The organism is Bacteroides sp. K03, from assembly GCF_019734355.1.
GTDB classification, from domain to species: Bacteria; Bacteroidota; Bacteroidia; order Bacteroidales; family Bacteroidaceae; genus Bacteroides; species Bacteroides nordii.
Genome location: NZ_JAASHC010000033.1, coordinates 1 through 57,671, shown reverse-complemented (window position 1 = coordinate 57,671; position 57,671 = coordinate 1). Strand labels below are relative to the sequence as shown.

The 57,671-nt window shown below is 39.8% G+C and carries 51 protein-coding genes, 1 tRNA gene and 1 pseudogene (1 of these 53 running past the window's edge); 37 read left to right on the top strand and 16 right to left on the bottom strand.

The window, feature by feature from the left end; genetic code table 11:
- Positions 1-655: the 5' end (the start) of a glutamine synthetase family protein gene (locus HCG69_RS17540; protein ID WP_221651119.1), read on the bottom strand. 848 nt of this gene lie to the left of the window's left edge; only the first 655 of its 1,503 coding nucleotides appear in the window; its start codon is at positions 653-655; its stop codon lies beyond the left edge, outside the window.
- A gap of 248 nt (positions 656-903) precedes the next feature.
- Between HCG69_RS17540 and HCG69_RS17535 the strand changes: the two genes are divergently transcribed.
- From HCG69_RS17535 to HCG69_RS17440, 20 genes are all read left to right on the top strand, one after another.
- Positions 904-1,617 (top strand): DUF169 domain-containing protein, encoded by a 714-nt coding sequence (locus tag HCG69_RS17535; RefSeq protein WP_221651118.1) that lies wholly within the window; start codon positions 904-906, stop codon positions 1,615-1,617.
- A 15-nt stretch (positions 1,618-1,632) separates the two neighbouring features.
- Positions 1,633-2,082, top strand: coding sequence for a GNAT family N-acetyltransferase (locus HCG69_RS17530; RefSeq protein WP_221651117.1), 450 nt, complete (start codon positions 1,633-1,635; stop codon positions 2,080-2,082).
- A 16-nt stretch (positions 2,083-2,098) separates the two neighbouring features.
- Entirely contained in the window at positions 2,099-2,947 is an 849-nt protein-coding gene (locus tag HCG69_RS17525) for a hypothetical protein (RefSeq protein ID WP_221651116.1), read from the top strand.
- Positions 2,948-3,051: 104 nt separating this feature from the next.
- Positions 3,052-4,251, top strand: a complete 1,200-nt coding sequence (locus HCG69_RS17520) for an MFS transporter (protein WP_221651115.1) — start codon at positions 3,052-3,054, stop codon at positions 4,249-4,251.
- The gene (locus HCG69_RS17515) at positions 4,251-4,922 is read left to right on the top strand and encodes a vancomycin high temperature exclusion protein (protein WP_221651114.1); all 672 of its coding nucleotides are present in this window, start codon (positions 4,251-4,253) and stop codon (positions 4,920-4,922) included. Before HCG69_RS17520 ends, HCG69_RS17515 begins: the two co-directional genes overlap by 1 nt.
- Positions 4,923-5,097: 175 nt before the next feature.
- Positions 5,098-6,630 carry an ATP-binding protein gene (locus HCG69_RS17510; RefSeq protein WP_221651113.1) on the top strand — a complete coding sequence of 511 codons (1,533 nt, stop codon included), beginning with the start codon at positions 5,098-5,100 and terminating at the stop codon, positions 6,628-6,630.
- A gap of 439 nt (positions 6,631-7,069) precedes the next feature.
- Entirely contained in the window at positions 7,070-7,486 is a 417-nt protein-coding gene (locus HCG69_RS17505) for a DUF3788 family protein (protein WP_221651112.1), read from the top strand.
- 175 nt (positions 7,487-7,661) lie between these two features.
- A complete protein-coding gene (locus tag HCG69_RS17500) occupies positions 7,662-8,783 on the top strand; it encodes a DUF362 domain-containing protein (protein ID WP_221651111.1) in 1,122 nt (373 codons plus the stop codon).
- Positions 8,784-8,852: 69 nt separating this feature from the next.
- Positions 8,853-9,362 (top strand): ECF transporter S component, encoded by a 510-nt coding sequence (locus HCG69_RS17495; protein WP_221651110.1) that lies wholly within the window; start codon positions 8,853-8,855, stop codon positions 9,360-9,362.
- 4 nt (positions 9,363-9,366) lie between these two features.
- Positions 9,367-9,762, top strand: a complete 396-nt coding sequence (locus HCG69_RS17490) for a phosphoribosyltransferase (protein ID WP_221651109.1) — start codon at positions 9,367-9,369, stop codon at positions 9,760-9,762.
- Positions 9,763-9,847: 85 nt separating this feature from the next.
- Entirely contained in the window at positions 9,848-10,777 is a 930-nt protein-coding gene (locus HCG69_RS17485; RefSeq protein WP_221651108.1) for a DUF362 domain-containing protein, read from the top strand.
- 4 nt (positions 10,778-10,781) lie between these two features.
- Positions 10,782-12,305, top strand: a complete 1,524-nt coding sequence (locus tag HCG69_RS17480; RefSeq protein ID WP_221651107.1) for a 4Fe-4S binding protein — start codon at positions 10,782-10,784, stop codon at positions 12,303-12,305.
- Between the two features lie 160 nt (positions 12,306-12,465).
- A complete protein-coding gene (locus HCG69_RS17475) occupies positions 12,466-13,275 on the top strand; it encodes a patatin-like phospholipase family protein (protein ID WP_002560317.1) in 810 nt (269 codons plus the stop codon).
- Positions 13,266-14,324 carry a Gfo/Idh/MocA family oxidoreductase gene (locus HCG69_RS17470; protein WP_221651106.1) on the top strand — a complete coding sequence of 353 codons (1,059 nt, stop codon included), beginning with the start codon at positions 13,266-13,268 and terminating at the stop codon, positions 14,322-14,324. Before HCG69_RS17475 ends, HCG69_RS17470 begins: the two co-directional genes overlap by 10 nt.
- Before the next feature lie 12 nt (positions 14,325-14,336).
- Positions 14,337-16,034 carry an alpha-amylase family protein gene (locus tag HCG69_RS17465; RefSeq protein WP_221651105.1) on the top strand — a complete coding sequence of 566 codons (1,698 nt, stop codon included), beginning with the start codon at positions 14,337-14,339 and terminating at the stop codon, positions 16,032-16,034.
- A 157-nt stretch (positions 16,035-16,191) separates the two neighbouring features.
- Positions 16,192-17,175, top strand: coding sequence for an aminodeoxychorismate synthase component I (locus HCG69_RS17460; protein WP_221651104.1), 984 nt, complete (start codon positions 16,192-16,194; stop codon positions 17,173-17,175).
- Positions 17,159-17,752: an aminotransferase class IV family protein gene (locus tag HCG69_RS17455; RefSeq protein WP_221651103.1), complete on the top strand. Its 594-nt coding sequence runs from the start codon at positions 17,159-17,161 to the stop codon at positions 17,750-17,752. The genes HCG69_RS17460 and HCG69_RS17455 overlap by 17 nt, the downstream gene beginning before the upstream one ends.
- A 276-nt stretch (positions 17,753-18,028) precedes the next feature.
- A complete protein-coding gene (locus HCG69_RS17450) occupies positions 18,029-18,694 on the top strand; it encodes a DUF2461 domain-containing protein (RefSeq protein ID WP_025866402.1) in 666 nt (221 codons plus the stop codon).
- A 35-nt stretch (positions 18,695-18,729) separates the two neighbouring features.
- Complete coding sequence (locus tag HCG69_RS17445; RefSeq protein ID WP_221651102.1) at positions 18,730-19,176, top strand: YhcH/YjgK/YiaL family protein; 447 nt, start codon at positions 18,730-18,732, stop codon at positions 19,174-19,176.
- Positions 19,177-19,192: 16 nt separating this feature from the next.
- Positions 19,193-21,202 carry an alpha amylase C-terminal domain-containing protein gene (locus tag HCG69_RS17440; RefSeq protein WP_221651101.1) on the top strand — a complete coding sequence of 670 codons (2,010 nt, stop codon included), beginning with the start codon at positions 19,193-19,195 and terminating at the stop codon, positions 21,200-21,202.
- 77 nt (positions 21,203-21,279) lie between these two features.
- Here HCG69_RS17440 and HCG69_RS17435 read toward each other — a convergent pair whose 3' ends face one another.
- The 5 genes from HCG69_RS17435 to HCG69_RS17415 form a co-directional block, all read right to left on the bottom strand.
- Positions 21,280-22,014, bottom strand: a complete 735-nt coding sequence (locus tag HCG69_RS17435) for a tetratricopeptide repeat protein (RefSeq protein WP_221651100.1) — start codon at positions 22,012-22,014, stop codon at positions 21,280-21,282.
- 695 nt (positions 22,015-22,709) lie between these two features.
- A tRNA-Arg gene (locus HCG69_RS17430) sits at positions 22,710-22,783 on the bottom strand.
- An 89-nt stretch (positions 22,784-22,872) separates the two neighbouring features.
- Entirely contained in the window at positions 22,873-24,330 is a 1,458-nt protein-coding gene (locus HCG69_RS17425; RefSeq protein WP_221651099.1) for an AbgT family transporter, read from the bottom strand.
- Positions 24,320-25,048, bottom strand: a complete 729-nt coding sequence (locus HCG69_RS17420) for a DUF5932 domain-containing protein (RefSeq protein ID WP_002560350.1) — start codon at positions 25,046-25,048, stop codon at positions 24,320-24,322. Before HCG69_RS17420 ends, HCG69_RS17425 begins: the two co-directional genes overlap by 11 nt.
- A 67-nt stretch (positions 25,049-25,115) precedes the next feature.
- The gene (locus HCG69_RS17415) at positions 25,116-29,429 is read right to left on the bottom strand and encodes a DUF5113 domain-containing protein (RefSeq protein WP_221651098.1); all 4,314 of its coding nucleotides are present in this window, start codon (positions 29,427-29,429) and stop codon (positions 25,116-25,118) included.
- Positions 29,430-29,658: 229 nt separating this feature from the next.
- Here HCG69_RS17415 and HCG69_RS17410 point away from each other — a divergent pair, with 229 nt between their 5' ends.
- Positions 29,659-30,597 carry a ribose-phosphate pyrophosphokinase gene (locus tag HCG69_RS17410; protein ID WP_221651097.1) on the top strand — a complete coding sequence of 313 codons (939 nt, stop codon included), beginning with the start codon at positions 29,659-29,661 and terminating at the stop codon, positions 30,595-30,597.
- Between the two features lie 319 nt (positions 30,598-30,916).
- Here HCG69_RS17410 and HCG69_RS17405 read toward each other — a convergent pair whose 3' ends face one another.
- From HCG69_RS17405 to HCG69_RS17390, 5 genes and pseudogenes are all read right to left on the bottom strand, one after another.
- Positions 30,917-32,068 (bottom strand): phosphatidylinositol-4-phosphate 5-kinase, encoded by a 1,152-nt coding sequence (locus HCG69_RS17405; RefSeq protein ID WP_221651096.1) that lies wholly within the window; start codon positions 32,066-32,068, stop codon positions 30,917-30,919.
- Positions 32,069-32,157: 89 nt separating this feature from the next.
- Positions 32,158-33,444 carry a pitrilysin family protein gene (locus HCG69_RS17400; RefSeq protein ID WP_221651095.1) on the bottom strand — a complete coding sequence of 429 codons (1,287 nt, stop codon included), beginning with the start codon at positions 33,442-33,444 and terminating at the stop codon, positions 32,158-32,160.
- 15 nt (positions 33,445-33,459) lie between these two features.
- On the bottom strand, positions 33,460-34,212 hold the full coding sequence (kdsB, locus tag HCG69_RS20775) for a 3-deoxy-manno-octulosonate cytidylyltransferase (protein ID WP_255586203.1): 753 nt from the start codon (positions 34,210-34,212) through the stop codon (positions 33,460-33,462).
- A gap of 36 nt (positions 34,213-34,248) precedes the next feature.
- Positions 34,249-34,626, bottom strand: a pseudogene (locus HCG69_RS20770) (2-amino-4-hydroxy-6-hydroxymethyldihydropteridine diphosphokinase); the annotation flags it as partial.
- Positions 34,610-36,946 carry a transglycosylase domain-containing protein gene (locus HCG69_RS17390; RefSeq protein WP_221651093.1) on the bottom strand — a complete coding sequence of 779 codons (2,337 nt, stop codon included), beginning with the start codon at positions 36,944-36,946 and terminating at the stop codon, positions 34,610-34,612. The pseudogene HCG69_RS20770 and the gene HCG69_RS17390, both read right to left, overlap by 17 nt.
- Before the next feature lie 561 nt (positions 36,947-37,507).
- On the opposite strand from HCG69_RS17390, the gene pyrB reads away from it, so the two are divergent.
- The 6 genes from pyrB to HCG69_RS17360 all read left to right on the top strand — a co-directional run bounded on the left by pyrB (position 37,508) and on the right by HCG69_RS17360 (position 42,662).
- A complete protein-coding gene (gene pyrB, locus HCG69_RS17385; protein ID WP_221651092.1) occupies positions 37,508-38,434 on the top strand; it encodes an aspartate carbamoyltransferase in 927 nt (308 codons plus the stop codon).
- 17 nt (positions 38,435-38,451) lie between these two features.
- Positions 38,452-38,916 carry an aspartate carbamoyltransferase regulatory subunit gene (gene pyrI / locus HCG69_RS17380; RefSeq protein WP_221651091.1) on the top strand — a complete coding sequence of 155 codons (465 nt, stop codon included), beginning with the start codon at positions 38,452-38,454 and terminating at the stop codon, positions 38,914-38,916.
- A gap of 135 nt (positions 38,917-39,051) precedes the next feature.
- Positions 39,052-39,624, top strand: coding sequence for a flavin reductase family protein (locus HCG69_RS17375; protein ID WP_221651090.1), 573 nt, complete (start codon positions 39,052-39,054; stop codon positions 39,622-39,624).
- Positions 39,625-39,717: 93 nt separating this feature from the next.
- The gene (locus HCG69_RS17370; RefSeq protein ID WP_255586202.1) at positions 39,718-40,416 is read left to right on the top strand and encodes a porin family protein; all 699 of its coding nucleotides are present in this window, start codon (positions 39,718-39,720) and stop codon (positions 40,414-40,416) included.
- 103 nt (positions 40,417-40,519) lie between these two features.
- The gene (gene glyA, locus HCG69_RS17365; RefSeq protein WP_221651088.1) at positions 40,520-41,800 is read left to right on the top strand and encodes a serine hydroxymethyltransferase; all 1,281 of its coding nucleotides are present in this window, start codon (positions 40,520-40,522) and stop codon (positions 41,798-41,800) included.
- 154 nt (positions 41,801-41,954) lie between these two features.
- Complete coding sequence (locus HCG69_RS17360; RefSeq protein WP_221651087.1) at positions 41,955-42,662, top strand: hypothetical protein; 708 nt, start codon at positions 41,955-41,957, stop codon at positions 42,660-42,662.
- Positions 42,663-42,902: 240 nt separating this feature from the next.
- Here HCG69_RS17360 and HCG69_RS17355 read toward each other — a convergent pair whose 3' ends face one another.
- The gene (locus HCG69_RS17355) at positions 42,903-44,570 is read right to left on the bottom strand and encodes a formate--tetrahydrofolate ligase (RefSeq protein WP_221651086.1); all 1,668 of its coding nucleotides are present in this window, start codon (positions 44,568-44,570) and stop codon (positions 42,903-42,905) included.
- An 82-nt stretch (positions 44,571-44,652) separates the two neighbouring features.
- Positions 44,653-46,737 (bottom strand): outer membrane beta-barrel family protein, encoded by a 2,085-nt coding sequence (locus HCG69_RS17350; RefSeq protein ID WP_221651085.1) that lies wholly within the window; start codon positions 46,735-46,737, stop codon positions 44,653-44,655.
- Between the two features lie 265 nt (positions 46,738-47,002).
- On the opposite strand from HCG69_RS17350, the gene HCG69_RS17345 reads away from it, so the two are divergent.
- Positions 47,003-48,130, top strand: coding sequence for a GyrI-like domain-containing protein (locus tag HCG69_RS17345; protein WP_221651084.1), 1,128 nt, complete (start codon positions 47,003-47,005; stop codon positions 48,128-48,130).
- On the top strand, positions 48,127-48,828 hold the full coding sequence (locus HCG69_RS17340; protein ID WP_221651083.1) for an epoxyqueuosine reductase: 702 nt from the start codon (positions 48,127-48,129) through the stop codon (positions 48,826-48,828). The genes HCG69_RS17345 and HCG69_RS17340 overlap by 4 nt, the downstream gene beginning before the upstream one ends.
- Positions 48,829-48,961: 133 nt before the next feature.
- Here the strand turns inward: HCG69_RS17340 and HCG69_RS17335 are convergent, their stop codons facing one another.
- Genes HCG69_RS17335 through HCG69_RS17325 form a run of 3 tightly spaced genes read right to left on the bottom strand, consistent with a single transcriptional unit; the run spans position 48,962 to position 50,602 of the window.
- Entirely contained in the window at positions 48,962-49,483 is a 522-nt protein-coding gene (locus HCG69_RS17335; RefSeq protein WP_221651082.1) for a DapH/DapD/GlmU-related protein, read from the bottom strand.
- 15 nt (positions 49,484-49,498) lie between these two features.
- A complete protein-coding gene (locus tag HCG69_RS17330; protein WP_221651081.1) occupies positions 49,499-50,059 on the bottom strand; it encodes a flavin reductase family protein in 561 nt (186 codons plus the stop codon).
- 6 nt (positions 50,060-50,065) lie between these two features.
- Positions 50,066-50,602: a flavodoxin gene (locus HCG69_RS17325; protein ID WP_221651080.1), complete on the bottom strand. Its 537-nt coding sequence runs from the start codon at positions 50,600-50,602 to the stop codon at positions 50,066-50,068.
- A 182-nt stretch (positions 50,603-50,784) separates the two neighbouring features.
- Between HCG69_RS17325 and HCG69_RS17320 the strand changes: the two genes are divergently transcribed.
- The 8 genes from HCG69_RS17320 to HCG69_RS17285 all read left to right on the top strand — a co-directional run bounded on the left by HCG69_RS17320 (position 50,785) and on the right by HCG69_RS17285 (position 57,441).
- The gene (locus HCG69_RS17320) at positions 50,785-50,979 is read left to right on the top strand and encodes a hypothetical protein (RefSeq protein WP_221651079.1); all 195 of its coding nucleotides are present in this window, start codon (positions 50,785-50,787) and stop codon (positions 50,977-50,979) included.
- A 94-nt stretch (positions 50,980-51,073) separates the two neighbouring features.
- The gene (locus tag HCG69_RS17315) at positions 51,074-52,753 is read left to right on the top strand and encodes a sensor histidine kinase KdpD (RefSeq protein WP_221651078.1); all 1,680 of its coding nucleotides are present in this window, start codon (positions 51,074-51,076) and stop codon (positions 52,751-52,753) included.
- A gap of 19 nt (positions 52,754-52,772) precedes the next feature.
- Positions 52,773-53,468 carry a response regulator transcription factor gene (locus HCG69_RS17310; RefSeq protein ID WP_221651077.1) on the top strand — a complete coding sequence of 232 codons (696 nt, stop codon included), beginning with the start codon at positions 52,773-52,775 and terminating at the stop codon, positions 53,466-53,468.
- A gap of 14 nt (positions 53,469-53,482) precedes the next feature.
- Complete coding sequence (locus tag HCG69_RS17305; protein ID WP_221651076.1) at positions 53,483-54,253, top strand: TonB-dependent receptor; 771 nt, start codon at positions 53,483-53,485, stop codon at positions 54,251-54,253.
- A 134-nt stretch (positions 54,254-54,387) separates the two neighbouring features.
- Positions 54,388-54,918, top strand: coding sequence for an occludin (locus HCG69_RS17300; RefSeq protein ID WP_221651075.1), 531 nt, complete (start codon positions 54,388-54,390; stop codon positions 54,916-54,918).
- A 9-nt stretch (positions 54,919-54,927) separates the two neighbouring features.
- Positions 54,928-55,815 (top strand): dTDP-4-dehydrorhamnose reductase, encoded by an 888-nt coding sequence (gene rfbD, locus HCG69_RS17295; RefSeq protein ID WP_221651074.1) that lies wholly within the window; start codon positions 54,928-54,930, stop codon positions 55,813-55,815.
- Positions 55,812-56,237, top strand: coding sequence for an FMN-binding protein (locus HCG69_RS17290; protein WP_221651073.1), 426 nt, complete (start codon positions 55,812-55,814; stop codon positions 56,235-56,237). The genes rfbD and HCG69_RS17290 overlap by 4 nt, the downstream gene beginning before the upstream one ends.
- Positions 56,230-57,441, top strand: coding sequence for an MFS transporter (locus tag HCG69_RS17285; protein WP_221651072.1), 1,212 nt, complete (start codon positions 56,230-56,232; stop codon positions 57,439-57,441). Before HCG69_RS17290 ends, HCG69_RS17285 begins: the two co-directional genes overlap by 8 nt.
- Positions 57,442-57,671 lie beyond the last annotated feature (230 nt).

Below are 57,671 nucleotides of genomic sequence, written 5' to 3'. Positions count from 1 at the left end.
GTTCATATATCATGCCATCCAGCGCAAAGTTGCCAACTTCTGAATGACCATATTTGATCTGCCCTCCCGTTTGTGCAATATATGCCATACATTCTGTACGGAAATCGTTAAACTTGGCATAAGGAGTCGACTCATGATAGCCACGCTGATCAGTTGCCGGAAACATATCCTCATCTTCTGAGATCACATAATATTCCAATTCTCCCATTGCTTGAAATTCCATACCAGTTACATCTTTAAAAGCCTTACAAGCTTTATGTAATGTATATTCGGGAGAACTTTCCAGGGGTTCACCATCTTTATTAAAGAAAGAACAAAGCATGGAAACTGTTGGCAATTCTGCAAAAGGATCAACAAAAGCTGTACGGAACCGGGGAATTACATATAAATCACTACTACCTGCTTCTATAAATGGGAACAGACTGGAGCCATCCACACGTTCGCCACATGTCAGGATTGCATCTAAATAGGCAGCATTGTTGATGACAAAATTCAAAGTCTTCAATCGTCCGTCTGCTGCAGGATACATGAAATTGATCATCCGGATGTCATTCTTCTGAATATAAGTGATGATGTCAGCTTTTGTAAATTCGGATGCTGGTTTCTGAAGAAAGGCCACCAGCGAATGGGGGCTCATTGATAGTTCTTGGTTCATAATACGTCGGTTGTTTTTTATTGTTACATGGTTAACAGTTATATTTTGAACCAAAGATAACAAAAAGTTAGTTAGTTGAGTTATATATGTTGATAATAAAACACCTTTGCTTAACAAATGTTAGCGATTCGGCTATTATCTTCTTTTTCCAGCTATTTAACGCTTGTTCATTGATAAATACCATTCTTTATCTTAAATTTGCGAATATTGCCCTTCTACTTAGTAAAACTCTTAAAAAAACTCAGAAAATGGAAATAAAAACATTTATAGCAAACTACCGGGAAGCTTTTGGAGAGGTGGCAGAATTACCAATCGTATTTTGGTACTCTGATACTCCTGAAAGCCAGACAGAAAAGATCAATGGTTGTTTCTTCAAGAACATGAAAAAGGTAAGAGACGGACATATTATCAGCTTAAATGCAGATGTTATCGGATGTGGTGGTGGAAAGTTTTATACAGGTTTTACCGATATGCCGGAACATGTGCCGACTTTTGTTTCCCTGAAAGAGAAATACAAACAGACCCCAGAGATGGTAACAGAGTTTATTGAACGTTTGGGGGTACCAAGGACTGCAAAGAATTATCTCCACTTTGCACCTATAAATAAGGTAGATACTTTCGATCAAATTGAAGGAATTTTATTTCTCGCAACACCTGATATGCTTTCCGGACTTACGACATGGGCTTGTTTCGATAATAACTCAGAGGATGCAGTTACATCACAATTCGGTTCCGGCTGTAGTACTGTAGTGACTCAAACAATCCTTGAAAACCGGAAAGGTGGAAGGAGAACTTTTGTGGGATTCTTTGATCCATCCGTGCGCCCTTACTTTGAACCGGATGTATTAAGTTATACAATTCCTATGTCCCGTTTTAGAGAAATGTATCAAACCATGCGTAGTAGTTGCCTGTTCGATACTCATGCCTGGGGAAAAATCAGAGAGCGTATGCAACCTCAATAAAAAAACAAAACTAATATGGATTCTATTATAGTTAGAAAATTGGCAGAACATGAAAAAGTTACTGCAATGCAGTTGTCATGGGATGTTTTTGTAGAATTTGATAATACGGATTGTAGTGAAGAAGGATTGAAAAACTTCCGTAATTTCATTGATGATAAAGAAATGGTGGACAGTCTTGATGCTTATGGCGCTTTTGATGCCAATAAACTTGTGGGCATTATTGCAACAAGAAGTACAGGAAGTCACATCTCATTATTTTTTATAAACAAGGAGTTTCACTACCGGGGAGTAGGTCGTAGTTTATTCAATTTAGTCTTAGAAAATAGTAAAGCAAAAGAAATGACAGTCAATTCCTCTCGCTATGCAGTGGGATTCTATCACAAGTTGGGATTTACAGATGTTGAAAAAGAGCAGTTGACAGATGGAATCCGGTATACTCCAATGAAATACATACGACAAAAATAAAAAAGATAATAACGTTATGCCCTATACGCATTTTGGAAAACAAGCAGATGTATTCAAACATGTCATTTTGTGTGAAGTACTAAAGAGAGAAAAACCGGACCTATATGTAGAGACGAATTCTGCCTGTGCAGAATATATGCTAAGTAATAGTTTGGAGCAACAATATGGTATCTGCCATTTTCTGAATAAAGTATCAGAATATAATAAATTTACCGATTCAATTTATCTGAATTTGGAAAGAAAGGCATACCGGGATCATTTGTATTTAGGTTCTCCCGGATTGGCCATGAATATTCTGAATTCTCCTTCGGATGAATTGCTTTTCTTTGATATCGAAAAGGAACCTTTGAAAAACATTGAAGCATTTGCCCTACGAGACGGATTTAGAAACCGAATAAGAACATTCAATCAGGATTCTATCGGAGGAACGATGGAGCTATTACCGTCTCTTCCTGTCTCTTCTTTTATACACATTGATCCGTATGAAATAAATAAATCCGGAGAACCGGGAGGTTTTACTTATTTTGATGTGTTTCTTGAAGCGGCACAGGCAGGTATAAAGTGTTATTTATGGTATGGCTTTATGACTTTGAGTGTGAAAGAGCAATTGAATGCATATATTCTTAATGGCCTCCGAAACAATAAAATAAAGGGATGTGCTTGTGTAGAGTTAATTCTTGAAATAATAGAACGAAATACCATTCCTTGTAATCCAGGGATACTTGGAAGCGGAATATTAACAGCCAATTTATCGAAGGATAGTAACACTATTCTACAGGATTATAGTAACCTGTTAGTCAATATGTATCAGGGAGCAATTTACAACGGAACTAACGGAACTTTATACAAAGAAGTCATTTTATAGCCTGAAAAAAATAATTATTTAGTATTTCATTTAGTGTAGACCTGCTGTGTTTTTGTACATTTGCAGCCAATTTCACGAATATAGAGATAACAGGAGGTCACAAAATGATACAAAATCCACAACGTCCAGTCAGTTCAATTGCTTTTCCTATATTGATAGCACTAAGTATTTCTCATTGTCTGAATGACTTATTGCAATCTGTCATAACAGCAACCTATCCCCTATTCAAAGACGATTTAGCTTTAAGTTTTGCTCAAATCGGGTTGATTACATTGGTTTATCAAATGTCAGCATCGGTATTCCAACCAGTATTCGGGCTTTTTTTTGATAAACGTCCGGTAGCATGGACGCTTCCCGCAGGAATGCTTTTCACAATGACAGGGATGTTGAATCTTGCTTTTGCTTCCAATCTGCATTGGATACTTCTTTCTGTATTTCTGATTGGTATCGGTTCTTCTGTTCTTCACCCGGAAGCATCACGCATCACTTCACTTGCTTCCGGAGGAAGAAGAGGCCTTGCACAATCTTTGTTTCAGGTAGGTGGCAATTTGGGTGGTTCATTAGGTCCTCTGTTGGTGGCATTATTGGTTGCTCCTTATGGGCGTCATCACATAGCTTTGTTCGCTATCTTGGCATTTCTGGCTATTCTGGTAATGATTCCCGTTTGCAGATGGTATAAAAAATATTTAAACCGGATAAAATGTGAATCTGTCACTATGAAGGCACATTTTGCTATGCCATTGCCAATGAACAAGACTGTTTTTTCTATTACACTTCTGCTTATTCTGATTTTCTCCAAATACATCTATATGGCAAGTTTGAACAGCTATTACACGTTCTATCTGATTCATAAGTTTGGAGTCAGTGTTCAGCAATCACAGCTTTTCCTTTTTGTCTTTTTGATTGCTACAGCTATCGGAACACTGGTTGGAGGTCCTATTGGAGATCGCATTGGGCGGAAATATGTTATCTGGGTATCAATTCTTGGTACGGCCCCTTTCAGCATGTTGATGCCTCATGTAGGTCTTGTATGGACAGTAGTACTTAGTTTTTGTGTTGGTCTGATGCTCTCGTCGGCATTCCCGGCTATCCTGTTATATGCACAAGAATTACTTCCTAATAAACTTGGATTGATTTCCGGTTTGTTCTTTGGTTTTGCTTTCGGAGTTGCTGGTATTGCTTCTGCAGTGCTGGGGAATATGGCAGACAAATTCGGCATTGAAGCTGTTTATAATGTTTGTGCTTTCATGCCTTTGCTTGGGTTGGTTACTTGGTTTCTACCAGATTTGAAAAAAATAAAATAATGATGAGTAAGATAAAAACAAAGAAAACTGGCAGGTGGAAAAGAAGACTCAAATGGGCTGTTCCAATCGGAATACTTTTGATTGTTGTAATGACGATGGCTGCTAATTACATTGTTGAATATACTACTGACTCATTGGTCTATAAGGATCCGGTTTCCATTCCCTATAACAAAGTCGGACTATTACTGGGAACTTCCAAAACTCTGCGTTCGGGTAATCCTAATCAGTATTTCCGGAACAGAATACAGGCAACTGTTGCTCTCTTTAAAGCACGGAAAATAGATGCTATTGTTATTAGCGGTGACAACAGTCGTGAGGGTTATAATGAACCCGAAGACATGAAAACTGAATTGTTGAAAGAAGGTATTCCTGAAAATAAAATCTATCTGGATTATGCAGGTTTTAGAACACTTGATTCTGTAGTGCGTATGGAAAAGATTTTCGGTCAATCCAGTTTTACCATCATATCTCAAGAATTTCATAATCGCCGGGCCATTTATATAGCGCAAGCCAGAGATTTACAGGTAGTGGGTTTTAATGCAGAAGATGTGAATGCCTACAGTGGTTTTAAAACACAGCTTCGTGAAAAATTTGCAAGAGTTAAATTATTCCTGGACTTATATACAAATAAGAGTCCTAAATATCTGGGAGAAAAAATTATTATTAAATAATATATGCATCTATTTTTTCATCTATGGTTTAATGAGGGAGTGGTTTACATAAAATAATACTCCTAAAAACTTTTTAATCAATAATTTGTTATTCTTTTATAGGAAAAAGAGAAGGACTTTGGTAGCCTACTATATTGAAACAGATTAGATTGATACAAAACCAGAGATAAAAAAGATGGATAATATAATTTTTACAGGAGCACATGAGCATACTATAGAAACTGTGCCAGATATGATATTTGTATATAATGAACAAGCTACACTTTTGAATATTATTAATCCCAGTCGTAACTTACCATTTAATCCGGAGGGAATGATTGGCAAAAAAATAGAAACCTTTCTGGATTGGGAAACGGGACGAATTTGTATGAAACATTTCCGGAAAGCTATTGCTACCGGAAAGTCTGAGTTTTTTGAACTTGATCTGGAAGAAAACGGAAATAAACATTGTTATGAAATCCAAATTTCTCCGATTGACAGAAATAGAGTAATAATGACCGCGCACGATATTCCTCAAGCGTATGCCTCGCAATTGGAATTAGAACGTACACAACTTTCTCTTAGCCGGGCTAAAGAAGAACTTGAGACCAGTAATTCAATACTTTCATCTGCTTTGAGCATTGCCGAAGTATTGCCATGGAGTGCCGATCTGGTGACGCATACCTTCTCTACCGATTACAATCTCTATCACCATGAGAGTGCTTCGGGACCTGATAATAATGGGAAATACAACATTTCTATTGATGAATATCTGGAAAAAGTTCATCCTGACTTTCGTGAACACATTTCAACTGTATTCAAAGAGTTACGTGAAGGAAAGCGAACCGAATTTCATGAAGTGTATCAAATACATTGGTATAATGACCGTGAATATGAATGGGTAAATAAGCAAGGAACAGTTTTCAGGTATGATGTAAAAGGACGTCCTATTAGTGTAATCGGTTCCGGTATGGTCATTACGAAACAGAAAAACATGGAAGAGTCTCTAAGACTTGCCAAAGAACAAGCAGAACAAAGCAATACACTGAAATCTGCTTTTCTGGCAAATATGAGCCATGAAATAAGAACACCGCTTAATGCTATTGTCGGATTCTCAGAGTTATTGACGGAAACAGATAATCCGGAAGAAAAAAAAGAGTATGCAGGAATTATTTTGAATAATAATGCTCTTCTTCTGCAGCTGATCAGTGATATTCTGGATTTGTCTAAGATCGAAGCAGGTACTTTGGAGTTTGTTTATTCTGATATTGATTTAAATAATCTACTGGCCGAGGTAGCACAGACCGCCCAAATGAAAGCAAACAATCCGGAGCTGAAGATTGCCTTTACTGACCATCTGCCGGAATGCATAGTGAATAGTGATCGCAATCGTTTGCTACAAGTGATACACAATTTTGTAAATAATGCTATTAAATTTACTCCTCAGGGACATATTCACATAGGTTATAAGTTGAGTCCGTCAGGTGAACTCTATTTTTATGTAGAAGATACAGGATATGGCATACAAGCTGATAAGGTGAATGAGGTATTTGAACGTTTCGTTAAATTAAACAGTTTTATACAAGGAACAGGTTTGGGACTTTCTATTAGTAAAACCATTGTTTCTCATTTGGGTGGTAATATAGGAGTTTTCTCACAGGAAGGTAAAGGTTCTACTTTCTGGTTTACTTTACCACCCAAAAGTATCGTTTCTATGAGTGAAAAGTAAATATCTGATATTCTAAGAAAAGATAACTCTTTTATAATCATAGAAAAAGAGTGGGCAACAAATCATTTGTTTACCCACTCTTTTTTGTAACCCCAGAATTACTAATTTTCAGGAATTATCTCATTGATACCTGATAGTGCATTCAATGTACGGGGAAAACCAATGTATGGCAAGTATTGGTAATAACAGAGATTAATATTTCTTTATTAATAGTTTTTTTCAATACTGCAGGCTATCTACGATACAAAATTATTCCGATTTTATTAATAGATTGCTATACCGATTACTGATATATGTACCTTTATTACTGATTTGTGAAGTTCTATAGGGCAAGCAAAGAAAAAACTCTTATTTTTGCATCAGCATTAAAGATTACTGAGCTATGGGTATCAGCACAATAACATGATTTTTCCAATGAATAATCAAAAAATACGCAAGAATGGAAACATTGGCACTGAGAGATGAAAACATACTTCCAACACAAAAGGTCTTAGAAGCTGTTTTGTGTGGTAGTTACCCGACATTTGAAGAATTGAATGCTTTATTGATTACTATGGAGATAAGGCCGGAATGGAATTATTACAAAGATGGTAAGGCCTGGTTGTGTAAAATGATGTTCAAGAAGAAGAATATGGGTTGGTTACATATTTACGGTGGATTCTTCAGAGTATCATTTTTTTTTATGGAAAGACATTTAACCGCTATTGCGGATCTGAATATATCGGATTATATAAAAGAAGATTTTTATAAAATGAAATCCATTGGCAAATTATTGCCGATGTCAATAGCAGTTAGTGATAAAGAAAAGCTGGAAGATGTTTTAACCGTTTTACGCTTTAAAAAGAGTTTGAAATAAAAAGAGAGAGGCTCTTTATTAATATTCTCTCAATCTTTATAGAAAATGTATCAATAGCTATTCGATCTATTTTCTATAGAAGAATAAATAAAGGATAAATGATATATTTGCAATATGCTATTCAAATATCTTTTTAATTAACCTTTGATAGTATATACGCTACAAGAATAAAATTATGAACACTTCAAAAGTTTATTTTACAAATCTGCGGACTACCCCTACCTCCAATCTACTTGACAAAATGGAGCGGCTGGTAAAGCAAGCTGGTGTTGGAACCATACCTCTTAAAGATAACTTTGTGGCTATTAAAATTCACTTCGGGGAACCGGGAAACCTGGCATATATACGTCCGAATTATGCAGCACGAATGGCCAACCTACTACGTAGCTTTGGCGCAAAACCTTTTTTGACAGATTGTAATACACTGTATTCCGGGCGGCGTGCCAATGCCGTTGACCATTTACAGAGTGCAATGGAAAACGGTTTTAACCCCATTTCGGCACAATGTCAGGTTATTATAGCCGATGGGCTGAAAGGCACTGACTGCAAGGAAATCTCACTAAACGGAGAGTATTGCAAAGCTCCCAAAATAGGAACGGCTATTGCCGATGCTGATGTTATTATTAGCATGAATCACTTCAAAGGACATGAACAAACTGGATTTGGTGGTGCTTTGAAGAATCTCGGAATGGGATGTGCCAGTGTAGGTGGAAAGTTGGAGTTGCATAGCGCTTCTCAACCCCGAATTGATATCAATAATTGTAAAAGCTGTAATATCTGTGTAAAACATTGCGCACATGATGCCGTACATTTGAATGTAAATCGTAAAGCAGAAATCGATTACAAAAAATGCATCGGATGCGGGCAGTGTGTTGCCCTGTGTCAGTATGATGCAGCTGTAATGGGTGACGAAGATACCTCTGAACGCCTGAATTACAAAATAGCCGAATACTCACTTGCTGTAGTTAAAGGTAAACCGCACTTTCATGTGAGTTTTATTATGAATGTATCTCCGGAATGCGATTGCTGGAATCATAATGATGCTGCTATTGTACCCGATTTAGGGATTCTGGCATCTTTCGATCCGGTAGCTCTGGATAAAGCTTGTGCCGACTTAGTGATACAAGCACCTATTCTGCATAGTGGAAACCGCTTATCTGACAAACATGAACAGGATGATTTATGCGGTTGTGATAAATTCCATCTGATGCATCCTGATACGGATTGGTTGGCTGGATTAAAACATGCAGAGAAAATAGGATTAGGAACAATGGATTATGAATTAATTCGTGTGTGAAATTAAACCATTCTTTGAATATACAATCTAATTTTAAATACAATGTTATCAATCAAAAACAGAATAGAAATGGAAACAACAGTTAAACTTTATTCTTTGAATTACAGTAATGTGAAAACGTATTTGTTCGCTTTGCTATTTGTAGCAGGCAATATTGCATTACCTCAATTGTGTCATTTGGTACCTGCCGGTGGTCCTACCCTATTGCCTATTTACTTTTTCACACTAATCGCATCGTATAAATATGGCTTTCGTGTAGGCTTGCTGACTGCTATTTTATCACCAGTTATCAATCATTTACTATTTGCAATGCCTTCGGCAGCTGTACTACCTGTTATTCTTACTAAATCTGCTTTACTTGCGGGAGCTTCTGCATTGGCTGCCCGTTATGCAAAAAAAGTTTCGTTATTAGCTATCTTGCTTGCAGTACTGTCTTATCAGGTTGTAGGTACAGCCCTTGAATGGGCTTATTTAGGAAATTTCTTTGCTGCTGTACAAGATTTCCGTATAGGTGTTCCGGGAATGCTTATTCAATGGTTTGGTGGCTATGCACTGCTCAAAGCTATTGCAAGAATCTGACAATATGGCAAAAACATTTGATGAGGTGATGGAACGTTTTCGTTCCATCACATTCGAGGATGAATTTGATATGATTGTAGCCATTGCCAATGGTGGAATTGTTCCGGCGGGTATCATTAATCAGCGTTTACAAAAAGAGATTCATTTGTTGAAAATCAATTTGAGAGATGAATATCAACATCCAAAGTATGATCAGCCCAAACTTTTGGTACCAATTAACTTCGATTTCAGAGATAAGTGTATTCTCTTGGTAGATGACCGTATAAAAACCGGTTCTACTATAAAATTGGCCAAAGAACTGATGCAAGAAGCCAGAATGATAAAAACTTTCGCCGTTAACGGAAATGCAGACTATGCTCTTTTTGATGAAGCTTGTTTTAAATTTCCGTGGATTATCTGAATAGTAGATTGTAAATAGATAACGTACCTATGTGATACAGATCGGATAATGGTCATGACTGTAGGGAATAAATAGAAAATAAAAGATGGACAGAAGAGATTTTCTGAAAACAGTAGCAATTGCGGGTGCGGCAATGACTATACAGCGCTCAGAAGCAATGGAAGTACTGACACAAGCCGTAAATAATACTGGTAAACCTGATCTCGTAGCTGTAATGGGTGGAGAACCGGAAGTGATGTTTCAGCGTGCAATTGCTGAACTGGGAGGTATGAAACAGTTTGTGAAACCGGGGCAGAAAGTTGTGGTAAAGCCCAATATAGGGTGGGATAAAGTTCCGGAATTAGCTGGCAATACCAATCCTAAATTGGTTGCTGAAATTGTAAAACAGTGTTTTGCCGCCGGAGCCAAAGAAGTTACTGTATTTGACCATACTTGTGACGATTGGCAAAAATGCTATAAGAACAGCGGAATTGAAGCTGCTGCTAAAGCTGCCGGAGCCAAAGTAATGCCTGCCCATCTGGAATCATATTACCGTTCTGTGGATTTGCCAAAAGGAAAAAATCTGAAGAAAGCCAAAATACACGAAGCTATATTGAATAGTGATGTATGGATCAATGTGCCTGTCTTAAAAAATCATGGTGGTGCAAACCTTACTATTTCGATGAAAAATCATATGGGAATAGTATGGGATAGAGGTTATTTTCATAAGAATGATTTGCAACAATGCATAGCTGATATCTGCACTATGCAAAAAAAGGCAGTATTGAATGTGGTAGATGCTTACCGTATTATGAAAACCAATGGTCCGCGTGGACGTTCAGCCTCAGATGTTGTACTGGCTAAAGGGCTTTTTATCTCACCTGATATCGTAGCCGTAGATACAGCAGCCGCTAAATTTTTCAATCAAGTACGCGAAATGCCTTTGGATACCGTAGGGCATCTTGCCAAAGGGGAAGCCTTGAAAATAGGTACAATGAATCTGGACAAACTGAACGTGAAGCGAATTAAGTTATAAACACATGTTGAGAAAAATACGTATAGGTATATCAGTGGTTCTGTTTACGCTGATTACATTTTATTTCCTGGATTTTGCGGGTATATTGCCCAATAGTTTTCATAGACTGGCACACATTCAGTTCATTCCGGCGCTTTTGTCCTTTAGTATTGGTATACTGATTTTTCTAATTGTATTGACATTACTGTTCGGGCGGATTTACTGTTCTACTATTTGTCCCATGGGTGTTTTTCAGGATGTAGTGGCACGGGGCTCAAAGTTTGTTGGAAAGAAAAAGAAAAGATATAGTTATAGTCCGGCAAAGAATATTCTACGTTGGATTGTTGTAGGGATCACAGCTATTTCCTTTTTCTGTGGTTTTACTGCGATACTTGGGCTGCTTGATCCTTATAGTGCATACGGCCGGATAGCAGTCAATGTGTTTAAGCCGGTGTATATGTTGGGCAATAATTTATTGGAGTCTGTATTTTCTCAATTTAAAAATTATACCTTCTATCAGGTAGATGCTTCTGTTTTGAGTGTGGCTTCACTTGTGATAGCACTACTCACTTTTATCATTATCCTATTTCTTGCCTGGAAACATGGGCGTACATGGTGTAATACAATCTGTCCGGTAGGAACTGTTTTAGGATTACTAAGCCATTTTTCCCTATTTAAAATTCGGATTGATCAAAATAAGTGTAATGGTTGTGGTTTGTGTGCAACTAAGTGTAAAGCTGCTTGCATAGACAGTAAAAACCATGTTGTTGATTATAGCCGTTGTGTAGATTGCTTTGACTGTCTGGAAGTATGTAATAAGCATGCGTTGGTTTATGCTCCGATTTCAGTATCTACCCCCAAAGAGGCCGCAGATAATTCTAAACGTCGTTTTTTAATGACAGGGCTAATAACAGCAGCTACTGCACCCAAAGTGTTGGCACAAGTTAAAGAGACAGCAGCAACTCTGTTGGGAGGCAAAAAGGCATATCAAAAGAAGAATCCAATAACGCCTCCGGGATCTGTTAGTCGTGAGTACTTTCAGAACCACTGTACATCTTGCCATCTTTGTGTTAGTAAATGTCCCTCGCATGTGTTGAAACCTGCATTCACAGAATATGGATTAGGAGGAATCATGCAACCTACGGTGAATTTTGAAAAGGGATTTTGTAACTTTGACTGTACTGTTTGTGGAGATGTATGTCCCAATGGAGCCATAAAACCATTGACTGTGGAGGAGAAACATCTGACTCAAATGGGATATGTAGTCTTTATTGAAGAAAACTGTATTGTGTATACAGATGGTACCAGTTGTGGTGCCTGCTCAGAACATTGCCCGACACAAGCTATAGCGATGGTGCCGTACAAAGGTGGACTGACGATTCCTCATGTGAATACAGATATCTGTGTAGGATGTGGCGGTTGTGAATATGTATGCCCCTCTCGTCCGTTCCGTGCAGTTTATATAGAAGGTAATCCGATACAGAAAGCAGCTAAACCGTTTAAAGAAACAGAAAATGAAGAGGTCGAGATAGACGGATTCGGATTCTGATTATATTCACCACTGACGATACAGATTAATACTGATTTTTTCTTTCCGGAGAGACAATCAGTACTAATCTGTGTTATCAGTGGTGAACTTTTTTCTCTATATCAAGTTCTTCTTTGCAGAATTTTACTAATTTCGTGGCGAACAATATAAAATGAAGCAAATGGAGGATGTAGTAACTACCGATTGGGAACACAGAAAATTCCAGATAGGATATGCACTTAGTGGTGGGTTTATTAAAGGCTTTGCCCACTTAGGAGTGATGCAGGCCCTTTTGGAGCATGATATCAGGCCGGATATAATTTCGGGTGTGAGTGCAGGTGCGTTGGCCGGTGTATTTTATGCTGATGGTAACGAACCCCACAAAGTTCTGGACTACTTTTCCGGACATAAATTTCAGGATCTTACAAAGATGGTGATTCCCAAAGTAGGACTCTTCGAACTGGGAGAATTTATAGATTTTCTCAAAAGTAATCTGAAAGCTCAGAAGCTGGAAGAGTTACAAATCCCCCTTATTATAACGGCTACAGACCTGGATCACGGACGAAGTATGCATTTCCGGAAAGGCAGCATTGCCGAGCGGGTTGCTGCTTCATGTTGTATGCCGGTAATGTTTACGCCAGTCAGAATAAACGGTACACATTACGTGGATGGTGGGTTGTTGATGAATCTACCGGTATCTACCCTTCGTAAAGAATGTGAAAAAGTAGTTGCCATCAATGTCAGCCCTCTGGAAGCAGAGAAATATAAAATGAATATTGTTAGTATTGCGATGCGATCCTATCATTTCATGTTTCGTGCCAATACATTTCCGGAACGCGAACTTTGCGATCTGTTAATAGAACCGTACAACTTGAACGGATATAGCAACCGGGAGTTGGAGAAGGCAGAGGAGATATTTGATCAAGGATATAAAACGGCCAATGAAATACTGGAAAATCTGTTTCAGGAGAAAGGAAGAATATGGAGATAATAAAAGTAGGTCTGGCTGCTTACGGAATGTCAGGACAAGTTTTCCATGCTCCGTTTATCAGTGCCAATCCTCATTTTGAACTTTGTAAAATAGTAGAGCGTAATAAGGAGCTTTCAAAGGAACGCTATCCTGGTGCTACGATTGTACGCAGTTTCGAAGAGTTGATAAAAGATCCTGCAATAGAGTTGATTGTAGTCAATACTCCGGATAGTACGCATTATGAATATGCCCGTTTGGCTCTTGAAGCGGGAAAGCATGTCATCGTTGAGAAACCTTTTACCTCAACTACGGAAGAGGGAGAAGAGTTGATAACATTGGCTACCGAAAAAGGACTCATGCTTAGTGTATATCAAAACCGGAGATGGGATGCAGACTTCCGGACTGTACAGGAAATCATTTCCAAAGGGCTGCTGGGACGACTGGTAGAATATGAATCTACTTTTGCACGCTATCGTAACTTTATCAAACCTAACACCTGGAAAGAGACAGGAGAATCAGGTGGCGGATTAACTTATAATCTTGGCTCCCATCTCATCGATCAAGCCATCCGATTGTTTGGTATGCCGGAGGCTGTTTTTGCCGATATAGCTACAATGCGCGCCAATGGAAAGGTTGATGATTATTTTATGATTCGTTTTCTTCGTCCTTCATTGGCTCCGGATGTAAAAGTTACGTTAAAAGCCAGTTATTTAATGCGGGAAGCTGAGCCCCGGTTTGTTCTTCACGGAACTTTAGGCTCATTTGTAAAACATGGAGTCGACAAACAAGAAGCTGCTTTACTGCGTGGTGAAATGCCCGATCAACCTCAATGGGGAGAAGAAACAGAAGAAGAATGGGGATTAATACATACAGAGATTGATGGAAAAGAGATCTGCCGGAAATATCCGGGTATTTCCGGAAATTACGGTGGGTTTTATCAGAACATATATGAACACCTTCGCCTTGGAGAATCATTACAGACAGGAGCGCGTGATATTCTGAATGTAATTCGTGTTATTGAGGCAGCTTATCAAAGCCAACAGGAAGGTAAAGTTATCAGCTTAAAATAAATCTTATATAACATGAGTGACGAAAAGAAAATAATTATCTATCAGGTGCTTACCCGCTTGTTTGGAAATAACAATAATCATTGCATCAATAACGGTGATATTACCCAAAATGGCTGTGGAAAGATGGCAGACTTTACAGTAAAAGCATTGGGTGAGATACAAAAGTTAGGTGTAACACATATCTGGTATACGGGTATTATTGAACATGCTACACAAACTGATTACCGTCGGTATAATATCCGTCCGGATCATCCCGCTATTGTGAAAGGTAAAGCAGGTTCTCCCTACGCTATCAAGGATTATTATGATGTAGACCCGGATATTGCAACAGACGTTCCCGGTAGGATGAAAGAGTTTGAGAACCTTGTGAACCGTACACACCGTGCCGGACTAAAAGTGATCATTGATTTTGTACCTAATCATGTGGCCCGTCAGTATCATTCTGATGCACAGCCCGATGGGACAGTAGAACTGGGAGCAAACGATGACCCGACGTATGCTTTCAGTCCGTACAACAACTTTTATTATATTCCACAATCAGAACTTCACGGACAGTTCGATATGAAGGGAAGCGCTGCGGAACCTTATCGGGAATATCCCGCCAAAGCAACCGGCAACAACCGTTTTGATGCATATCCCAATATCAACGACTGGTATGAGACGGTGAAGTTGAATTATGGCGTAGATTATCCTAACGGAGGCACCTGTAACTTCTCCCCTATTCCGGATACATGGATAAAGATGCTTGATATCCTTCTTTTTTGGGCTTCAAAGAACATAGATGGATTCCGCTGTGATATGGCAGAAATGGTACCGGTAGAGTTTTGGGAATGGGCAATCCCTCAAGTAAAAGAGAAACATCCCAAACTGTTATTCATTGCAGAAGTTTACAATCCGGCAGAATACCAGAATTATCTGTTCCGTGGTAAATTTGATTATTTGTATGATAAAGTGGGATTGTATGATACACTACGTAATGTAGCATGCGGCTATGATTCTGCTACAGCTATAACCCGCAGTTGGCAAAGCCTGGGAGGAATTGAGAAGCGTATGCTCAACTTCCTTGAAAATCATGATGAACAGCGTATTGCTTCGGATTTTTTTGCAAGTGATCCTCGTAAAGGTATTCCGGCTCTGATTGTGTCAGCCTGTATGAATACAAACCCGATGATGATTTATTTCGGACAGGAGTTTGGCGAACTGGGTATGGATAGTGAAGGTTTTAGCGGCCGCGACGGGCGTACTACTATTTTTGATTATTGGAGTGTAGATACCATACGCCGTTGGCGGAATGAAGGTAAGTTTGATGGCAAGATGCTAACGGAGGAGCAAAAATCCCTGTACGCTGTCTACCAGAAGATTCTGACTCTTTGCAACGAAGAACAGGCTATTGTACAAGGAGCTTTCTTCGACTTGATGTACGCCAACCAAAACGGATGGAGATTCAATGAGCACAAGCAATATACATTTTTGCGTAAGTCTAAAAATGAATTACTTTTCATTATTGTCAATTTTGATGGTCAGCCGGTAGACATTGCCATAAATGTACCGTCTCATGCTTTTGACTTCTTGCAAATTCCTCAGATGGATTCTTACGAGGCTACGGATTTACTGACCGGAAAGAAAGAAAATATTTGTCTGCTTCCTTATAAAGCAACAGAGGTTTCACTGAGCAGACATAGCGGAAAGATATTGAAAATAATCATCTAATCAAGCTTTAAAAAATACGTACTTTTATACATATAAAGTACGTATTTAATAGTGACTTAAATACGTATTTAACACCCTGTTAAATACGTACTTTTGTGTTATAGATTATAGTATATTGTTTTTCCATATCTTATCAATGCTCTAATACGGAAATTATATGTTACAATCATACAATAAAGAACAAGCCATTCGGAGGATTAACTATCTGTCCAAACAAGGCAAACCTTTTATTTTTATCATTAATTATCTGCAAAGTTGTTCGTATATAGAAGAAGCAGACAGGCTTGACTCTTCACTCGTATTGTATAATTTTAACGGTTTTACTAACCAACCACCGACTCAGCTTTGTAATAAAGTAATACAGTGGCAAATTGCTCCCCAGCCACTAAGCCAATACAAGGAATCTTTTGACTACGTTATGCAGAATATCCATAATGGTAATAGTTTTCTAACGAATCTGACTTGTAATACTCCAATTACGACCAACTTTGGGTTAAAAGATATTTTCCTTCATTCCAAAGCAATGTATAAGCTATGGGTAAAAGATGCCTTTGTAGTATTCTCTCCTGAAATATTTATTCGGATCAATGGAAAGAAGATTAGTTCATACCCCATGAAAGGAACGATAGATGCTACTCTCCCATCTGCATGTCAACAACTAATGAATGACCCGAAGGAAGCGGCAGAACACGCTACAATTGTAGATCTGATACGTAATGATCTGAGTCTGGTTGCAGAAAAAGTGTTTGTGAACCGTTATCGTTATGTCGATACACTGCAGACAAATTCCGGTCCTATTTTACAGACAAGTTCGGAAATTAGTGGTATTTTGCCTGATAATTATCGCTCACAGTTGGGAGACATTCTTTTTAAACTATTACCTGCAGGCTCTATTACAGGTGCTCCCAAACAAAAGACAATGGATATTATAGCCCGTGCGGAAACATATGAAAGAGGTTTCTATACTGGTATTACCGGGTATTTCGATGGTGAGAACCTCGACAGTGCTGTAATGATACGCTTTATTGAGCAACAGAGAGATAAACTTTATTTCAAAAGCGGGGGAGGAATCACCTGTAAAAGCGATCTGGAAAGTGAATACAATGAAATGAAACAAAAAGTCTATGTGCCTATTTATTGAAACCATACGAATAGAGAATGGGGTAATACACAATTTGGCCTATCACAATAAGAGGTTAAATCGGACCAGAAATTGGTTCTGGAAAAACTGTGCTACTTTGGACCTCGCTGATTACATCCAGCCTATACAAGGTGAAGGGGTAATAAAGTGCAGAGTGGTATACGATAAAGAAATCAGAGAAATCACGTATGCCCCCTATTCTATTCGTAACATTAATACACTTCGTGTGGTCCGTTCCGACGAAATAGATTATACTTATAAAAGTATTGACCGTGAATACTTGAATCAACTTTATGCTTTACGGGAAACAGCCGATGATATACTCATTGTTAAAAATGAACTGATTACCGACACTTCCATTGCTAACATAGCCCTTTATAATGGTACAGAGTGGCATACTCCTAAAGCTCCTTTACTGAAAGGTACACAAAGAGCATTTCTGTTGGATCAACAAATTATAAAAGAAGAAGAAATAACTTTGAAACAACTTTTTACCTACTCCCGCATCACTTTATTTAATGCAATGATTACTTTCAGAAAGATAGAGTTCCCGGTTGGTGATCATATTATTGTATAACTATTATTAACAGCAAAAAAGATTATAACTACGAACAAAACCCTTTTGGGGTGTGTTATATAGATGTGTTTTTCATAGTATTAGATATAAGATTAATTAAAAGAGATTGTACCAGCTTGTGATAAGTAAGTACGTCAGAAACAGAAGCGTCTGTTTTTTTGATAAATGTGTTAAAGCATCGGCTTTCTTTAAGTCGATGCTTTTTTATTGCATTTTTTAGTTTGTTACAAATAAAATTCGTACGTTTGTAGAATAAAGATATAGAAAAGAATGACAATGAACATGCCTGTTATCTTTCAATTTTTAAAAAATCTCGCTGCAAATAATAACCGTGAGTGGTTTAACGAGCACCGTGATGAGTATGAAACCGCCCGTACAGAGTTCGAAAATCTTTTGGCAGCTGTAATTTCCCGTATCGGCCTCTTTGATGAGAGTATCAGAGGTGTACAAGTCAAAGATTGTACCTATCGTATCTATCGGGATACCCGTTTTTCATCAGATAAAACGCCATACAAAATTCATTTTGGCGGATATATCAATGCCAAAGGAAAAAAATCCGATCATTGTGGCTATTATGTGCATATCCAGAATGGGTCCTGTATGTTGGCAGGAGGAAGTCTTTGTTTACCTCCTAATATTTTGAAAGCAGTCCGTCAGTCTATTTACGACAATATAGATGAATATATTGCCATAGTAGAAGATCCTGAGTTTAAAAAATACTTTCCGGTGATAGGAGAAGACTTCCTGAAAACTGCCCCCAAAGGTTTTCCGAAAGATTTTAAATACATTGATTATCTGAAATGTAAGGAGTATACCTGTGCTTACAATGTACCTGACGAGTTCTTTCTTGCTCCCGACTTTTTGGATAAAACAGAAGACGCTTTTCGACAGTTTAAACGCTTTGCTGATTTTATTAACTACACAATTGATGATTTCGAATAATAATACCTAATAATAACTTAAAAACTTTTATAACTATGGTAGTAGATACATTAGAAAACCTGGAAAAATACGCGTCACTGAATCCTTTGTTCGCACAAGCTATTGAGTTCTTGAAGTCTCATGACCTCTATGCTATGGAAGTAGGCAAGACCGAATTGAAAGGTGCGGATCTGGTAGTAAACATCGCTCAGACTACTCCAAAGGCTAGAGAGCAAGCCAAACTTGAAACTCATAACAAATTCATCGATATTCAAATTCCTCTTTCTGGAACAGAAATAATGGGATACACTCCCGGTAAAGACTGTGTACCTGCCGATGCTCCTTATAATGCCGAAAAAGACATTACTTTCTTTGAAGGTTTAGCAGAGACATATGTGGCTGTTAAGCCAGGTATGTTTGCTATTTTCTTTCCGCAGGACGGACATGCTCCAGGCATTACTCCGGATGGTGTAAAGAAAGTTATTGTAAAAGTGAAAGCATAATCAAACTCATCCTGATATGGAGAAAACATTGAATCTTATTAAAAGTGACCCTTGGCTGGAACCGTATGCTGCAGCTATTACCGGACGGCATCAATATGCTATGGATAAGGAAGCCGAACTGACAAACGGAGGAAAACAAACCCTGTCGGACTTTGCTTCGGGATACTTATACTTCGGTTTGCATCGTACAGACAAAGGATGGACTTTCCGTGAATGGGCGCCCAATGCAACCCATATTTACATGGTAGGTACATTCAACAATTGGGAAGAGAAAGAAGAATATAGCCTGAAGCGTTTGCAGAATGGTAATTGGGAAATCAATCTGCCCGCGAATGCAATGCAACATGGCGATCTTTACAAACTGATCGTTTATTGGGACGGAGGACAAGGAGAACGTATTCCGGCCTGGGCTACGCGAGTGGTACAGGATGAGAATACAAAAATCTTCAGTGCACAGGTTTGGAATCCCGAGAAACCCTTCAAATTTCGCAAAAAAACATTTAAACCTTCTACTGATCCATTACTTATTTATGAATGCCATATCGGTATGGCTCAGCAAGAGGAGAAGGTAGGGACTTACAGTGAGTTCCGTGAAAAGATTCTTCCCCGTATAGCAAAAGCTGGTTACAACTGTATTCAGATTATGGCCATTCAGGAACATCCATATTATGGTAGCTTTGGCTATCATGTATCGAGTTTCTTTGCGGCTTCTTCGCGTTTCGGTACTCCTGAAGAGCTCAAAGAACTGATTGATACTGCTCACGGATTGGGTATTGCTGTAATAATGGATATTGTTCACTCTCATGCTGTGAAGAACGAGGTAGAAGGTCTGGGCAATTTTGCCGGTGATCCTAATCAATATTTCTATCCGGGAGCACGTCGTGAACATCCGGCATGGGATTCTCTCTGTTTTGATTATGGCAAAAACGAAGTAATACATTTTTTACTGTCCAATTGCAAATATTGGTTGGAAGAGTATCAGTTTGACGGTTTCCGTTTTGACGGTGTAACCTCAATGTTGTATTATAGCCACGGATTGGGAGAAAGTTTCTCTAATTATGGTGATTATTTCAATGGACACGAAGATGACAATGCAATGTGTTATCTGACGCTTGCCAACGAGTTAATTCATATGGTGAACCCCAAAGCAATTACTATTGCAGAAGAAGTTTCGGGTATGCCGGGATTAGCAGCCAAAGTAGAAGATGGTGGCTATGGCTTTAACTATCGTATGGCTATGAATATTCCGGACTATTGGATAAAAACAATCAAAGAGAAAATTGATGAAGACTGGAAACCTTCCAGTATGTTTTGGGAAGTTACCAATCGCCGTCAGGATGAAAAGACAATATCCTATGCTGAGAGTCATGACCAGGCATTAGTAGGTGACAAGACTATTATTTTCCGTCTGATTGATGCCGATATGTACTGGCATATGCAAAAGGGAGATGAAAATTACACAGTAAATCGTGGTATTGCTCTTCACAAAATGATTCGTCTGCTTACTGCTACTACAATTAATGGCGGTTATCTGAATTTCATGGGAAATGAATTCGGACATCCCGAATGGATTGATTTCCCACGCGAGGGAAATGGCTGGTCGTGCAAGTACGCCCGTCGTCAATGGGATCTGGTAGATAATAAGAATCTGACCTATCATTATATGGCAGATTTTGACGAAGATATGCTGAAGGTAATTAAAAGCATAAAAGATTTTCAGGCTACGCCAATACAAGAAATCTGGCATAATGACGGCGATCAGGTACTCGTATATCAACGTAGAGATCTCATATTTGTATTCAACTTCAATCCTAAACAGTCGTTTACAGATTATGGTTTCCTGGTTGCTCCGGGTGCATATGAAGTAATTTTGAACACAGATAGTGTACAGTTTGGAGGTAATGGACTCTCTGACGATACCATTACACATTTCACTATATCCGATCCTTTATACAAAAAGGAAAAGAAAGAATGGTTGAAACTTTATATTCCGGCTCGTACAGCGATGGTATTGCGTAAAAAGTAAAATACTACTCTAATAATAAAGAAGAGAGCCACTTCCATATAAAAAGTGGCTCTCTTCTTTATTATGATAAGCTTTTATTATTTCAGGCTCTCTTCTACCTGCCCCAACATTTTCTTAATTTCAGCTCTATCCGGAGACAAAGCTACAGCTTCTTTTAAATAATCTGAAGCTTTCTTGAAATCGGCATCGGCAGCAGCTTTTTCCGTTGCATATTTGTCTGCATCAGAAGTAGCCAGTGGAGCGGCTTTTTTCAAGACATTAGCTCCATTATTGTAGAACAACACTCCCAGACTGTAAAGAGCATCTGTTTTCCATTTTTTATTGCTCAACGTAGTTACTTGTTTGTAACTATCTTCTGCCTTATTAATATCATTGGCTTTCTGGAATTTTTGTCCTTCCTTCAAATAATAGATAGCATATAGTTTCTCCATTGTTTTATTGCCCGGGGCAACTTTAAGGCCGGCTTCCAATGTTTCCACCATTTCCGCATCCTTTTTCAAATCTTTTAATGCACCAGCTTTACGGGCATATGCATTGGCTACATTATAATTCTTTTGAATGGCCACATCGAAGTACTTCACCGCATCAGCATATTTTTTTATCTGATCAGCACATACACCACAATTATAAGCCATTACGGAGTCTGAATTATTCGTTTGCTTCAAATACGCATCGTATTTAGTAAAAGCAACCTGGTAATTCTTAGCATTTAAAGCGTCATTTCCTTCTTTTTTTAACTGATTAGGGTCTGTTTGACCAAAGATACTGCCTGTGGCACAGCACAAAGCAGCAAGCAAAATAAATTTTCTCATGGTTCTTAAAATGTGTCTTTTTAATTGTTTATCGTTCAAATGTAACAAGAAATGAATAGAATAACAAAGCTATTTTGTTTTTTATAGGCTCTTTCACACTACGAAACATACATTTTATTCATATATGATGGCGATAAACATACTTCTTTCTGATTGTTTAGAAAGTACATACAGCCTGTTATCAGTTGATTTATATTAATAAATAGATATAAAATAAAAAGATGGATTCTTCTCACGCTTGAGAAGAATCCATCACACACAAACAAAACAAACAATACTCTACATTTTTCTTCTCAGATATCTGTAGAACAGTGATGCAAATATATATTGAAAAAATAATAGTTGTTATTATGTCTGGAAATTCAGTATCTACATTCGGAAATTTAGTACAAATATTTATCATTTTTAAAACTTGATTATTACTGATAAATGGAGAAAGTTGAGCAATCTTCCTTGAATACAAATGTTCATGTACTTCGATTACAAACTTTTTATAGATGGGAAAGAAAGGAGTAAAAAATAGTTTGTGACGATAAGAAAAATGTAATTGCCTGCACAACCCCCAAAAAACTATTTCAATCACTCTTTTTGTGATCCCGATCAAATGCAAAATCATACAACTAACAGTCAGGTGTTTGGCGTATGCTCAATGATATACAACAAAAAAGGAGACTACTATTGTAATCTCCTTTTTGTGATCCCGAAGCGATTCGAACGCTTGACCCACGCCTTAGAAGGGCGTTGCTCTATCCAGCTGAGCTACGGGACCATCCTTAATTGCGGTGCAAAGGTAATGCTTTTTCTGAAACTTCAAAAACATTTCTGTGTTTTTTTGCGTCTTTCTCTGTGCAGAAAAGGCTATAATCCTAAAGGTAAGCCTGTTAAATACCACAAAATAAATAACAAAGTCCAGGCTATTAAAATGTAAACAGAATAACGCCATGTATATCTTAATAGGGAAAGATAAGAGGAGTTCTTGTCATATTGCTGCATATAAGTCAATACTAAAGGCATATAAAAAAGAAAAGGAGTAATGGCATTGGTTGCACTGTCTCCTATACGAAAAGCACACTGCACTACATCCGGGGAAACACCCATTTTATCGAATATCGGAATGAAAATGAATGCCATAAATGTCCATTTGGAGGTTGCAGATACCATGATGAGATTGATCAGCGCACTGAATAAGATAAAAAGGATAAGAGTCGACAAGTTACCAAACTCAATAGAAGAGAGTAGATTTGCTCCCATAATAGCCAGGCACTTGTCGAGGTGTGAATACTCAAAACAAGCAAACATCTGTGCTGCAAAAAAGGCGATAACAAAATATACTCCCAGTAACTTCATAGGTTGTGCCAAACCTTCTATCACATCTGCATCCGTACGATACCGCCCTGAACTGAATCCGTAGATCATTCCCATAAGTCCGGCTCCCAAGGAAATAAGAAACAATATCCCCATAATAAAAGGAGAACGCATCAGATTACCACTTACACCACGCAAAATACCATAGGAAGAGAAAGTTAGCCAAAGTACTACAGCGACATAGGCCACGCCTACAATGATGGCCATTGTTAAAGCACGGCGTTCCTTACGAGAAAGCGGTTTATAACCTTCAAAGAGTGTACTTCCACCATAATTGCCCATAGCCGGAAGTAATTTACGGCGCGTTACCCAATAAACGACGGCAGCAATGAGAAAAGTAGAAACAAACATGAAATAATAATTGCATAACGGCCCCGTATCACCGTGTTCTATACCGCCTGCCACTGCGGCTTCTTCTGTGGTGCGGGCCAGCAAAGGATCCATCGTGCTTAGTACAACATTAGCACTATAACCGCAAGCTACAGATGCATAAGCTGTGATAATTCCAGCTACCGGATGTAACCCCACGGAATGAAACAAAGTAGCAGCAATAGGCAGCAATATAATATAACCAGCATCACCTACTACGTTTGAAAGCAATCCCAGGAAAATAACCCAAAGAATAATTTTCTCTTTCTCCTGCTTTCCACGAATTCCCTGCCGGATACAAGCATCTATAAAGCCGGAGTGTTGCGCTACTCCTATACCAAACATAGCTACAATTACCATTCCCAAAGGAGCAAATCCGGTGAAATTGGTAACTATATGACGAAGCAACCAGCGAATACCTTCCGGACTTAACAAGCTTTGCACACGAATTTCCTCACCTGTTTGTGGCAATGTAACGCTTAGTCCGTAGATGTCAAATATCCACGAAAGAAGCACAACGAACATTGTCAGCACAAGGAACATTGTGGCCGGATGTGGCATACGCCATTTGCTATTCTTCATCGGCTTCCAGATTATCAAGATCGAGGATACGAAGTTCAAATGCACGTACTACCAGACGGGTAGCATTCACCCCTACCCGTTCTCCATTAGGAAAGAGTCGTCCGACAAGATCATTCTGCCGTTTTTCGAGCGACTTCACTCCAAAAGGCATACCCTTGAGATTGGCTATCATCTCTTTGGTATATCCCAAGGCGAGATGGCGTAAAAAACGTTCGTCATATTCATCGATATCGTAATTGATGACAGCTTCCTGACGTTTGGCATCGTTACCTACAGAGGCTTTAAACCGATCTACTATCTTCTCAAGTATGGGATAGTTGAATACAAGTTTCTTGCCGTCCATCACTGCTTGTACATCGGTCTTAGTCAGCAGTTCACCTGTCTTCAGGATAATGCCGTCGGCTCCTGCATTCAGTACATCTACCCATAGTTTTTCATTCAATATTTCACCTGTGAAAATAAGCACCCGTACTCCTTTGTAACGTTTGAATATATTGCGGCAGATATCTACTCCAATAGTGGTAGAACCACCCAAACCAAGATCGAGCAGTACCAGATCGGGTAATTGAGCTTCCATTAACGGCCAGAATTCAGCTTCAGTCATAGCGGTCCCTATAACTTCTGCATTGGGTATTTCATGCCGAAAAATCTCTTCTGTACCTTTCAGTTCTAACTTTACATCTTCTACGATAATTACTTTAAATTTTCTGTCTTCCATACGTTTCGTTACATATATTGTTATGACTCGTTACACATATTATTATGCTGCTTTACATCTATTGTTATCATCGCCTGGGTATGGTAAAGTAAACAGTAAACCCTCCACCCACAGCAGGCTCGGCATTGATACGGCATCCACGTCGTCCGGCAAATTCATCATGATCGCGAATAATTTGCTTACATATCAAATATTCCGTACCGCGGAGTTCTCCTTTTTCACCAGCAGTCATGCGTGCCAGATTGGGATAAAACAATTGGTTCAGCTCTTCTACGCTCTTTTCTCGACGGGTATCAGTAAAAAGAAAGCGTACATATTCATCCTCTTCTTTGGCACTTAATTTCAATATTCCGTTTTCAGACCTATCGAGCGCTTCGTCTATCAGATTTTCAAGAAGAAAACGAAGTTGATTGATATCTCCGATAACCCGGCCCTCCATTGGTTCGATCATTAACTCAACTCCGGTTCTTTTTCCCTTACTAACCCTTCGGAAATACTTAGCTGCGTATTCAAAAAGATCGGAAACCTGAATCGTACTCCGCCGGAATGTAACCTCTTCCAATTGCCGGGAAGCACAGGAACTAAGGATGGTAAAGATGCCTTTATAGTACTCTATCAATTCACTGATAGCTTCCACATTCTCCCGTTCTTCTGTTTCCGAAAGATTTTGTGTATTCAACTTACCAACGATCTGTTTTATTTTATTGGGATAATAAACAGTCTCGTGTTTGATGGTAGAAAGGCAATTGTCGAGTACCATATTCTGAACATGCAGCATACTGTCTTCCCAGGAAGCACGTTGTGCCTCTTCATGTGCAGATTCAATATCCCGGTATTTCATTGCCAGTTTCACTACAGCATTGAACACTACGATTGCTACGTAACGGGCCACCAATTCAAACAGTAGCCGATCTGTTTCTAATTCAGTTCCCTCACGGCGTTCCAGGTAAAGTACACCTACGCACTGATGCTCTCCTCCAGCATCCACTACTAATGGGATAGCCTGTGCAAGCCCATCAGACTGATAAGTTTGCTCGTTGAAACAACATTGCATCAACTCAGGCATTATATCAAGCCGGGGATTGGAAGCAAACTCCAGATGATGTGTAGTCTCATTATACACGGCAAGGCTGAGCCGGTCAATTGTCAGTAGTTCGTTAATAGAATCAAATGCTTCGTCAACGAGTCGTTGTGGAATCTCTTTCAACGTATCCTCTTCGCGCTGCAAAGCTTCGGTCGACTCCTGTGAACGTATAAGTGAAGATGCAAAAACTTTTTTGTTTATCTCAAGCACCTGTTCCAAATTCAAACGGTTGAGTAGGCGTTTGCGTATATATATAAGATAATAGCCTGCCAGAGAAATTACCAGTAAAAGGATGCAAAGAATAATACCTACTATTTTGTTCGTTGTAGAACGTTCCAATTGGCGACAGTAGCCCTCTAATGACTGATCCTCACTTTGCAACTTATAAAGGGCTGTAAATGCTGCATTATTATAGTTATATCCATCCAACTGTTTTAACGCAAGAAAAGCAACGGCTGCTTCGTTTCTTATATCCAGTATTGCATGAAAATCCGAATCGAACATTTCATTCCACCAGGTCAGTTCTGCCGGAGTACCTTCACCAATCAGTTTCATATACCGGTACGGCCGGCGGGCATATTTCTTATAATGCCTGTTCAGTACCATAATAGCGGAGTCTGCATATTGCAGGGCTGCTTCATAATAGCCATCTACATTAGCAAAATAGGCTGCGTTGGCATAGTCTGATGCTTCGTCAAGCAATTGGTCATAATTGGAATCTGCTGCCAAAGTTAAAGAATCCATCGGAGAAACAACATATGCCAGTTCGGCCTCTTTCATACAAGAAGAGAACAGACACGAAGGCAATAGCAAACAGAACAAAATTCCCATTACCTTTCGTACTCCTGGCGGAAGGCGGAAATAGAAACGACTCCCCTTTCCCGGTTCGCTTTCAACGCTGAACAGACATACCCGGAACAAATCATTCGTTTTACGATACTTCTCAATAATGCCTTTGCAGTTCATCAGTCCGAAACCACTTCCCTTATTCTGTCGCAGCACTTCCGTATCCTCCGTATCTTTCATTCCGATAGCACGTGAATCATATACTTTTTCGCCAATAATACGCGCCACATCTTCGGCAGAAAGTCCGCGTCCGTTATCTTCCACCGATATTTCAACGTATTCTTCGGTCTGGCAGGCATAAATATGTATCTTCCCCCCTTCGGGAGTATATTTACGGGCATTTTCGGCCAGTGTATTTATCATAAACAAGGTCAACGCCCTGTCCGCCTTTACCAATGCTTGGGTGGGTTCTATTTCGAGTGTTTGATCCTTCATTTCGAAGGCTCTGCGTCCTTTTCCCAAAAGTTCAAAAAGCTCATTTAAACTGAAAATTTCTATATTCAGACTCAATGTACCCTGTTTCATCTTAATCCACAAGGCAAGAATATCATTATATTCATTGATCGTGGTTACTAATTCGTCAATATATTGGTATTTTTCTTTTTTGATTCGCGGGTCTTTCATGAAACCTTTTTCCGTGAGTTTGTGCACCTCGTTGAGTATGCGGTCTATATAAGGATTGATACCATTCACAATAGCAAGACACGACTTTTTTATCAGATTCTGACGTTTGTTGGCAGCAATATGCTGTTCATAGACATAACGTTGTTTTTCCAGCTGGTTACGCTCGTCACTGAGTAAAGCAATGGCCTGCTCATTATCCATAGCCCACTCAACGTAGGGTATCAATATATGTACTAATGCCTGCTCATCACGACTCAGCCGATGATTGTGGACGAAGTTTGTCTTTCCCTCTTCAGTAACTTCCAAAGTGATCCGGTCCGATCCGAATAGCCGGTCAATGCCTTGCTGGATAAGAGGTATATTCATCGGAATAGAAGCCGTAATATCCCGGCAAAGAACCAGCGTCTGTTGCAACCGTTCTGTGTAAATGCGATTTTTTATTTTGGAACGTTTATTGAAAATCCAGAATAAAACGATTACCAGCAACAAACCTACTGTAACAAAGAAAAGTACGATATTCAGCTGTTTGGACTCTGCTTCCAGATAGGCATAACGACTTTCCAGCTCTTTGTCCTGACGGGTATCATTTAATATATCCAGATAGATATTGCGGTTATAGTCAGATTCCGACTTCATGCCCAAACCTGCATAAGAAACACTCAACTGCTCACGAATACGGGATATCCATTCGGGTACAGTTTTGACTCTCTCTCGTCCTATCCACGTCATTTCGGTAAAAATGGTATCAGCACCGACAAAAGACTGTAATTTGTCTAATGTATCGGCTGCATGATGATAATACAAAAGATGGTGATAATTTACGCATTCCAATGCTTTGCCCAGAGAATCGAGTGCGTCAGAATACAAACCATGAGCATTGAGATATTTTCCGATAGAGACATAAGCACCGGCAATTTGATACAGGTCATCGTATTCTCTGAAGGTTTGCAATGCTTTTTCTCCCAATCTTAAAGGTAGCAAAGAGTCAATTGGTATGCCCAATTGCTTCAATGAATGTGAACGTCTTGAAACAATCAAGTCAAAATCTCCTTTAGGTATCAGCAGGTTAGCCAATCCCTGCATACTGTTCCCGACAAAATAAAGATAACCTTCGCGGGAAGCCAGTCTCCAGGTAGTATAGAGTTCGTCATATTCATGTAATTTCCGTTCGTCCGGTGTATCACCTTCACACAAAGAAGCCGATCCTTTGATATAATGAAAGTAAAGATATTGATTGGTATCCTCATTCAAAGCTTCGTCTTGCGGAATCTTATCCAGTGCTTCCATTGCTTCGGGACGTTGCTGAAGATAATAGTAATAAACGGCAGATACTATAAAGAACTCTGTGAAGGCATAATTCAACCGTAGTGTCTCATGCTTGTCTGCAAAAACATTGCTGTCTTCACGAATACGTTTCATTCGCCGGATAGCGCTGTTACGATAATCGTAATATTCTTTATTCATACCCGCCCGCTGATAGATCTTCATCAGTCCTACATCTGCAATAAGTAATTCCAATTCATTTTTGGTAAGTCCGTATACTTCTTTGTGTAACCCTTCGGCACGTTCAAAATCCATTTTCATGAATGCACAAAATCCCAAATTATTGCAGGCCTCTGCTTTCCCCTGATTATAAAGGCGGGATTTTTGATAGGCTTCTAATGCAGGATGATAGGAAGAATCCAGATTTTTGTAACGATAAGCATACGCTCTTCGATTCAAAGAGTCGATAAATCGTACCTCTTTAGTCGGTGCTGTACCGACACACGAAAAGAGTGCTGTAAGCAACAGCATGCACAGTATATACAAAGGCAGGTGACGGTTCATCGTTTCAATAATTGTTCAATGTACCGATATGCCAATTACCTGCGGTATGTTAAATAGTGCAGCCGATTGGCATATTATTTAATGGGTACATTATTTAATCTCGCAAATCTACAAATATTTCCCGTGAATAGGAATGAAAAAATATTTTTTCTACAATAAGTCTTTTAGATTGTCGGGAGATTTCATACCTTTGCGGGCAAATTAACAAATAGGTAACAACTATTATAAAATGAGCGAAAAAGCACCCTTTATGGTATTCTCGGGAACCAATTCGAGATACCTGGCAGAGAAAATCTGCGCTAGCCTCAATTGTCCTCTGGGAAACATGAATATCACCCATTTTGCAGATGGTGAATTTGCTGTTTCTTATGAAGAGTCAATCCGTGGTTCACATGTATTCTTGGTTCAATCCACTTTCCCAAACTCTGACAATTTAATGGAACTTCTGCTGATGATTGATGCAGCAAAACGAGCATCTGCGAAGAGCGTAGTTGCTGTTGTTCCATATTTTGGCTGGGCACGTCAGGACAGAAAAGACAAACCTCGTGTTTCTATCGGTGCAAAACTGGTAGCCGATTTACTTGCAGTAGCAGGTATTGACCGTCTGATCACAATGGACCTTCATGCTGACCAGATTCAGGGATTCTTTAACATTCCGGTTGACCATTTGTATGCTTCGGCAGTATTCCTTCCCTACATTCAGTCACTACATCTGGAGAATCTGGTTATCGCTACTCCTGACGTAGGCGGCTCAAAACGTGCAAGTACATTTTCAAAATACCTCGGTGTACCTTTGGTACTTTGCAATAAATCACGTGAAAAAGCTAATGAGGTTGCCTCTATGCAGATTATTGGTGATGTGAAAGATAAAAATGTTGTTTTAATTGATGATATCGTAGATACAGCAGGTACGATCACTAAGGCTGCCAACATCATGGTAGAAGCCGGTGCAAAATCTGTTCGTGCTATTGCAAGCCATTGTGTTATGTCAGATCCTGCTTCTTTCCGTGTGCAGGAATCAAATCTCACTGAAATGGTATTTACCGATAGTATCCCTTATTCGAAGAAGTGCGCTAAAGTTAAACAGTTAAGTATTGCAGACATGTTTGCTGAAACGATCAGACGTGTCGTTAGTAACGAATCAATCAGTTCACAATATATTATTTAATATACGAGCAATTCTGAAAAACAAAAAAGTGGCGGCACAATTAATTTACAGATTGTGTCGCCACTTTTTTTAGAATTTAAAAAAGAGAGATTCAGTAAATGTTCTAAAAATAACAGTTGGCATGTGTAAATGGATATAAAAAAAAGCCAACTAGTTCGAAATGAATTAGTTGGCTGATTTTATAAGGTTTCTGAATATCTCTAAAAACGCAAATTAATACAGATTTTCGTAGATCAAAGACTGTACCATTGAATTAAATCTTTGCGTTAACCTGCGTTTCAACTAAAAATCAGAAAGTATCTTCTCCGTATAAAATCCCCTACTCCAATCTTCCGAATTTATAGCTCCCTTTACGAATAACTTTGCCATTACCATCTGTTTCAACAAACGGCCCGTGCTTCTTTCCTTGCTTGAAGAATCCTTCGTAACGGTGTCCGTCTTTATCTTCCTGGATACCTTTACCTTCTTCAAGACCATTTACAAATCCGCCTTTATACTTTGTACCATTGGTCAGAATTAATATTCCTTCTCCATTGGGTTGATTATTCTTCCACTCTCCATCGTATGTATCACCATTACTCCAAGTATACTTACCACGTCCGTTTCTTTTGTTTTCTTTCCAATGCCCTTTGTATACGGCTCCGTTTGCCCATGTAAATGTACCCTCACCATCCTGCATACCATTCTTGAAATTTCCTACATACTTATCACCATTTGCATGGTAATAGATACCTGCTCCAGTACGTTCACCTTGTACATATGAACCTTCATAGCGATCTTCTCCCAGATAGAAAATACCTTGTCCATGTTGCAGATCATCCATCCAGTCACCTACATATTTTTCTCCGTTGGTATATTCAAAAGTTCCTTTACCCTCTCGGACATCATTTTTCCATTCACCATCATATTTGCAGCCATTGTTCCATGCCAGCACACCTTTACCGTCTTTTTTGTCATTCTTCCAGTTACCTACATATTTCGAACCGTCTCTCCATGTATATGTACCCTGGCCCTCACGTTTATCATTAGCCCAGTTACCTTCATAGATATCTCCATTATGGTAATACATTGTACCCTGCCCATGCTGATAGTCCTGAAACCACATACCGTCATAACGGTTGTTATTCATAAAGTAGAAAATGCCTTTTCCGTGCTGCTGATCTTGGAACCACTGCCCTTCATATTTTTCTCCATCCGGAAAAGTATATATTCCGAAGCCTTCACGTTTTCCTTTTACATATTCCCCTTCGTATGTGTCTCCATTCTTAAAAACAGTCTTTCCTTTACCATTTGGTTTACGACCTTTCATTTCTCCGGTATACACGGATCCGTCTTTAAATGTATAGTTTCCTATTTTGATTTCAGTGGAAAAAGTATCCTTGATTTTTCCGAAAAAGCCACCTTTATTTTGTGCTACGGCTCCTTCCTGGGAAAGAAAAACCAATATGAGTGCAGTATATAGATATTTCATTAATTTACAAATTACAAGTTACGAATTACGATTAGCGATGTGACAAAGATACAATTTCTCAGGCAAAACACACAGTTATCATCGCCTTTTTATGACAACTTTTTACCTGCGATGACCTCTTTTAATGTCTCTTTGCACAAATAACGATTAGCCAATTCTTTAATTTCTTCCGGTGTAACTTCTTTTACAGCCTGCAATGAGCGGGCAAAATAAGCATCATCCAACTTTGAAGTATAGATGAACATCCATGCATCTGCCAGCGAGAAAGGAGACTCATAATTACGGCACATTTCTCCCAGCATATAGTTGCGTACCATTGTCAGTTCGCTCACAGGAACAGGTTCAACCCGAAGTCTGTCGATCTCATGATAGACCTCTCTGATTAAAGGTTCTACATATTCGTTATCGGCTTCCGTACTAATCAGAATCATGCCGCTTCCGGGATAAAACAGGGTACCTGCTGAAATACCATAAGTATATCCCTTATCCTCGCGTATATTAGACATCAACCTGCTGCCAAAATAACCTCCGAAAAGGGTCATCAATACACGTAGTTTCAGATAGTCAGGATGCGTACGTTCAATGGTTGTAGTACCCAGTTTTATGGCACTCTGCAATGCGTCATCTCGTTCTACAAATATTCTTTTATCGGCCATAGTGGTAAAAGTATATTCTTTTTTCACCAAAGGATACCGATAGTTACCAAAAGGAGTATTACCGAAAGCAGACTCTACCTTGCGAATAACGTCGTCTGTTACTTTACCGGACAGGAAAATAGAGCAATTACCGGAATGATAATATTCATTATAAAATTCACGAAGTACATCAGGAGTAATCAGGCGGTAATCTTCCTCTTCTGTCAAACGGCCACAGGGATGTTCGCTTCCATAAAGCGCAGTGAGCAAACTTCGCTGAGCCAGAAAATCAACTTTGGAAGAATTAACAAGATATTGCTGTATGTTTACATCGAGTACTGTGTTTAGTTCTTTTTCGGGAAAAAGAGGTTCTTTTATTATAGATTCCAGAACCTCAATTGTTTCAGCAAAATACTTGTTTAATGAATACAGCGTAATATATGCATATTCTGATGAACTGGAGAGTTCCAGCCACGCACCATAATAATCCAGTTTCTCTGCAATATCCGAAGCGGTATATTTACATGATCCTTCACGAAGCATCCGATTCGTGAAAAGAGCCTGTAATTTCTGAGTCTGTTGCCATCGTCCTCCGGCAAAGAGGATATCCATACGCACTACTTCCTGTTCCCCTGCCTTGATTACCGCCAGAGGAATACCATTGGACAACGTAGTCCGCATCGGGAGGGTAACAATTAAATTTTCCAAGTCCCGGATCTCGGGTTGTATCGTTCTATCCATGGCTGCGATATAAAATCATTTTCTATTTTTCAGAAATTCCTCTGCCCGTACGAGATCCTGAGGAGTATCAATACCAATTGTTTCTACTTCACTGACTCCTACCTTGATTGTATAACCATTCTCCAGCCAACGGAGTTGTTCCAACGATTCGGCTAGCTCTAGAGAAGACTGCGGAAGCGAAGTAATCTCTTTCAATACTTCGGTGCGATAGGCATAAAGTCCGATATGTTTATAATAGGTATGACTTTGGAGCCATTCGGATTTTTCCACACCACGTAGATATGGAATTATAGAACGACTGAAATACAATGCATTCCAGTTCTTGTTTACTACTACTTTAGGCGAATTTGCATTTTCCAGTGTTTCAAAAGCATCATTGGTATCAAATGGTTTGACTAATGTAGCAATTTGAGTCGTTATATCCTCAAAACAAGCTTTTATAGCCTGCAATTGTGATGGCTGAATAAATGGTTCGTCACCTTGTATATTGACTACGACATCAAAGTTACCACCAATTTTAGTCGCAGCTTCATAACAGCGATCCGTGCCACTTTTATGTTCTACAGATGTCATGACAACTTTACCACCGAAAGCTTTTACCGCAGCTTCAATACGTACATCGTCTGTTGCCACGTAGGCATCGTCAAGAATTCCTGCCACTTGTTCGTATACACGCTGTATCACGGTTTTCCCTCCAAGGATAGCCAATGGCTTTGCAGGAAAACGCGTAGAAGCATAGCGGGCAGGTATTATTCCTATAAATTTCATATCATTTAAATCTAAACAGTAATCTAACTCTTTTAATCCCTTCCGAACATATTCTCGTTCCATATCTTCTGGCTTCAGTATCTTGCCGTTGTACATCAATAAGTCTATATCCAGACAGATTTTCTCTTTTGCTTTATCACCCGGACGGCGACCAGCTTCATGTTCAATGGCTTTCAATTTATCTACTACACACACCTCCTCAAGTCCGGTAATAAACTCCGCCACTTGATTGGAAAACAATGCGGAACTCCTCAAATGCAACGGCTCTGTTTCCTCCTCTGTTGCAAAACGAACAGTAGGAAACAGAGCCTGTAGTCTTTGGCGTGCCAGAAGGAGGTTCTCCTTCCGGTCATAGTTACTTCCAATACAGATAAGACAACTTTTCAATGCAGAATTTTTAATTAAAAAGATCATCCAGTCCAAGCTCTCCAGAGTCTTCTGAGCTAACCTCCGATCCGGCACAAGGATCAAATCCTTCGGGCAACTGGAAATGCTCTGACGGATCATATCCCAGTGTCTTATCGTCAAATACCTTTTTCATATATTTTCCCCAGATAGGCAATGCCAAAGAAGCTCCTTGTCCGTAGGTCATCGTATCAAAATGAATATCACGTTCTTCGCCTCCGACCCAACAACCGGATACAAGTGAAGGAATAAAGCCCATAAACCAACCATCAGAATTAGCATTTGTAGTACCTGTTTTACCACCCATATCGGCTGTAATACCATATCGGCTGCGAACACGTCCACCGGTACCCTCGTTGATTACCGCACGGAGCATGACCAACATTTTATAGGCGCTCGACGCACTGATCACTTCATCCATTTGCGGAGCAAACGTTGCAAGTACGTTACCTTCATTATCTTCGATGCGGGTAACAAACAGAGGTGCCACACGGATACCCTTATTGGCAAATGCCGTATAAGCACTCACCATCTCTCCTACCGAAATTTCACACGGACCGAGGCAAAGCGATACAGTTGGCATTATGTCTTTGTTACGAACTCCGAAACTATGTATCAACCGCACCAACGCATACGGATTCAGTTTTCCCATCAGATATGCCGATACCCAATTGCTTGAATTAGCCAATCCCCATTTCAAAGTTACAAGTTCTCCATAACGTTTTTTGGTACTATTACGGGGAGTCCAGGGGATACCGTTTTCATCCATTAGCGTCTGCTCTACGTGCCGGGTTTCGTCACAAGGAGAGTACCCGTTTTCCATGGCGAGCGTATAGAGATAGGGCTTTATTGTAGATCCCACCTGGCGGCGTCCTACCATAGCCATGTCATACTTGAAATAGTTATAGTTGGGTCCTCCCACATATGCTTTTACATGTCCGTTGAACGGATTCATTGACATAAACCCTGTACGTAGAAAATGCTTATAGTATTTAATAGAATCCATCGGTGTCATGATGGTATCTTTTTCACCTGCCCAACTGAATACAGACATTTCCTCCGGTGTATTGAATGCCTTCTTGATTTCAGCCTCCGAAGCCCCGTCTTTTTTCATTGCCCGGTAACGATCTGTTTGCTTCACAGCTCTTTCAAGGATTTCGTCAATCTGCTGTTGAGTCAGCATATTGCTGTATGGTGCTTTTTTACGACCTTTTTTTTCTTTGAAGAATTGTGCCTGTAAATCTTTCATATGTTCTTCTACAGATTCTTCGGCATAACGTTGCATGCGCGAATCGATGGTCGTATAAATTTTTAAACCATCGGTATAGACATTGTAATTTGAACCATCCTTCTTTTTATTCTTTGCACACCACCCATAAAGAGGATCGGTTTCCCATGAAAGTGAATCCTCATAAAATTTCTGCATTTGCCAACCACGATAATCGCTTTTATCCGGTTTTTTGGCAGTCAGTACTCCACGCAGATATTCACGGAAATAAGTTGCAAGACCTTCATTATGCCCTACGCGATTGTAAGTCAGCGTTAACGGAAGCGCCTGCAAGGAATCACGTTCTGCTTCGGTAATGTATCCTGCTTTTTCCATTTGACCAAGAACTACATTGCGACGTCCCAAAGCATTTGTCCTTATCTTGGAATTGCGGGATACCGGATTGTAGAGTGAAGGATTCTGGCACATACCTACCAACATGGCGGCTTCTTCTGTTTTCAGATCTTTGGGTTCGCAACCGAAATAAGTGTGAGCTGCAGTTTTTATACCTACTGCATTATTCAAGAAGTCAAATTTATTAAGATACATCGTCAGAATTTCTTCTTTTGTATAGTAGCGTTCCAGCTTCACAGCAATTACCCATTCAATCGGTTTTTGAAGAAGGCGCTGAAGTGTATTACTTGCTACATTTTCAGTAAACAACTGTTTAGCAAGTTGCTGAGAAAGTGTACTTCCCCCACCTGCACTTTTCTGCATCAGGATACCACGTTTTACGATGGCTCTGGAGAGAGCTTTTACGTCAATACCCGAATGTCGAGCAAAGCGGACATCTTCGGTGGCAATCAAAGCATTAATGATATTGGGAGATAAATCAGCATAACTGCTGTAAACACGATTATTCTGGTTTAATGAAAAAGTTCCGAGTACTTTTCCGTCTTCGGAAAATATCTCGGCTGCAAATTTATATTCCGGATTTTCGAGCTCTTCCACCGGAGGCATATAACCTATCCAACCATACGATATGGAAGCAAAAATACCCACACAAAACAGTACTACTACAACGAGGAATATCCAGAGGGCTTTTATTATTTTTTTTATCATTGCGTTCTGTTACGAAATTATCAGTTTATTAAGTTGCAAAGATAGTTATTATTCAGAGAACGTACAAATTTCAATTCAAATCAAAGTTATTGAAAAGCAAAAAATAACTAATAGCCTGCATGGTTCTCCTAAGAAATGTGGACTTATTGTAACTATAAAATCGACAAACTATAACTGGCATTTTGCTGTCCGGTAATCAGATGTTATTTCAATTTCCTTTTCTATAATAGTAGTTTCTTTAATCTATTTGACTTATTTACAGCGCACTTTTTGCAAATCACAACAGAAGGTCTATGAACTGCGTAGGCCACTGTGATACCGTAAACACCGTTTTTAGTCATTCTTGGTTTAGATCGTTTCTGGACAGACTCACTCGGTTTAAATGCGACTGTAGCCGGGGTGGGTACTAAAATTAAAGGTTCAAAATTGAAAATCAGCTGTACTATCACGCCGCATGGTAATTTTCAGCTTTCAATTTTCCATTTTATAATTGCAGATACCGCATTTTCTCACTACCTTTACAGTCTGAAAACAAGTTCTATCAATATTAAAGATAACAGAATGGAAAACAGAAGTTTAGTAACCATTGCCGAGCATTCAAAAGAAAAAATACTTTATATGCTTGAAATGGCGAAGCAGTTTGAACAAAATCCCAACCGCCGGCTACTTGAAAATAAAGTGGTAGCCACCCTGTTCTTTGAACCATCTACCCGTACCCGACTTAGTTTTGAAACAGCTGCCAATCGCCTTGGCGCACGTGTTATTGGGTTTAGTGATCCGAAAGCGACCAGCTCATCCAAAGGCGAAACGCTGAAAGATACGATTAAAATGGTAAGTAATTATGCCGATATTATCGTAATGCGTCATTATTTGGAAGGAGCTGCCCGTTATGCAAGCGAGATAACAACGGTACCTATCGTGAATGCCGGAGACGGAGCCAATCAGCATCCATCGCAGACAATGCTCGATCTTTACTCAATCTACAAAACGCAAGGTACACTCGAGAATCTAAATATCTATCTTGTAGGCGATCTTAAATATGGCCGTACCGTTCACTCACTACTTATGGCCATGCGCCACTTCAACCCAACTTTCCATTTCATAGCTCCCGATGAACTGAAAATGCCGGAAGAATATAAAATATATTGTAAAGAGCATAATATAAAATATGTAGAACATACTGATTTTACCGAAGAAACGATTGCTGAAGCCGATATCCTTTATATGACTCGGGTACAACGCGAACGCTTCACCGATTTGATGGAATACGAACGTGTGAAAAACGTATATATCTTACGCGCCCAGATGCTGGAGAACACACGGCCTAATCTGCGTATTCTTCATCCGCTACCTCGTGTCAATGAAATAGCTTATGATGTGGACGAAAGCCCGAAGGCCTATTACTTTCAACAGGCACAAAACGGTTTGTATGCTCGTGAAGCCATTCTGTGTGATGTATTAGGAATAACATTGGAAGATATAAAATAGAGTTAATGACCAAAAATATGAACGAAAATAAACAAGCCCTGCAAGTGGCCGCCCTTCGGAACGGGACTGTCATCGACCATATACCCAGCGAAAAACTGTTTACCATCGTGCGGTTACTTGGACTGGAACACATGAAGAATAACATTACTATCGGCTTTAACCTTGAAAGTCAAAAACTGGGACGAAAAGGTATTATCAAAATAGCTGATAAGTTTTTTTGTGATGAAGAAATTAACCGCATTTCAGTAGTGGCTCCACATGTGAAGTTGAACATTATCCGTGATTATGAAGTTGTAGAAAAGAAGGAGGTACGCATGCCGGACGACCTGAAGGGAATTATAAAATGCGCCAACCCTAAATGTATCACAAATAATGAGCCAATGCCCACACTTTTTCATGTAGTGGATAAAGACAACTGTGTAGTGAAATGCCATTATTGCGAAAAGGAACAACGGAGAGAAGAATTTACAATAACCAAATAATTTACGATTAGACAATTTACTATTTACGATTGAAATTACTCTTTATGTATAGATTGACAGTAAATGGTATTCTTCAATCGTAAATAATCTAATCGCAAATCTACTTTAATTGTCTAACCGTAAATGTTTAATTTTATGCGTGTTGACTGGAAACCTGGAACAATGATTTATCCGCTGCCAGCCGTCATGGTGAGTTGCGGAAACAATGAAAGCGAATATAATATAATTACGGTGGCATGGACGGGAACGATTTGTACGAACCCGCCCATGTGTTATATATCCATACGTCCGGAACGTCACTCCTATTCTATTATAAAGAGAAACATGGAATTTGTGATTAATCTCACAACGGCAGATATGGCATTCCCTACAGACTGGTGTGGAGTACGTTCAGGGAAAGAGTATCATAAGTTTGAGGAGATGAAATTAACACCGGGTAAATGTACCGTAGTCAATGCTCCGCTTATTGAGGAATCACCACTTTGTATTGAATGCAGAGTAAAAGAAATCGTATCGTTAGGATCACACGATATGTTTATCGCCGACGTAGTAAATGTACGTGTTGACGAAGGTCACCTAAACCCGGAAACCGGAAAACTGGAACTGGCAGAAGCCAATCCACTGGTGTATGTTCACGGTGGATACTACGAACTGGGGAATAAAATAGGAAAGTTCGGCTGGAGTGTAGAAAAGAAGAGGAAGGATTGAAGAATTGATTTATGAATTATGAAAGGGATTAGATATAGATTATGGCGTGGATGTTGGAACCGCAAAGTGGTGGTAATACTGGTATGTGCCCTTATGGGTACATTGCCTGCCTTTGCGCAAGAAAACACACAGAATAAAACAGACCGTCCCAATCATAGAAGATTCAATATCGGGGTAAAAGCAGGCTTTAACGCTTCCATGTTTCTGGTATCAGATTTTAAGATTAAAGATGTAACCATTGATGAGATTCAGAACAACTATAAACTTGGTTACTTTGGTGCACTTTTCATGCGTATCAACATGAAAAAGCATTTCATTCAACCGGAAATATCCTACAATGTCAGTAAATGTGAAATAACGTTCGATAAGCTGGGATCACATCATCCGGACATTGAGCCGGATTATGCTTCGGTCACCTCTATGATCCATAGCATTGATTTCCCAATGCTCTATGGATACAATGTAGTGAAAGAAGGTCCCTATGGTATGTCTATTTTCTTTGGACCCAAACTTCGTTATATCTGGGGAAAGAAAAATGAAATCACTTTTGAGAATTTCGATCAGAAAGGAATACATGAACGTTTGTACCCATTCAACCTGAGTGCCGTTATCGGTGTTGGTGTCAATATTTCCCGTATATTCTTCGATTTCCGGTATGAACAGGGCGTACACAACATTTCAAAATCGGTAACATACGACAATATCAATTCCGATGGAAGTACCGGAGTAAGTAATATTACCTTTCATCGGCGCGATCAGGTACTCAGTTTCTCACTTGGAGTGATATTTTAATAGATAAATCTGCTTTTTTTTGTCGGATTATCATTCTTTTTCCATAAATTTGTGCGCTTAATAAAGAATCTCCAATAAGAAACTTATTTTTATACAATACAGAATGAAAAGAGACGATTTAATTTTCGATATTATCGAAAAAGAGCATCAACGTCAGCTTAAAGGTATCGAGCTGATAGCATCAGAAAACTTCGTGAGTGACCAGGTGATGGAAGCAATGGGTTCCTGCCTTACCAATAAATACGCGGAAGGGTATCCCGGTAAACGTTATTATGGGGGATGTGAAGTGGTAGACCAAAGCGAACAAATAGCTATCGACCGCTTGAAAGAAATCTTCGGTGCTGAATGGGCGAATGTACAGCCTCACTCAGGAGCTCAGGCAAATGCGGCTGTATTCCTTGCCGTATTAAATCCGGGAGATAAATTTATGGGATTAAATCTGGCACATGGCGGACACCTTTCTCACGGTTCATTAGTCAATACTTCCGGTCTTATCTATACTCCATGTGAATACAATCTTAATAAAGAGACAGGCCGCGTTGATTACGATCAAATGGAAGAAGTAGCTTTGCGCGAACGTCCCAAAATGATTATCGGTGGTGGCTCGGCATACTCTCGTGAATGGGATTACAAACGTATGCGTGAAATAGCAGATAAGGTGGGTGCTATCCTTATGATAGATATGGCACACCCTGCCGGACTTATTGCTGCCGGCCTGCTGGATAATCCTCTGAAATATGCACACATCGTCACATCAACAACACATAAAACATTGCGTGGTCCACGCGGAGGCGTTATCATGATGGGTAAAGACTTCCCTAATCCATGGGGTAAGACTACTCCGAAGGGAGAAATCAAAATGATGTCTCAGTTACTGGATTCAGCTGTATTCCCCGGAATTCAGGGTGGTCCGTTGGAACATGTTATTGCAGCCAAAGCCGTTGCTTTTGGCGAATGCTTGCAACCAGAATATAAAGAGTATCAGAAACAAGTACAGAAAAATGCAGCTGTGCTGGCTCAGGCACTGATTGAACGTGGTTTTACAATCGTATCCGGCGGTACAGATAATCACTCAATGCTAGTAGACCTGCGCTCAAAATACCCTGATTTGACAGGTAAGGTAGCAGAGAAAGCATTGGTAGCTGCTGATATTACAGTAAACAAAAACATGGTACCGTTTGATAGCCGTTCTGCATTCCAGACCTCTGGTATACGTTTGGGTACTCCTGCCATCACTACCCGTGGCGCAAAGGAAGATTTAATGCTGGAAATTGCTGAAATGATTGAAACAGTACTCTCTAATGTTGATAATGAAGAAGTAATAGCACAGATTCGTGCACGTGTCAACAAAACGATGGAGAAATATCCGATCTTTGCTTATTAAAGACCGGAACACATAAATTAATAATTTAGACTTATACCCGTGTATCTTCTTCACAGATGATACACGGTTTTTTTTTCTTCTTTGTGAACCTTTTGTGCCAAATGGCGTTCTTACTACATAAAAACGAGAAAAGATAATAAACCTATACTTAATTATGAAGCTGAAAAATCTATTATTAATGGGCGTTATGCTAATTGCAACCAGCGCCGTAGCTCAGGAGAGCTGTACCTTCTTCTTCCCCAACCAGGAGGGACAACAAGTAACTCGCAATTGCTATACAGCTAACGGGAAGCTCTCCAACATCCTCGTTTATCGTGTAGACCAGGTCTATGATTATCCATCCGGTACAGAAGCAATAGCCAGTTACACCTTCTCCAATGCTGCTGGTAAACTTATCAACTCCGGGCAAATGGTAGCACGCTGTAACGACGGAGATTTCTCTATGAGTATGAACGGTGCCACCACTTTCCCTGCTGCAATGGATATGATGAATACAGATGTATACATGATCGGTGATTTGATGAATTATCCGGATGCTATGTCTGATCCGACAAATCCGGACGATGATGATGAATTTGACGATGCTACCATACGCTTGTATCAAAAAGGGAACAAAAACAATCGTGCAGAAGTAACTCTCTCTGATCGTCGGTTTGTTGCTACAGAAAGTGTAAATACTCCCGCAGGTCCTTTTTATTGTACGAAAATTAAATATGACATAGACATCTGGACACCGAAAGGAAAGATAGAGGGTTACGGATACGAATGGTATGCGCCCAATATCGGTATTGTCCGCTCCGAACAATATAACAAGAAAAACGAATTGCAATCTTACAGTGTGTTAGAAAAAATCAAGAAATAACACACTGGACTCTATATATACCCAAGAGTGTGGTGTTTCTATACGGAAAAGTTACATTTAACAATGGATTTCTTTACGAAAGAAGAATCTCCACATTCTTTCCAAAAAAAACAGAAATTGAGTAGTTACTAAACCCATAGTAGCTACTCAATTTTTAATAATGTGCCAATTGTGCTACGCTATATCGGTACAGCGTAGCACAATTGGCACATTGATATATCATATTTGGCACATTATTCATCAGCTCAGCCCGTCTATTTCGCCATCAATAATGTCTATATGTTTGGCTTGCGGCTCTTTGGGAAGTCCCGGCATACGCATGATCTCACCAGCAATGGCAACAATCATTTCTGCTCCGTTATTTATTACAATATCTTTAATGTGGAACTCAAAGTTGTTTACTGCGCCATATATCTTCGGATCGGCAGAGAATGAATATTGCGTTTTAGCAATACACACCGGATAATGAGTGATCCCCATCGTTTCGGCAAGTTTGATTTTCTTACGGGCTATCGTGCTGTATGTAATCACGCTTGCGCCATAGATACCAGTGGCCACTTTCTCTATCTTCTGTTCTACGCCATCCTCATCTTTATAAGTGAATTGTAAGGGTGCGGATGGTTTCTTCTCAACAGTTTCCACAACAAGATTAGCCAGATCTACAGCTCCCTCTCCTCCTTCACTAAACGCATTATTAATGGCAAAGCCCACTCCTAATTCTTCGCAATGACGACGAAGTAACTCCATCTCCTCATCCGTATCACTAGCAAACTTATTGAATGCAACAATTACCGTCTGGCCGAAAGCACGAAGGTTACGGACATGTTTATCGAGGTTACGAAGTCCTTCTTTCAGACCTTCCATATTGGGATCTTTAATGCGGTCAAGACTAACACCACCATGCATTTTCAATCCCTGTGCTGTGGCGACAATAATAGTCAGTCGAGGCTGTACACCACTCTTCCGACATTTTATATTGTAGAATTTCTCTGCACCAAGATCAGCTCCAAAACCGGCCTCTGTGATTACATAATCACCAAAAGTCATAGCCATCTTAGTTGCCAGGATAGAATTACAACCATGCGCAATATTAGCAAACGGACCACCGTGTACAAAAGCCGCTGTATTCTCTGTTGTCTGCACCAAATTGGGATGAATGGCATCTTTTAGTAAAACGGTGATTGCACCAGCCACACCAAGATCTTTTACCGTGAATGGCTTATCATCGTAGGTAAAACCAAGCAGTATATTCTCAATACGGCGGCGAAGGTCTTCCATATCGCTTGCCAGGCAAAGAATAGCCATAATCTCTGAAGCAGGAGTAATGTCGAAACCCGATTGCATAGTGATGCCATCTGTCTTCGCCCCCAGTCCGGTAACAATGTTACGCAAAGAGCGATCATTTACATCGAGCACCCGACGCCAAAGGATTTCTTTTAGTCCAAAGCCATTGGATTGGTTCTGATACAGAAAGTTATCCAATAAAGCAGAGATCATATTATGTGCCGAAGTGATGGCATGGAAATCACCTGTGAAATGCAGGTTTATCTTATCCATAGGAAGTACCTGGGCATATCCTCCTCCCGCTGCACCACCTTTCATGCCAAAACAAGGACCTAAAGACGGTTCACGCAAAGCTACAATCGCTTTTTTACCTATTTTATTAAGCCCCAGAGCCAGACCGATAGAAACAGTTGTCTTACCAATTCCGGCTTTAGTGGCAGTAATGGCAGTTACCAGTATCAGATTACTCTGTTTTACTTTTTCTTCGTCTATCAATTGCTCGGGGATTTTTGCAATGTAACGACCATAGTTTTCCACTTCGTCACGCGGGATGCCAATACTTTCAGCAACCTGCTTTATTTTCTTTAGTTCCGTTCCACGGGCTATTTCTATATCTGATTTCATATCGGGTAATTATTAGTTTCGCATTTAAGATTGCAAAATTAACAATTAACTCCATACAAAAGTTGGAATAAGCAGAGAAAAATCACTTAAATCGTGAAGTATCTACTGCCTTCCGCTGTTTCTCCTTATAGCCGCCAAACTTATATGTAAATGAAACACCGAATTCACGGAAGCAGGAATAGTTATTCGTTACATTCTGTGTAGCAAAGTGGATACGTGGCGAAATTTGTCCGGTTTCAAAGATATCATTACAGCGTAAAGTGAGCAAAGCTTTTCCTTTTGCAAACGTATATCTCATAGCTGCATCTACATTGCCGGATGCCGGTAAATCATAAATACCTTGTATTGCTTTACTACGTACCATACCACTGATGATAACTTTAATATCCGGCTTACCGGAAAGTGTAAACGTATTGTTCATAAGAGCCATACCATAACAAATCTTACGGTCAAAAGGAATATCCCAGAAATCACTGTCTTTCTGTCGGTCATATACTCCGATCAGAGTAATGCGAGAGCTTAACCACTCTTTCACTTTAAAAGGGATAACCGCCTGTAGTCCTATTTGTTGCTTCTTATCGAAATTTAAATACTTATAGATTTCCAACAAGCGATCAGGAGATTGATACAGTGTTTGGGTAGAATAATTTTTCGTTTGGCTATACCAGGCAGTAAACATATACTTACTTTTCAAAACATATGTGAGTTGTGCCTGGTAATCAATATCCGGCTTCAAGAACGGATTGCCATGAATCTCAGAATATCCGCCTCCTAAATAGGAAATAGCATCTTGTGTAGCCCAATAATCCGGATAATTTTTATCACTGCTAAAAGAAAGTTGCCAGATATTTCCGGCAGATGGAACATAGTTGAGATTCAGAGTTGGATAAAAATTCCATTCATTCCAGACAGGTGTATGAAACTGTTCGGTAGCCAGCGAAACATCCAACGATAATTTATCACCGAAGCTTTTATTAAATCCGGCATAAAAGTTTAAGGTCTGCTCACGCCGACGTGATTTCATGTTATTATTCCCAGACAATAACTCACCATTTTCAGGATTATAGTAGTATTGATGACTATGATCTATACTGGTAGTATAAACCGCTCCGTAATTGATTCCCCAACCTTTACCCAGATCTTGTTCCTCAGAAAGGAAAAACTTCCAACGATTAATACGCTGACAATCATCGCTCAGAAAATCAAGTTCGTCATCATTTAAACGACTGTGCAACAATTGGGTAGAAGGAGACTCATAAAATGTAAATTCTGCACCTGCCTTCAAACCAAACGGAGTACGATAATCCATGCGTCCATTATGAAGTTGATCCGTACTACGGGTTTGCGTATTAGAGGTTTGTGCTCCTTCTACTGTAGTCCGGTTATGCCCATTGGTGAACGTACCATTATAAACAAAGCTCAATTGATGTTCTTCTGCAATTAGGTAATCCGCACCAAGACGAACACTGTGTGTGTTGTGTCGGCTGCGCTGCATCTCATGTGTATTCATTGGATATACATGACCATCCGACAGCGTATGCAAAGCCTCCTTGTCCGTTAAAAAATAGTTGCGTCCATGTCCGTAAGAGTAAAGAAAGTCAGCAGAGAATTTATTTCCGGAATAAAGGAGGCTTGCACGCTCGGTCAATGCTTCATAATGTTTCTGTCTGTAATCGCTAAAAAGTTCTCCCTGAAAAGAAGGAGCATTTCCTCCCCCTTGTTTCAGACAAATATTTATCATGGCTCCACGAACCTGGTAGCGTGCCGGGGCGGAGTACATCACTTCAGCTTTCTCAATACGGCTTGAAGGAATACTCTTTAGCAACGCATTCAGCTGTTCGGTACTCATAGTAGTCACTTTACCATCTATGACTACGGTAACACCCTGTCCGGCAAGTGTGATACTACCGTTCATTTCTGCAACTCCCGGAAGTTCCTTGATTGCATCATAGGCATTATCGACAGGCAAATCATTTATGAGCCGTGGTATGTCATATACCAACTTGCCCTGTGTGGCTTTTACAATGGGACGTTCGCCTTTTATCATCACTTCAGGCAATTCGTGATAAATACTATCAATATAAGTATCCAAGCTATCTTGAGACTGTGCACACAAGTGTGTTAACCCCATGCCAATCATAGTAAACAGTAAATAAATTCGTTTCATATTGTATCTGGTTTTAGTGATAATGCAAAATACGCCAAAAATCAGTTTAGTCTGCGTTATCCGAAACTTATGTAGTGTTATTTAGTCTTATCGTCCACTACCATACAAAACAAAGAAGAATTAGATAATAACACTGACAACAGACTAAATAACAATGAATCTATAGTTATTAAAGTATTCTCTGCTTTCTTTTAAAAGAAGGCTATTTATGGTAACCTTTAGCACAATCTATTGATTAACTTTGCATCCAAATAACAGGATATTTATGAAAATCAATGCTGAAACAAAATATTGCCAGACGTGTGGAATACCTTTAGATATAGATTATACAAATCTTGAGGCAAACCAAAATGTGGAATATTGCGACTATTGTTTGCACAATGGAGTTAAACTCTATGATTTTTCAATGGATTATCTCATTTATCTTTGGGGGCTTTTCCCCGAAGAATATTATAAAGAGACAGGAGTTAATCTCACTTCGGAAGAGTTGAGAACGGAAATGTCCAAACGACTTCCGAATATCAAGAGGTGGAAACAAAAGATCAATACGGCTCATGTGCAATATGATTTGATTATAAGAGTTCAGGAATATATCAACCGCCATTTGTTTGACGACCTTGATTCTGACAAGCTATCTCATGTTGCAGGTATCTCCAAATATTATTTTCGCAGGCTTTTCAAAGCAGTTTGTGGCGAAAATATTGGAATGTACATTCAACGACTGAGATTAGAGTACATTGCATTTAAGGTAATAACGACTGACGTAAGTGTCCCGAAGCTTCTCGATCAAATCAATTATCAGAACAAGCATACACTTTCGAGGGCATTCAAGAGTTATTTCAATTGTTCCATTCCGGAATTTCGCAAAAAGCATTCAAACGTCAATCCCGAGAGGAAGAATCCGATACGAATTGAACCAAGTATTGAAAAAATATCTGGTATTCGAATCGCATACTTGAAATTGGAAAGAACAAATAATGTCATCCATAGCTTCTCTGTTTTGTGGAAGCAGTTGCTACAATTTTCCGAAAAATATGAATTGTCTTCAAAAGGATGTAAATATGTGAGCTTGACTCTCGATTATCCGTATATCACACCTGAAGAACAAAGCCGTTTTATGATTGGGGTAACATTGCCGCAATCATTTGAAATGCCGAAAGGTTTTGGCGTTTATCAAATTCATGCGGGAGAATATGCAATCTTTCGTTTCAAAGGGTTTTATCATGAACTGAATAAGGTGTACCGCCATATTTACCTTGACTGGTTGCCGACAAGCGATTATACTCTGCGGGAACAGCTTACCTTTGAGACTTACATCAACACTCCCGAAAAAACTCCGGCTGCGGAGCTTATAACAGATATTTATATCCCTATTACAAAAAAAGAAACATGAAATACTTAAACCAAGAGATAGAAAACGAATTAAAAGATCAAGGAGCAGAACTGATTCGCTTTGTCGGCATATCGCATTTGGACGAAAAGCAAAACAGACAACTCCCGACCGCCATTGTTTTTGCGCTTCCGCTAACCGCAGAATATGCTAAAATGGTATTTAATATTCCCGACTACGTACAAGCACGGATAGCGGATAATTACAATTTCGACGATGATGAATATTCGCAAACCGAACATAAGGCAGGAGAAATAGCAGACGAATTGGCCAAGTTCATCACAGGGAAGGGTTATAAAGCCGTTTCACAATCTGATACGGAATTATTGGCCGACGGCGTATTCAATTTTGAAACCAAAGAATCTGTATTGCCCCATAAAACCGTTGCATTACTTGGCGGATTAGGATGGATTGGAAAAAATAACCTGTTAATTACTCCTGAATATGGTGTAGCACAATGTCTCGGTACGGTTTTGACTGATGCTCCACTGGAAACGGTATTGCATGAACCTCTATCTCCAAAATGCGGTAATTGCATTACTTGCGTCAATATCTGCGAGAGAAAAGTCCTTAAAGGTAAAATTTGGAGTAGATCTGTTTCAAGAGATGAAATCGTTGACATACATGGATGCAGTACCTGTTTGAAATGCCTTGTGCATTGTCCCAGAACACAAATATATATAAAGAGGAATATTGTCTGAATCTCCACAAGTAACGAACAAAGAATAACAAATAGAAGAAGCCCAACCGAGGGTTCACAAGAATAAAAACGGAAGAGAAATCAATCCCTTCCGTTTTTTTCTTATATTTTTCCACAACCAATAATTGAAAAATCTAAATCTTTCGAATTACCTTAGCGGGGTTACCTGCCACAATCGTATTCGGTTCTACATCGCTGGTCACAACACTGCCCGCTCCTACAACACTATTCTCACCGATTGTAACTCCCGGAAGGATCGTAGCCCCTGCTCCTATCCATGCCCTGCTACAAATATGTACCGGCTTACAAGTAATAATCGAGCGATTGTCAAGATCATGATTATTCGATATCAGTTGTACGTTGGCGGCTATCTGAACATCATCGTCAATCGTAATGCCACCGGCAGACATCATCAGGCAACCGTTCATTATAGTGACATGGCAGCCAATTCTCACCTCATGGGGACGAACAACTGTAAGCGGGGTATTCACACGACTGCCTTCCCCCATATTCGGGAAAAGACGATGAAGCAGCTCATCATATTCGTCCGTCATCGGCATAGTATGGTTCAGGCGGAATACCAATTGTGCCTGTTCTTTCGCCAAAGCAAGTTCAGCCTCACTCTGGTGTGCACAGTCTATTCTTATTTCTTTCATATATAATGCTACTCCTTATTTCAATCTCTTTCCATCCGAAAAGGCATTCCCTACCTTTTTACCCACTTCCAGGTAATCGTTATTGAACGGATCGAATATAACAGGAGACACTTTGGATACATCCACCTTACCGTTTTCGTCAAGAACACGTTCGTCTACACTTACATTTATTATTTCACCACGTAAAATGCAGGTTTCAGGATTATAATCCTGAAACTTACATTCCAGCACTACGGATAATTCGTCAATCAACGGTGCATCTACAAACTCCGAACGAGTAGCATGGAAACCTGCACGAGCAAATTTATCCGAAACCTTATTACCGGAAACAATACCTACGTAATCACAGGCAACCACCTGTCCGACCTCTGCCATACTCACAGTAAAAGCCTTACGCTTCAGTATATTGGCAGTCGTTTTATGTCCCTCACTAATACAAATACTAATTTCATGCATCTCGCTGATACCACCCCAAGCCGCATTCATAGCATTGGGAGTACCATTTTCATCATAAGCAGCGATAATAAACACCGGCTGCGGATAAGTAAAGGGCTTTGCCCCAAAATTCTTTCTCATAACAATTTATTTTTTAGTCCATTTCTTAATATCTTCCTTCGTCGCACCATTCAAAAGGCGGCCCTTCTGCCATTTCATATCAGGATAGGTTTCCCGCAACTCTTTTTCTACATTAGAAATATTGCTTCCACCCGATGTGGCAAAGGGAATAATCACCTTGCCGGCAAAATCATCGCTCTCAATAAAAGTATTGATGATTCTCGGAGCTGAATTCCACCAAATGGGGAAACCTATATAGATGATATCGTAATCTGCAAGATTCTCCGGTTTAGATTTTAACGCAGGACGTGATTCGGCATTCGACATCTCCACACTACTACGTGAGGATTTGTCATGCCAATCCAAATCAGCAGTGACGTATTCCTTTTCAGGTTGTATCTCGCAGAGCGTACCACCTGTAACTTCTACAATCAACTTAGCTGCTTTTTCCGTCGTTCCTGTTACTGAAAAATAAGCCACCAATATTTTATTACTTTGTTCCTGTGCATTTATGGGGATACATAACATCATGCTCACTACCATAATCATACTTATAACTTTCATTGTCATTTATAGTTTTAATTTCTATTATCATGGTACAAAATTACAGAATAATATCTATCATAAAGGTATATAAATCACTGATTATCTAACCCAAATCACTGATAAAAGAAAATATGAATGTAAAAAGATCGTTATATACAGAATATATTGTAGATTTACATATACAAACAACTGGAACAAACATGATTCGACATACAATCTTTACTATCTTTTGCCTGACAATAGCATTCTCCGCCTATGTTGTCGATACTCATATAAAAGATAGTCTATTGCAACAATTAACCCAACTCATCATCAATCGTTTGTCTGGGGATATATACATTGATCCGGCTTACAATCAGGGTACACGGGTCATAGTTACCCTGCCAATAGTCTGAAAAACGGAAGAAAGTGTTATTTAGTCTTACCGTTAGGTGCGATTAATCCACTTTCCTCTTATCTTTGCCTATACAAAAAACATGTGTATCGGGCATGAAACTACCTTTTAAACATATTGCTATTCTTGTACTCGTTTCGCTGATAGGTATCTTTGCATATCAGGCATATTGGCTTACGGGACTTTACCATACTATGAAAGATGATCTCGAACATAGTATCGTGGAATCTATGCGTATGAGCGATTATAATGAGATGATGCTCCGCGTAGAGAATCTGAGAAACTATGGAGATGCACACGGTGAGGTATCTGTTGCTGCCGGATATAATGACGAGGGAAAATCTTTTGTTCGCAGTAGTACCACTACTTATCAGAATGCAAGCCAGCTGGATAGTACAAAATTCGAGAAACTTACTTCCCAAAGCGATAGTAACATTACCTATTTGAAAGATTCTACAAAAGTAGTGGAGATATACGTACATAATGACACTACCCGTTCCGCCAGAGATTCTAATAAAAAAGCAGAAATGCTATTCAATGGTAAGATTGTAAACTCTCCCGATGATTCAATAAAAGGGCAGAAGGATACTCAGATGGCAGACCAGGAAGAAGGAGAAGCAGCCTTAACCTCCAACAGCGGACTGGATATAATATTAAATGGCAAAAACAGTATGCTGGAACTCGCCACTCACTTCCAACGCGGACTGCATTCCGGCTTAGATATTCTTCTGGATCCCAATTTGCAAGTATATGATAGTTTATTAACCCTTTCTCTCAGAGCAAATAATATTTTTCTGCCGCACCGGACGGAGTTTCTTCATTCCGGAAGTAATATCGATTCTACACTGACCTTTATCGACACACTCGGTATTGCCGGAGACAGCAGTTATATTCCGGGACCGAAAGCACAATGTTACAATTATGCATTCGATCTTCATACCTCATTTATGTATCGCCTTTGGATAGAGCCTGTGACTCTGCTCGTTTTAAAGCAAATGATCGGTATACTTATTACTTCATTCATTATTTTTATCATACTTTCTTTCTCTTTCTGGTATCTCATCCGTACTATCCTGCGTCAGAAATCATTGGAAGAGATTACAAGCGATTTTACCAATAATATCACTCACGAACTAAAAACTCCTATCTCCGTAGCTTATGCTGCCAATGATGCCTTACTCAACTTTAACCAGGCCGAAGAGAAAGTGAAGCGCGATAAATATCTCCGTATCTGCCAGGAACAGTTGCAACGGCTCAGCGGACTGGTTGAACAGATATTAAGTATGAGCATGGAGCGTCGGAAAACTTTCCGTCTGCATACCGAACATTTGGAGTTAAAACCAATGTTAGATACTCTGATCGAACTTCATAAACTGAAAGCAGAAAAAGAGATTACCATCACTTATGAAATAGAACCTGCCAATCTTTCTGTGACGGCAGATCGTACTCATTTCAGTAATATTATCAGCAATCTGATAGATAATGCCGTGAAGTATTCTCCGGGGCAGGTTCTGATTAAATTGCATTGCCATCGTAATGCGAACGGACAGGTTGAAATATCTGTTACCGACCAGGGTATCGGCATAGCTTCCGAGAAGCAAAAACATATATTTGATAAGTTCTATCGTGTTCCTACCGGTAATCTTCACGATGTTAAAGGTTATGGGTTGGGGCTCTATTATGTCCGGACAATGATAGAGAAACACGGTGGTACAGTAAGTGTAGCGAGTGAACCGGGACACGGAAGTACATTTACATTAGTAATTAATGAGTAGTTTTATTATGAGTATGAGTATGAGTAAGGACAAAATCAAAGTACTACTGGTGGAGGATGAACTCACCCTCGCCATGATCATCAAAGACACGCTTGAAGAAAGTGACTTTATTATCCATACTGCTGCCAATGGTGAAGAAGGATTACGCCTGTTTTTTGATTTACGTCCGGACGTTCTGGTAGCTGATGTAATGATGCCTCGTATGGATGGATTTGAAATGGTACGTCGTATCCGCCAGACAGACAAGCAAACGCCAGTACTCTTTCTCACAGCCCGGTCGGCAATCAACGACGTAGTAGAAGGTTTTGAACTCGGTGCAAATGATTACCTGAAGAAGCCTTTTGGTATGCAAGAACTTATTATACGCATCAAATCATTGGCAGGAAAGGCTTTTTCTTTTACCGAGACACACAAGGAAACACGTTTTGAGGTCGGACACTATATTTTTGACTCTATAGCACAAACACTTATATATGCCGGTACAAAGCAGGAGCTCTCTCATCGTGAGTCGGAAATACTAAAACGATTGTGCGAGAATCGTAATCAGGTTGTGAATACGCAAAACGTTTTGCTGGAGCTATGGGGAGATGACAGCTTCTTCAATTCCCGCAGTCTGCATGTATTTATCACCAAGTTAAGACATAAATTAGCACAGGATGAACGGATACGTATCGTTAATGTGCGTGGTATTGGTTATAAAATGATCGTTAACTAACGGAGGATGAAATTATGGACAAAAGGATCTGCATCGGCTTTCTATTCTCTCTTTTCGCAATCCCGTTTTTTTCACAGACCGAGGCGCCCAATGATAGTATAAAGCTATTGGTTCCCACCGTCCCGGAAAGCCGTTCACCTGTACATACAGATGACAGTGGTTTCATTTTATCGGATGCTACTCCTGACCCACATCATGCCTCTCCTGTGGCAGCAGACAGCATGACGATGCGTATCACTATCCCCGAATTTATCCAGACTCCCTGGCCCAAACCACGTCTTGGTCAGGATTCCAACCCCTGGGCACGCGACTATAACAGATATGACAACTTCATACTCACTCCCAATAGTTACATCAGCACCTATAGTACATACAATACGTATCCCACTATGGGTACTCACATAGATGTCGGTGCTGCCTATACCTATCAGTTCAATGAGCGATGGGATGTTACCGGAGGGATTTATACAACAAAATATACAATGCCTTCCTTCGTTCATGGGTCTCAGTTTGATGCAGGCTTCAACGGCTCATTCGGATATCGTATTAATGATTGGCTCAAAATAAGAGCAGTCGGGCAATACTCCATCAACGGGCAACGCAATGCAGCACACGGTTATCTCACTCCTATGGCTCCACAGAGTTACTACGGAGTAATCATGGAGTTGAAGGTAACCAATTGGCTTGAACTCCACGGAGGCATGGAACGGGTGTACGACCCAATGAAGATGAAGTGGAAAACAGTTCCAATCGCTTATCCTGTTTTTAAAATCGGAGGGAAATAAAACAGAGCGATTGTAAGAGAAGCACTCAATGATTAACCGCCCATTATTCAAGTTAAGTTTCTACAACAGATTATTCCCCGATATAGATAATCAGCAAATATTTTCTATCTTTGCCTCAATAATAACCTACGGATATGAAAAAGCTGATATTATTCTTTTCATTGCTATTAGCAACGGCTGTAGTGTCCGCACAATCGGAACTACCGTCAGATGATCGTACCCCTCGTGCTCCGGAAGAGAACTATAAGGAGTTTGGCGGATTTCTGCTGGATATGGGTTTGATGAGTGTTATGCCTTCCCATTTGCCCAAAGTAGATCTTTCTCTATCCGATACCAGCAAAGATTTTAATCAATTGTTCCGTCTCAATCCGGATGTAACTTATTCACAGGGATTATCAAACGTTTTTACCCCTTCTTTCTCCGGATTCGGCGGATTTGGTTTCGGCTCTGCACAAAACCTGCAAATGGGATCATTCAAACTGAAAAACGGTATGCGAATCAATACATACGGTGAATATAATGCCGATGGATACAGGGTGCCTAACCGTAGTGCACTACCCTGGGAAAGAAATGCTTTCAAAGGAGCTTTCGAATTGAAATCGGCCAATGGTTCATTTGGAATACGCATAGAAGTACAGCAAGGAAGAAACCCCTATTACCCTTAATAATAAAGTATGAATATACTGATTATTGGTGCCAACGGCTTTACCGGCCGGCGGATACTGAACGACCTCGTGGCACGCGAAATATACAACATTACTGCTTGTTCGTTACGCAATGACATCCAAAGTGGCGACGGCTATCAGTTTATCCGCACGGATATACGTAATGCATCAGAAGTACGGGCACTCTTCAAGGAGGTTTGTCCGGATGTGGTTATTAATACTTCTGCACTGTCAGTACCAGACTTCTGCGAAACACATCATAATGAGGCGCGCGCTACCAATATCACTGCGGTAGAACATCTGGCGCGTGCCTGCGAACAGTATGGAAGTCGTTTTATACACCTTTCCACCGATTTTGTGTTTGATGGCAGAACTGACCGGTTGTATACAGAAGAAGATGAACCTAATCCGGTCAATTACTACGGAATCACCAAACTTGAAGGGGAAGAGCGTGTTGCCGAATATTGTGGCAATTACGCCATTGTCCGCGTAGTCGTAGTTTATGGGAAAGCATTGCCCGGGCAACATGGTAATATTATACAGCTGGTAGCCAACAAACTACGTAGCGGTGAAACAATTCGTGTTGTTTCCGACCAATGGCGTACTCCTACCTTTGTAGGTGACATCTCGCATGCTGTAGAACAATTAATGCATCATCCCCGTAATGGAATTTACCATATCTGCGGAAGCGATTGCGTTTCTATAGCTGATATAGCCTATCGCGTAGCTGAGGTATTAGGGTTGGACCGTTCCCTCATTTTGCCTGTCACTACGGAAGAAATGCAGGAAGCCACTCCCCGTCCCCGTTTTAGCGGCCTGAGTATTGCAAAAGCAAAACGAGAAATCAATTATACCCCACATACCCTTGAAGAAGGGATAAAAGAGATGTTTACATGAAAAGTGATACCCTCATACTACAATCTAAACCCTATACAGACAAAGTAATCGGCTTCGCCGGTCCTACCCCATTGGAGATCGTATTGGATGCTTCCGGAAAAATATCAGAAGTGAAGCTTCTACCCAACAAAGACACTCCGAAATACATACAGATAGCCATAGATGGCGGCTTACTGAAGGCCTGGAACGGACTTACGCCCCAAGAAGCACTGGCAAAGAAAGTAGATGCAGTATCCGGAGCTACTTTTACATCAAGGGGGATTATTAATACGGTGCATAAGCGTCTCGAAGTTTATGAAGCCGAACAAAGCCGTTCCGATGTCTCACTCCTTGCTACAACAGGTACAGGATTGCTAATTATTATCGCATTGGGATACTTCCTGATGCGTAGAAAGAAACGACGAAAGAAAGGTTATGAATAATTGGAAGAAAAAGTTTATTATTATATGGTCAGGGCAATTATTTTCTATTCTCAGCAGTTCAATTGCTCAGTTTGCTATCGTGCTGTGGATCAGTCTTGAAACGGGTTCTGCCGAAGTACTTTCATTTGCTACTATTGCTGCATTATTACCTCAGGTAGTATTAGGTCCTTTTGCCGGTGTATTTGTAGACCGCTGGAGCCGTAAGTGGACTATGATATTGGCAGACAGCTTTGTTGCTCTCTGTTCCGGGGTTATTGCGCTGTTGTTCTATCTCGATATTATCGAAATATGGCAAATTTATCTGTTACTGATGCTCCGTTCCATTGGCAGTGCTTTCCATGCACCTGCCATGAAATCATCCATACCGTTGCTTGCTCCGGAGAAAGAGCTTACGCGTATTGCCAGTATTAACCAGGCGATACAAGCAGTGTGTAATATCTGTGGTCCGGTGTTGGGTGCTGCATTGATTGTTGCTACGGACATGAGCATAGTGATGCTTCTCGATGTGGTAGGAGCTGCCATAGCTTGTACGGCTCTGCTGTTTGTATTCATTCCCAATCCGGAAAAAATAGGAACAGATACCGCCGATAATGTATTGCGGGATATGAAGGCAGGCTTCAACGTTATTAGTAGGAATCGTGGATTGAGTTGGGTAATGGTAATCGAAGTGCTTATCACTTTCTTTGTAATGCCTATCGTAGCCCTGTTACCTCTGATGACGTTAAAAAACTTTTCGGGAACAGCTTATCAAGTCAGCCTGATCGAACTTCTTTTCGGTTTAGGTATGCTGTTGGGTGGTATTCTGCTAGGAATATGGAATCCCCGTGTCCGAAAGGTAGTGATGATGAATGTATCTTATGTTATCATCGGAATAAGCATTTTTATTTCAGGTATTCTACCGCCTTCGGCATTCATTGCCTACGCCATATTTTCTGTAGTACAAGGCCTTGCAATCCCATTTAATTCGGGTCCCTTCACAGCGTTGCTTCAAACCAAAATCGAAGCTTCTTTCCTGGGACGTGTATTCTCGTTGTTTGACAGTATCAGTTTACTGCCTTCTATTTTAGGATTGATGGCTACCGGATTTATAGCAGATGCTATCGGTGTTGCCAATGTATTTGCAATATGCGGTATTGCTATTGTATTGACTGGGACACTGGCGTTCTTTATTCCTTCGATAATGAAATTGGAAAGGAGAGAATAATTTGCTAATGTGCCAATGTGCCAATTGGCTGGCAATGAGTGCTTCCCGCACGAAGAGGTACGACAAACGATGATTCATTGAAACGCAGATGAACACAGATTTTCGCAAAGGGAAACAAATATAAATAAAGATACACAGTCTTTTAATCTGCGTTAATCCTTTAGATTTGCATCATAATAAATAGAGGTTGAAATATTATCTTTGTAGTTAAAACAAGTTAACCAAGGAAA

Coding starts and splice junctions, on each gene's coding strand:
- HCG69_RS17535 (WP_221651118.1), top strand. CDS start 904: ATGGAAATAAAAACATTTATAGCAAACTACCGGGAAGCTTTTGGAGAG.
- HCG69_RS17530 (WP_221651117.1), top strand. CDS start 1,633: ATGGATTCTATTATAGTTAGAAAATTGGCAGAACATGAAAAAGTTACT.
- HCG69_RS17525 (WP_221651116.1), top strand. CDS start 2,099: ATGCCCTATACGCATTTTGGAAAACAAGCAGATGTATTCAAACATGTC.
- HCG69_RS17520 (WP_221651115.1), top strand. CDS start 3,052: ATGATACAAAATCCACAACGTCCAGTCAGTTCAATTGCTTTTCCTATA.
- HCG69_RS17515 (WP_221651114.1), top strand. CDS start 4,251: ATGATGAGTAAGATAAAAACAAAGAAAACTGGCAGGTGGAAAAGAAGA.
- HCG69_RS17510 (WP_221651113.1), top strand. CDS start 5,098: ATGGATAATATAATTTTTACAGGAGCACATGAGCATACTATAGAAACT.
- HCG69_RS17505 (WP_221651112.1), top strand. CDS start 7,070: ATGGAAACATTGGCACTGAGAGATGAAAACATACTTCCAACACAAAAG.
- HCG69_RS17500 (WP_221651111.1), top strand. CDS start 7,662: ATGAACACTTCAAAAGTTTATTTTACAAATCTGCGGACTACCCCTACC.
- HCG69_RS17495 (WP_221651110.1), top strand. CDS start 8,853: ATGGAAACAACAGTTAAACTTTATTCTTTGAATTACAGTAATGTGAAA.
- HCG69_RS17490 (WP_221651109.1), top strand. CDS start 9,367: ATGGCAAAAACATTTGATGAGGTGATGGAACGTTTTCGTTCCATCACA.
- HCG69_RS17485 (WP_221651108.1), top strand. CDS start 9,848: ATGGACAGAAGAGATTTTCTGAAAACAGTAGCAATTGCGGGTGCGGCA.
- HCG69_RS17480 (WP_221651107.1), top strand. CDS start 10,782: ATGTTGAGAAAAATACGTATAGGTATATCAGTGGTTCTGTTTACGCTG.
- HCG69_RS17475 (WP_002560317.1), top strand. CDS start 12,466: ATGGAGGATGTAGTAACTACCGATTGGGAACACAGAAAATTCCAGATA.
- HCG69_RS17470 (WP_221651106.1), top strand. CDS start 13,266: ATGGAGATAATAAAAGTAGGTCTGGCTGCTTACGGAATGTCAGGACAA.
- HCG69_RS17465 (WP_221651105.1), top strand. CDS start 14,337: ATGAGTGACGAAAAGAAAATAATTATCTATCAGGTGCTTACCCGCTTG.
- HCG69_RS17460 (WP_221651104.1), top strand. CDS start 16,192: ATGTTACAATCATACAATAAAGAACAAGCCATTCGGAGGATTAACTAT.
- HCG69_RS17455 (WP_221651103.1), top strand. CDS start 17,159: ATGTGCCTATTTATTGAAACCATACGAATAGAGAATGGGGTAATACAC.
- HCG69_RS17450 (WP_025866402.1), top strand. CDS start 18,029: ATGAACATGCCTGTTATCTTTCAATTTTTAAAAAATCTCGCTGCAAAT.
- HCG69_RS17445 (WP_221651102.1), top strand. CDS start 18,730: ATGGTAGTAGATACATTAGAAAACCTGGAAAAATACGCGTCACTGAAT.
- HCG69_RS17440 (WP_221651101.1), top strand. CDS start 19,193: ATGGAGAAAACATTGAATCTTATTAAAAGTGACCCTTGGCTGGAACCG.
- HCG69_RS17435 (WP_221651100.1), bottom strand. CDS start 22,014: ATGAGAAAATTTATTTTGCTTGCTGCTTTGTGCTGTGCCACAGGCAGT.
- HCG69_RS17425 (WP_221651099.1), bottom strand. CDS start 24,330: ATGAAGAATAGCAAATGGCGTATGCCACATCCGGCCACAATGTTCCTT.
- HCG69_RS17420 (WP_002560350.1), bottom strand. CDS start 25,048: ATGGAAGACAGAAAATTTAAAGTAATTATCGTAGAAGATGTAAAGTTA.
- HCG69_RS17415 (WP_221651098.1), bottom strand. CDS start 29,429: ATGAACCGTCACCTGCCTTTGTATATACTGTGCATGCTGTTGCTTACA.
- HCG69_RS17410 (WP_221651097.1), top strand. CDS start 29,659: ATGAGCGAAAAAGCACCCTTTATGGTATTCTCGGGAACCAATTCGAGA.
- HCG69_RS17405 (WP_221651096.1), bottom strand. CDS start 32,068: ATGAAATATCTATATACTGCACTCATATTGGTTTTTCTTTCCCAGGAA.
- HCG69_RS17400 (WP_221651095.1), bottom strand. CDS start 33,444: ATGGATAGAACGATACAACCCGAGATCCGGGACTTGGAAAATTTAATT.
- kdsB (WP_255586203.1), bottom strand. CDS start 34,212: ATGAAATTTATAGGAATAATACCTGCCCGCTATGCTTCTACGCGTTTT.
- HCG69_RS17390 (WP_221651093.1), bottom strand. CDS start 36,946: ATGATAAAAAAAATAATAAAAGCCCTCTGGATATTCCTCGTTGTAGTA.
- pyrB (WP_221651092.1), top strand. CDS start 37,508: ATGGAAAACAGAAGTTTAGTAACCATTGCCGAGCATTCAAAAGAAAAA.
- pyrI (WP_221651091.1), top strand. CDS start 38,452: ATGAACGAAAATAAACAAGCCCTGCAAGTGGCCGCCCTTCGGAACGGG.
- HCG69_RS17375 (WP_221651090.1), top strand. CDS start 39,052: ATGCGTGTTGACTGGAAACCTGGAACAATGATTTATCCGCTGCCAGCC.
- HCG69_RS17370 (WP_255586202.1), top strand. CDS start 39,718: ATGGGTACATTGCCTGCCTTTGCGCAAGAAAACACACAGAATAAAACA.
- glyA (WP_221651088.1), top strand. CDS start 40,520: ATGAAAAGAGACGATTTAATTTTCGATATTATCGAAAAAGAGCATCAA.
- HCG69_RS17360 (WP_221651087.1), top strand. CDS start 41,955: ATGAAGCTGAAAAATCTATTATTAATGGGCGTTATGCTAATTGCAACC.
- HCG69_RS17355 (WP_221651086.1), bottom strand. CDS start 44,570: ATGAAATCAGATATAGAAATAGCCCGTGGAACGGAACTAAAGAAAATA.
- HCG69_RS17350 (WP_221651085.1), bottom strand. CDS start 46,737: ATGAAACGAATTTATTTACTGTTTACTATGATTGGCATGGGGTTAACA.
- HCG69_RS17345 (WP_221651084.1), top strand. CDS start 47,003: ATGAAAATCAATGCTGAAACAAAATATTGCCAGACGTGTGGAATACCT.
- HCG69_RS17340 (WP_221651083.1), top strand. CDS start 48,127: ATGAAATACTTAAACCAAGAGATAGAAAACGAATTAAAAGATCAAGGA.
- HCG69_RS17335 (WP_221651082.1), bottom strand. CDS start 49,483: ATGAAAGAAATAAGAATAGACTGTGCACACCAGAGTGAGGCTGAACTT.
- HCG69_RS17330 (WP_221651081.1), bottom strand. CDS start 50,059: ATGAGAAAGAATTTTGGGGCAAAGCCCTTTACTTATCCGCAGCCGGTG.
- HCG69_RS17325 (WP_221651080.1), bottom strand. CDS start 50,602: ATGAAAGTTATAAGTATGATTATGGTAGTGAGCATGATGTTATGTATC.
- HCG69_RS17320 (WP_221651079.1), top strand. CDS start 50,785: ATGATTCGACATACAATCTTTACTATCTTTTGCCTGACAATAGCATTC.
- HCG69_RS17315 (WP_221651078.1), top strand. CDS start 51,074: ATGAAACTACCTTTTAAACATATTGCTATTCTTGTACTCGTTTCGCTG.
- HCG69_RS17310 (WP_221651077.1), top strand. CDS start 52,773: ATGAGTAAGGACAAAATCAAAGTACTACTGGTGGAGGATGAACTCACC.
- HCG69_RS17305 (WP_221651076.1), top strand. CDS start 53,483: ATGGACAAAAGGATCTGCATCGGCTTTCTATTCTCTCTTTTCGCAATC.
- HCG69_RS17300 (WP_221651075.1), top strand. CDS start 54,388: ATGAAAAAGCTGATATTATTCTTTTCATTGCTATTAGCAACGGCTGTA.
- rfbD (WP_221651074.1), top strand. CDS start 54,928: ATGAATATACTGATTATTGGTGCCAACGGCTTTACCGGCCGGCGGATA.
- HCG69_RS17290 (WP_221651073.1), top strand. CDS start 55,812: ATGAAAAGTGATACCCTCATACTACAATCTAAACCCTATACAGACAAA.
- HCG69_RS17285 (WP_221651072.1), top strand. CDS start 56,230: ATGAATAATTGGAAGAAAAAGTTTATTATTATATGGTCAGGGCAATTA.